General features: G+C 39.1%; 51 protein-coding genes and 1 riboswitch (1 of these 52 only partly in view). Of the genes, 38 read left to right on the forward strand and 13 right to left on the reverse strand.

Going from position 1 to position 52,251, the window contains the following annotated elements; genetic code table 11:
- From rpsE to truA, 17 genes are all read left to right on the forward strand, one after another.
- Positions 1 to 279, forward strand: the 3' portion of a protein-coding gene (rpsE, locus tag H3T55_RS12395; RefSeq protein WP_069635454.1) for a 30S ribosomal protein S5. Its footprint begins 222 nt before the window's first position; only the last 279 of its 501 coding nucleotides appear in the window; the start codon falls outside the window, past its left edge; it ends in the stop codon at positions 277 to 279.
- A 13-nt stretch (positions 280 to 292) separates the two neighbouring features.
- The gene (gene rpmD, locus H3T55_RS12400) at positions 293 to 472 is read left to right on the forward strand and encodes a 50S ribosomal protein L30 (RefSeq protein ID WP_069635453.1); all 180 of its coding nucleotides are present in this window, start codon (positions 293 to 295) and stop codon (positions 470 to 472) included.
- A 37-nt stretch (positions 473 to 509) separates the two neighbouring features.
- Positions 510 to 950: a 50S ribosomal protein L15 gene (gene rplO, locus H3T55_RS12405; RefSeq protein WP_069662429.1), complete on the forward strand. Its 441-nt coding sequence runs from the start codon at positions 510 to 512 to the stop codon at positions 948 to 950.
- Positions 950 to 2,248: a preprotein translocase subunit SecY gene (gene secY / locus H3T55_RS12410; protein ID WP_087642010.1), complete on the forward strand. Its 1,299-nt coding sequence runs from the start codon at positions 950 to 952 to the stop codon at positions 2,246 to 2,248. The genes rplO and secY overlap by 1 nt, the downstream gene beginning before the upstream one ends.
- A gap of 172 nt (positions 2,249 to 2,420) precedes the next feature.
- Entirely contained in the window at positions 2,421 to 3,071 is a 651-nt protein-coding gene (locus tag H3T55_RS12415; RefSeq protein WP_087642011.1) for an adenylate kinase, read from the forward strand.
- Positions 3,072 to 3,264: 193 nt separating this feature from the next.
- A complete protein-coding gene (gene infA / locus H3T55_RS12420; RefSeq protein ID WP_002356224.1) occupies positions 3,265 to 3,483 on the forward strand; it encodes a translation initiation factor IF-1 in 219 nt (72 codons plus the stop codon).
- Positions 3,484 to 3,515: 32 nt separating this feature from the next.
- Positions 3,516 to 3,632 carry a 50S ribosomal protein L36 gene (gene rpmJ / locus H3T55_RS12425; RefSeq protein WP_002288710.1) on the forward strand — a complete coding sequence of 39 codons (117 nt, stop codon included), beginning with the start codon at positions 3,516 to 3,518 and terminating at the stop codon, positions 3,630 to 3,632.
- A gap of 18 nt (positions 3,633 to 3,650) precedes the next feature.
- A complete protein-coding gene (gene rpsM, locus H3T55_RS12430; RefSeq protein ID WP_069662432.1) occupies positions 3,651 to 4,016 on the forward strand; it encodes a 30S ribosomal protein S13 in 366 nt (121 codons plus the stop codon).
- A 27-nt stretch (positions 4,017 to 4,043) separates the two neighbouring features.
- Entirely contained in the window at positions 4,044 to 4,433 is a 390-nt protein-coding gene (rpsK, locus tag H3T55_RS12435) for a 30S ribosomal protein S11 (protein ID WP_087642012.1), read from the forward strand.
- An 80-nt stretch (positions 4,434 to 4,513) separates the two neighbouring features.
- Positions 4,514 to 5,452 carry a DNA-directed RNA polymerase subunit alpha gene (locus H3T55_RS12440; protein ID WP_069662434.1) on the forward strand — a complete coding sequence of 313 codons (939 nt, stop codon included), beginning with the start codon at positions 4,514 to 4,516 and terminating at the stop codon, positions 5,450 to 5,452.
- Between the two features lie 27 nt (positions 5,453 to 5,479).
- The gene (gene rplQ / locus H3T55_RS12445) at positions 5,480 to 5,863 is read left to right on the forward strand and encodes a 50S ribosomal protein L17 (RefSeq protein WP_069662435.1); all 384 of its coding nucleotides are present in this window, start codon (positions 5,480 to 5,482) and stop codon (positions 5,861 to 5,863) included.
- A 285-nt stretch (positions 5,864 to 6,148) separates the two neighbouring features.
- A complete protein-coding gene (locus H3T55_RS12450) occupies positions 6,149 to 7,360 on the forward strand; it encodes a hypothetical protein (RefSeq protein WP_225534712.1) in 1,212 nt (403 codons plus the stop codon).
- Between the two features lie 14 nt (positions 7,361 to 7,374).
- The gene (locus tag H3T55_RS12455) at positions 7,375 to 8,550 is read left to right on the forward strand and encodes a M20 family metallopeptidase (protein WP_225534713.1); all 1,176 of its coding nucleotides are present in this window, start codon (positions 7,375 to 7,377) and stop codon (positions 8,548 to 8,550) included.
- A gap of 226 nt (positions 8,551 to 8,776) precedes the next feature.
- Positions 8,777 to 9,616 (forward strand): energy-coupling factor ABC transporter ATP-binding protein, encoded by an 840-nt coding sequence (locus H3T55_RS12460; RefSeq protein ID WP_087642014.1) that lies wholly within the window; start codon positions 8,777 to 8,779, stop codon positions 9,614 to 9,616.
- Complete coding sequence (locus tag H3T55_RS12465) at positions 9,592 to 10,458, forward strand: energy-coupling factor ABC transporter ATP-binding protein (protein ID WP_225534714.1); 867 nt, start codon at positions 9,592 to 9,594, stop codon at positions 10,456 to 10,458. Before H3T55_RS12460 ends, H3T55_RS12465 begins: the two co-directional genes overlap by 25 nt.
- Complete coding sequence (locus tag H3T55_RS12470; protein ID WP_225534715.1) at positions 10,455 to 11,252, forward strand: energy-coupling factor transporter transmembrane component T family protein; 798 nt, start codon at positions 10,455 to 10,457, stop codon at positions 11,250 to 11,252. The genes H3T55_RS12465 and H3T55_RS12470 overlap by 4 nt, the downstream gene beginning before the upstream one ends.
- 19 nt (positions 11,253 to 11,271) lie before the next feature.
- A complete protein-coding gene (gene truA / locus H3T55_RS12475) occupies positions 11,272 to 12,018 on the forward strand; it encodes a tRNA pseudouridine(38-40) synthase TruA (RefSeq protein WP_225534716.1) in 747 nt (248 codons plus the stop codon).
- Positions 12,019 to 12,119: 101 nt separating this feature from the next.
- Here truA and H3T55_RS12480 read toward each other — a convergent pair whose 3' ends face one another.
- The 5 genes from H3T55_RS12480 to H3T55_RS12500 all read right to left on the reverse strand — a co-directional run bounded on the left by H3T55_RS12480 (position 12,120) and on the right by H3T55_RS12500 (position 18,856).
- Complete coding sequence (locus tag H3T55_RS12480) at positions 12,120 to 13,628, reverse strand: helix-turn-helix domain-containing protein (protein WP_225534717.1); 1,509 nt, start codon at positions 13,626 to 13,628, stop codon at positions 12,120 to 12,122.
- Positions 13,629 to 14,019: 391 nt separating this feature from the next.
- On the reverse strand, positions 14,020 to 15,372 hold the full coding sequence (brnQ, locus tag H3T55_RS12485; protein WP_225534718.1) for a branched-chain amino acid transport system II carrier protein: 1,353 nt from the start codon (positions 15,370 to 15,372) through the stop codon (positions 14,020 to 14,022).
- A 116-nt stretch (positions 15,373 to 15,488) separates the two neighbouring features.
- Entirely contained in the window at positions 15,489 to 15,977 is a 489-nt protein-coding gene (locus tag H3T55_RS12490; protein WP_225534719.1) for a GNAT family N-acetyltransferase, read from the reverse strand.
- Between the two features lie 13 nt (positions 15,978 to 15,990).
- A complete protein-coding gene (locus tag H3T55_RS12495; RefSeq protein WP_225534720.1) occupies positions 15,991 to 16,317 on the reverse strand; it encodes a MazG-like family protein in 327 nt (108 codons plus the stop codon).
- A 175-nt stretch (positions 16,318 to 16,492) separates the two neighbouring features.
- Positions 16,493 to 18,856, reverse strand: a complete 2,364-nt coding sequence (locus H3T55_RS12500) for an ATP-binding cassette domain-containing protein (RefSeq protein WP_225534721.1) — start codon at positions 18,854 to 18,856, stop codon at positions 16,493 to 16,495.
- Between the two features lie 132 nt (positions 18,857 to 18,988).
- Between H3T55_RS12500 and H3T55_RS12505 the strand changes: the two genes are divergently transcribed.
- The 4 genes from H3T55_RS12505 (at position 18,989) to H3T55_RS12520 (ending at position 22,028) form a co-directional block, all read left to right on the forward strand.
- On the forward strand, positions 18,989 to 19,669 hold the full coding sequence (locus tag H3T55_RS12505) for a response regulator transcription factor (RefSeq protein ID WP_087642023.1): 681 nt from the start codon (positions 18,989 to 18,991) through the stop codon (positions 19,667 to 19,669).
- Positions 19,656 to 20,690, forward strand: a complete 1,035-nt coding sequence (locus tag H3T55_RS12510) for a sensor histidine kinase (protein ID WP_087642024.1) — start codon at positions 19,656 to 19,658, stop codon at positions 20,688 to 20,690. Before H3T55_RS12505 ends, H3T55_RS12510 begins: the two co-directional genes overlap by 14 nt.
- A gap of 84 nt (positions 20,691 to 20,774) precedes the next feature.
- On the forward strand, positions 20,775 to 21,404 hold the full coding sequence (locus H3T55_RS12515) for a histidine phosphatase family protein (protein ID WP_225534722.1): 630 nt from the start codon (positions 20,775 to 20,777) through the stop codon (positions 21,402 to 21,404).
- A 57-nt stretch (positions 21,405 to 21,461) separates the two neighbouring features.
- Positions 21,462 to 22,028, forward strand: coding sequence for a TIGR00730 family Rossman fold protein (locus H3T55_RS12520; protein ID WP_225534723.1), 567 nt, complete (start codon positions 21,462 to 21,464; stop codon positions 22,026 to 22,028).
- A gap of 57 nt (positions 22,029 to 22,085) precedes the next feature.
- On the opposite strand, the gene H3T55_RS12525 is transcribed toward H3T55_RS12520, so the two are convergent.
- The 3 genes from H3T55_RS12525 to H3T55_RS12535 form a co-directional block, all read right to left on the reverse strand.
- Positions 22,086 to 24,785: a SpaA isopeptide-forming pilin-related protein gene (locus tag H3T55_RS12525; protein ID WP_225534724.1), complete on the reverse strand. Its 2,700-nt coding sequence runs from the start codon at positions 24,783 to 24,785 to the stop codon at positions 22,086 to 22,088.
- 202 nt (positions 24,786 to 24,987) lie between these two features.
- Positions 24,988 to 25,731 (reverse strand): amino acid ABC transporter ATP-binding protein, encoded by a 744-nt coding sequence (locus H3T55_RS12530; protein ID WP_087642028.1) that lies wholly within the window; start codon positions 25,729 to 25,731, stop codon positions 24,988 to 24,990.
- Between the two features lie 323 nt (positions 25,732 to 26,054).
- Complete coding sequence (locus H3T55_RS12535; RefSeq protein ID WP_225534725.1) at positions 26,055 to 27,644, reverse strand: ABC transporter permease subunit; 1,590 nt, start codon at positions 27,642 to 27,644, stop codon at positions 26,055 to 26,057.
- A gap of 170 nt (positions 27,645 to 27,814) precedes the next feature.
- Positions 27,815 to 27,986, reverse strand: a riboswitch (Lysine riboswitch).
- Between the two features lie 260 nt (positions 27,987 to 28,246).
- On the opposite strand from H3T55_RS12535, the gene H3T55_RS12540 reads away from it, so the two are divergent.
- Positions 28,247 to 29,611 (forward strand): hypothetical protein, encoded by a 1,365-nt coding sequence (locus tag H3T55_RS12540; protein WP_225534726.1) that lies wholly within the window; start codon positions 28,247 to 28,249, stop codon positions 29,609 to 29,611.
- Positions 29,612 to 29,684: 73 nt separating this feature from the next.
- Here the strand turns inward: H3T55_RS12540 and H3T55_RS12545 are convergent, their stop codons facing one another.
- Positions 29,685 to 29,984, reverse strand: coding sequence for a hypothetical protein (locus H3T55_RS12545; protein WP_087642030.1), 300 nt, complete (start codon positions 29,982 to 29,984; stop codon positions 29,685 to 29,687).
- Between the two features lie 207 nt (positions 29,985 to 30,191).
- Between H3T55_RS12545 and H3T55_RS12550 the strand changes: the two genes are divergently transcribed.
- The 4 genes from H3T55_RS12550 (at position 30,192) to H3T55_RS12565 (ending at position 33,947) form a co-directional block, all read left to right on the forward strand.
- Complete coding sequence (locus tag H3T55_RS12550) at positions 30,192 to 30,893, forward strand: NAD-dependent protein deacylase (protein ID WP_225534727.1); 702 nt, start codon at positions 30,192 to 30,194, stop codon at positions 30,891 to 30,893.
- A gap of 17 nt (positions 30,894 to 30,910) precedes the next feature.
- Positions 30,911 to 31,750, forward strand: a complete 840-nt coding sequence (locus tag H3T55_RS12555) for a chorismate mutase (protein WP_225534728.1) — start codon at positions 30,911 to 30,913, stop codon at positions 31,748 to 31,750.
- 19 nt (positions 31,751 to 31,769) lie between these two features.
- Complete coding sequence (locus tag H3T55_RS12560) at positions 31,770 to 32,288, forward strand: transcription repressor NadR (RefSeq protein WP_225534729.1); 519 nt, start codon at positions 31,770 to 31,772, stop codon at positions 32,286 to 32,288.
- A 162-nt stretch (positions 32,289 to 32,450) separates the two neighbouring features.
- On the forward strand, positions 32,451 to 33,947 hold the full coding sequence (locus H3T55_RS12565; protein ID WP_225534730.1) for an aldehyde dehydrogenase family protein: 1,497 nt from the start codon (positions 32,451 to 32,453) through the stop codon (positions 33,945 to 33,947).
- Positions 33,948 to 33,990: 43 nt separating this feature from the next.
- On the opposite strand, the gene H3T55_RS12570 is transcribed toward H3T55_RS12565, so the two are convergent.
- Positions 33,991 to 34,971: an L-lactate dehydrogenase gene (locus H3T55_RS12570; protein ID WP_087642034.1), complete on the reverse strand. Its 981-nt coding sequence runs from the start codon at positions 34,969 to 34,971 to the stop codon at positions 33,991 to 33,993.
- 374 nt (positions 34,972 to 35,345) lie between these two features.
- Between H3T55_RS12570 and pth the strand changes: the two genes are divergently transcribed.
- From pth to ftsH, 9 genes are all read left to right on the forward strand, one after another.
- A complete protein-coding gene (pth, locus tag H3T55_RS12575; protein WP_087642035.1) occupies positions 35,346 to 35,912 on the forward strand; it encodes an aminoacyl-tRNA hydrolase in 567 nt (188 codons plus the stop codon).
- A 26-nt stretch (positions 35,913 to 35,938) separates the two neighbouring features.
- On the forward strand, positions 35,939 to 39,472 hold the full coding sequence (mfd, locus tag H3T55_RS12580; protein WP_225534731.1) for a transcription-repair coupling factor: 3,534 nt from the start codon (positions 35,939 to 35,941) through the stop codon (positions 39,470 to 39,472).
- Positions 39,473 to 40,012: 540 nt separating this feature from the next.
- Positions 40,013 to 41,596, forward strand: a complete 1,584-nt coding sequence (locus tag H3T55_RS12585) for an oligosaccharide flippase family protein (RefSeq protein WP_225534732.1) — start codon at positions 40,013 to 40,015, stop codon at positions 41,594 to 41,596.
- Positions 41,597 to 41,601: 5 nt separating this feature from the next.
- Positions 41,602 to 41,877: an RNA-binding S4 domain-containing protein gene (locus H3T55_RS12590; protein ID WP_087642038.1), complete on the forward strand. Its 276-nt coding sequence runs from the start codon at positions 41,602 to 41,604 to the stop codon at positions 41,875 to 41,877.
- A gap of 63 nt (positions 41,878 to 41,940) precedes the next feature.
- Positions 41,941 to 42,408, forward strand: a complete 468-nt coding sequence (locus H3T55_RS12595) for an FtsB family cell division protein (RefSeq protein ID WP_088270004.1) — start codon at positions 41,941 to 41,943, stop codon at positions 42,406 to 42,408.
- A gap of 43 nt (positions 42,409 to 42,451) precedes the next feature.
- A complete protein-coding gene (locus tag H3T55_RS12600; protein ID WP_087642040.1) occupies positions 42,452 to 42,925 on the forward strand; it encodes a S1 domain-containing RNA-binding protein in 474 nt (157 codons plus the stop codon).
- A gap of 76 nt (positions 42,926 to 43,001) precedes the next feature.
- On the forward strand, positions 43,002 to 44,384 hold the full coding sequence (tilS, locus tag H3T55_RS12605) for a tRNA lysidine(34) synthetase TilS (RefSeq protein WP_225534733.1): 1,383 nt from the start codon (positions 43,002 to 43,004) through the stop codon (positions 44,382 to 44,384).
- A gap of 61 nt (positions 44,385 to 44,445) precedes the next feature.
- Positions 44,446 to 44,991, forward strand: coding sequence for a hypoxanthine phosphoribosyltransferase (hpt, locus tag H3T55_RS12610; RefSeq protein ID WP_087642042.1), 546 nt, complete (start codon positions 44,446 to 44,448; stop codon positions 44,989 to 44,991).
- Between the two features lie 103 nt (positions 44,992 to 45,094).
- A complete protein-coding gene (ftsH, locus tag H3T55_RS12615; protein ID WP_225534734.1) occupies positions 45,095 to 47,254 on the forward strand; it encodes an ATP-dependent zinc metalloprotease FtsH in 2,160 nt (719 codons plus the stop codon).
- Between the two features lie 59 nt (positions 47,255 to 47,313).
- On the opposite strand, the gene H3T55_RS12620 is transcribed toward ftsH, so the two are convergent.
- Together H3T55_RS12620 and H3T55_RS12625 are read right to left on the reverse strand one after the other, a co-directional pair.
- On the reverse strand, positions 47,314 to 47,889 hold the full coding sequence (locus tag H3T55_RS12620) for a hypothetical protein (RefSeq protein ID WP_225534735.1): 576 nt from the start codon (positions 47,887 to 47,889) through the stop codon (positions 47,314 to 47,316).
- Positions 47,873 to 48,220, reverse strand: a complete 348-nt coding sequence (locus H3T55_RS12625) for a PadR family transcriptional regulator (RefSeq protein ID WP_225534746.1) — start codon at positions 48,218 to 48,220, stop codon at positions 47,873 to 47,875. Before H3T55_RS12625 ends, H3T55_RS12620 begins: the two co-directional genes overlap by 17 nt.
- A gap of 193 nt (positions 48,221 to 48,413) precedes the next feature.
- Here H3T55_RS12625 and hslO point away from each other — a divergent pair, with 193 nt between their 5' ends.
- From hslO to lysS, 3 genes are all read left to right on the forward strand, one after another.
- Positions 48,414 to 49,310 carry an Hsp33 family molecular chaperone HslO gene (gene hslO / locus H3T55_RS12630; RefSeq protein ID WP_225534736.1) on the forward strand — a complete coding sequence of 299 codons (897 nt, stop codon included), beginning with the start codon at positions 48,414 to 48,416 and terminating at the stop codon, positions 49,308 to 49,310.
- 12 nt (positions 49,311 to 49,322) lie between these two features.
- Positions 49,323 to 50,327, forward strand: a complete 1,005-nt coding sequence (gene dusB, locus H3T55_RS12635) for a tRNA dihydrouridine synthase DusB (RefSeq protein WP_225534737.1) — start codon at positions 49,323 to 49,325, stop codon at positions 50,325 to 50,327.
- A 94-nt stretch (positions 50,328 to 50,421) separates the two neighbouring features.
- Positions 50,422 to 51,918: a lysine--tRNA ligase gene (gene lysS / locus H3T55_RS12640; RefSeq protein WP_225534738.1), complete on the forward strand. Its 1,497-nt coding sequence runs from the start codon at positions 50,422 to 50,424 to the stop codon at positions 51,916 to 51,918.
- A gap of 148 nt (positions 51,919 to 52,066) precedes the next feature.
- On the opposite strand, the gene H3T55_RS12645 is transcribed toward lysS, so the two are convergent.
- Positions 52,067 to 52,251, reverse strand: a 185-nt coding sequence (locus H3T55_RS12645; protein ID WP_225550188.1) for a hypothetical protein, incomplete at its 5' end; no start/stop codon positions are given.

A 52,251-nucleotide genomic window follows, 5' to 3' on the forward strand; every position in this document is an offset into this window, starting at 1 on the left:
CCTATGGTTGGTTCGACTATCCCTCACGAAGTGATTGGGGTATTTGGTGGTGGCCGTATCCTTATGAAACCTGCAGTAGAAGGTTCTGGGGTAGCCGCTGGTGGACCAGTTCGTGCCGTATTGGAATTAGCTGGTGTAGCAGATATTACATCAAAATCATTAGGTTCAAACACACCGATCAACGTTGTTCGCGCAACAGTTGAAGGGTTGAAACAATTAAAACGTGCCGAAGAAGTGGCAGCACTTCGCGGTAAATCTGTAGAAGAAATTTTAGGATAAGGAGGACATAAGAATGGCTGAATTAAAAGTTACATTAAAACGCAGCGTGATCGGACGTCCTCAAAACCAAAAAGATACAGTTAAAGCATTAGGTTTAGGAAAAGTAAACAGCTCTGTTGTGAAACCTGCGAATGAAGCAATCAAAGGTATGATCAACACTGTTTCACACTTAGTGGACGTTGAAGAAGTTTAATTTACAATAGTACATTGTTTAAGGAGGTGCCAAACCAATGAAACTTCATGAATTGAAACCTGCTGAAGGTTCACGCCAAGTACGTAACCGTGTTGGACGTGGTACTTCATCTGGTAATGGTAAAACAGCCGGTCGCGGACAAAAAGGGCAAAAAGCTCGTTCAGGCGGCGGTGTACGTTTAGGATTTGAAGGGGGTCAAACTCCATTATTCCGTCGTTTACCAAAACGCGGCTTCACGAACATCAACCGTAAAGATTACGCAGTCATCAACTTAGATGTCTTAAATCGTTTCGAAGATGGAACTGAAGTTACACCTGCAGGACTGATCGAAGCTGGAATCGTTAAAAACGAAAAAGCTGGGATCAAAGTTCTTGCTAACGGTGAATTAACTAAAAAATTAACTGTGAAAGCAGCTAAATTCTCTAAAGCAGCAGAGGAAGCAATTGTTGCAGCTGGTGGATCAATCGAGGTGATCTAATGTTTAAACTGTTAAAAGATGCTTTTAAAGTCAAAGACATTAGATCAAAAATTTTGTTTACTGTATTCATTCTTTTTGTATTTCGTTTAGGTGCTCATATTACAGTACCTGGCGTAAATGCAAAAGGATTGCAAGACTTAAGCAATTTACCATTTTTAAACATGCTGAATATGGTCAGCGGTAGTGCGATGCAAAACTTCTCGATCTTTTCGATGGGGGTTTCACCGTACATTACAGCATCTATCATTATTCAACTCTTACAAATGGATATCATACCGAAATTTGTAGAATGGTCAAAACAAGGTGAAGTTGGACGTAAGAAGTTGAATCAAGCAACAAGATATTTAACGATCGTCTTGGGGATCGCTCAGTCAATGGGGATCACTGCTGGTTTCAACCAATTAAGTTCAGTTGGGATCGTAAAAAATCCTAGCATCGGAACTTTTGTAACGATCGCTGTGATTTTAACTGGTGGTACGATGTTTGTTACTTGGTTAGGAGAACAAATTACTGAAAAAGGAATCGGCAATGGCGTTTCGATGATCATTTTTGCAGGGATCATTTCAAGAGTCCCAGCAGGGATCAAAGAAATCATTGAAGATTACTTTATCAATATCGAGTCTTCTAGAATTTGGCAGTCTGTGATTTTTATTGTGATTTTAATTATTGCGATTTTAATCGTGGTTACATTAGTAACCTTCTTCCAACAAGCAGAACGCAAAATTCCGATCCAATATACAAAACGTGTCTCTGGTGCACCAACAAGTAGTTATTTACCGTTAAAAGTAAATGCTGCCGGTGTTATTCCAGTTATCTTTGCAAGTTCATTGATTGCGACACCAAACGCTGTTTTACAGGCGTTTTCTAAAAATTATTCCGGCGAAGGCTGGTATGATATTATGACACAAATTTTTAGTTACAATACCGTTCCAGGTGCGATTATTTATACTGTACTGATCGTTGCTTTCACTTTCTTCTATGCCTTTGTTCAAGTAAACCCTGAGAAATTAGCGGAGAACTTACAAAAGCAAGGAAGTTATATTCCAAGCGTACGACCAGGTAAAGGGACAGAAGAATATATCTCTGGAATGTTAATGAGACTAAGTGTTGTCGGTTCTATTTTCCTAGGATTAGTTGCACTATTACCGATCATTGCTCAAATGGTCTGGCAATTACCGCAATCTATCGGTCTTGGGGGAACTAGCTTACTGATTGTGATAGGTGTTGCATTAGAGACAGCGAAACAATTAGAAGGTTTAATGTTGAAACGTCAATATGTTGGCTTTATCAATAAGTAAGAATCATGTACTGAGACAAGACGCAAGTTTTTCTCTCTACCTTAAGTGGCGTGACAGAAGTAGCTTTCTTGGAAGTAACGTTGTTTCTTGAAATGAAGCACTTCCGTCTCGACCTTGATTCTCACCATAGGCTAGCTTCATAAGCCAGCCTTTAAAATTAGGAGGAAAAGAAATGAACCTCATTTTAATGGGATTGCCTGGAGCAGGCAAAGGAACTCAAGCAGAGAAAATCGTCGATACTTACGGTATTCCGCATATTTCTACTGGAGATATGTTCCGTGCCGCAATGAAAAACGAAACTGCTCTTGGCTTAGAAGCGAAATCTTATATCGATAAAGGTGCTTTGGTTCCAGACGATGTTACAAACGGTATCGTCAAAGAACGTTTGGCTGAACCAGATACTGATAAAGGCTTTTTATTAGATGGTTTTCCACGGACGCTGGATCAGGCAGAAGCATTAGATAAAATGTTACAAGAATTAAATAAAAAAATCGATGCAGTCATCGACATCCATGTAGAAGAAGATGTGTTGGTTGATCGCTTGGCCGGCCGTTTTATCTGCCGTACATGCGGAGCAACTTATCATAAAATTTTCAATCCTCCAGCAGTGGAAGGGACATGTGATCGTTGCGGCGGACATGATTTTTATCAAAGAGAAGATGATAAGCCTGAAACGGTCAAAAACCGTCTGGCTGTCAACATCAAAAGCAGTGCACCGATTTTAGATTTTTATAAAGCTAAAAACGTACTGCACACAATAGATGGGAATCGCGAGATCGATACTGTTTTTTCTGAAGTGAAAGAAATCATTGAAAAAAGATAGTACTTGAATTGCCACAAGCTTACCATTTGTGTATGATTCAGATTCTCTTGCCAAATAGAATAAATTATGATAGAATGTATCAGTCCGACTTCTACCTTTTTGTGGAAGTTTAATTGAAAATTCTAGGTGGGAGCTGAAGTTTCCGCCATTTTATCGTGTGAAAATGCGAAACAAGTACAAGGAGGTACTGTGCGTGGCTAAAGAAGATATGATTGAAGTCGAAGGTACAGTCGTCGAAACTTTGCCGAATGCAATGTTTAAAGTTGAACTAGAAAATGGACACCAAGTTCTTGCTACTGTTTCCGGTAAAATCCGTATGCACTATATTCGAATTTTACCTGGAGATAAAGTGACTGTAGAGTTATCTCCTTATGATTTAACTCGTGGTCGAATCACTTATCGCTTTAAATAATTGTACTCCGTAAAATTCAGGGAGGTATTATCATGAAAGTAAGACCATCAGTAAAACCAATGTGTGAACATTGTAAAGTAATTCGCCGTAAAGGACGTGTTATGGTCATTTGCCCAGCAAATCCAAAACATAAACAACGTCAAGGATAATAGGAGGTGTAACGTAGAATGGCTCGTATTGCAGGAGTAGACATCCCTCGTGATAAACGTGTAGTAATTTCTCTTACTTATATTTATGGTATTGGAAACACTACAGCTAAACAAGTATTAGCAAACGTTGGCGTATCTGAAGATATTCGCGTTCGTGACTTAACAAACGAACAAACAGATGCGATCCGTGCGGAAATTGATAAGTTAAAAGTTGAAGGGGATCTTCGTCGTGAAGTGAACTTGAACATCAAACGTTTGATGGAAATCGGTTCTTACCGTGGAATTCGTCATCGTCGTGGATTACCAACTCGTGGACAAAACACGAAAAATAATGCACGTACTCGTAAAGGCCCAGCTCGTACTGTAGCAGGCAAGAAAAAATAATTCCTAAGTGAAGGAGGTTAGATCTTCATGGCAGCAAAAAAAGTTAGTCGTAAACGCCGTGTGAAAAAGAATATAGAATCTGGGATTGCACATATCCACTCTACATTCAATAATACAATTGTAATGATTACTGATACTCATGGAAATGCGTTAGCATGGTCATCAGCAGGATCATTAGGTTTTAAAGGAAGCAAAAAATCAACACCGTTTGCAGCTCAAATGGCCGCAGAAGCTGCAACTAAAGCAGCACAAGAACACGGACTTAAAACTGTTGATGTAACAGTTAAAGGACCAGGTTCTGGACGTGAAGCAGCGATTCGTTCATTGCAAGCAACAGGTTTAGAAGTGACTGCAATTCGTGACGTGACTCCAGTTCCTCATAATGGATGCCGCCCTCCAAAACGCCGTCGTGTTTAATGAGTGCCACTCATTCTGAGTTTGAATCAAGAACGTCATTGAACAAGACACTTTTCGTTTTGAAAGGGGTATAGATAAGAATGATTGAATTTGAAAAACCAAGAATCGAAAAAATTGATGAAAATAGAGATTATGGCAAGTTCGTCGTTGAACCGCTGGAAAGAGGTTACGGGACTACTTTAGGTAATTCTCTACGTCGTATTTTATTATCTTCTTTACCAGGAGCTGCTATTACCAATATTCAAATCGATGGAGTGCTGCATGAATTTTCTACAATTAAAGGTGTTAGAGAAGACGTAACGCAAATCATTTTGAATATCAAAGGTCTAGCTTTGAAGCTTTATGCAGAAGAAGAAAAAACCCTTGAGATCGATATTACAGGACCTGCTACAGTAACTGCTGGCGATATTATCGTTGACAGCGATGTTGAGATCTTGAATAAAGATTTAGTTATCTGTAGTGTCTCTGAAGGAGCTACTTTCCACGCTCGCTTAACAGTGAAACCTGGTCGTGGCTATGTTCAAGCAGACGAAAACAAAAAGGAAGATATGCCGATCGGTGTTCTCCCTGTTGATTCCATCTATACGCCAGTTCGCCGTGTGAACTACCAAGTAGAAAACACTCGTGTTGGTCGTCGTGATGACTTCGACAAATTAACAATGGAAATATGGACTGATGGTTCAATCATTCCTCAAGAAGCTCTTAGCTTAGCTGCTAAGATCATGACTGAGCATTTAGACATCTTTGTAAACCTTACTGATGAAGCGAAAAATGCTGAAATCATGGTTGAAAAAGAAGAAACACAAAAAGAAAAAATGTTGGAAATGACCATCGAAGAACTAGACTTGTCTGTTCGTTCATACAACTGTCTAAAACGTGCAGGTATCAACACTGTACAAGAACTTACAAATAAATCTGAACCAGAAATGATCAAAGTACGTAATTTAGGTCGTAAATCTCTTGAAGAGGTTAAACTGAAATTGCATGATTTAGGTTTAGGCTTACGTAAAGACGATTAATACTTTTTACGAAGGAGGAAAACCAACGTGGGTTATCGTAAATTAGGACGCACATCAAGCCAACGTAAGGCAATGTTGCGTGACTTAACTACTGATTTAATTATCAACGAACGTATCGTTACAACTGAAGCTCGTGCGAAAGAAATTCGTTCAACTACAGAAAAAATGATTACATTAGGCAAACGTGGAGATCTTCATGCTCGTCGTCAAGCAGCGACATTTGTACGCAATGAAGTTGCCAGCGTACGTGAAGAAAACGAAGCTATTGTTGTTGAATCAGCTTTACAAAAACTATTCAATGATTTAGCACCTCGTTATGCTGAACGTCAAGGTGGTTACACTCGTATCTTGAAGACAGAACCAAGACGCGGAGATGCAGCGCCAATGGTAATTATTGAATTTGTTAAATAATCAAACTATACCGTCACTTTATAGATGATTCTTTTAGAGTGTTATGATGTTGGAGGCGACTCCTAGTCTAGCTCAACGCTTTCTCTGCTGAATGTATATTCAGCAGAGAAGCACTCATCATAGTATAAGGTGTATTTTTTTGCCCTAGGAACTTTCTTGGGGTTTTTTTGTGTTCATGAAACTAAATAGTATTTTTTGTCACCTTATTGCGTATAAGTGTTATTTTTAGTATACTTTATTTAATCAGAATTTTCTGAAAAATAAAGTATGAAAAGGGGGAATAATATGGCGCAAATGACGGCTTTTACATTAGTAATGGGCACTTTATATATTGGTGATATCATTTCAAGTAAAACAAAAGCTTGGGTTTCATCAGTTTTCGTGTGTGCTGTGCTATTTGTTGTAGGGTATTGGACATTTTTTCCAAAAAATATCGTTGAAATTGCTGGGATCCCACCTGTAGTAGCAACATTGTTGATGTATTTATTGATTACGAATATGGGCACACTATTATCGATCAAGGAACTGGGCAATCAATGGAAAACGATCGTGATCACCTTATCAGGAATCACGGGAATCGTTGTCTTGTTATTGACTGTCGGTTCTTTTATATTTGATTTAGAAACAGTTTTAGTAGCAGTTCCGCCATTAGTAGGAGGAGTAGTTTCTTCTTTGATTATGTCTGAGGCAGCGCAGACCGCTGGATTGACCTCATTATCAGTATTAGCAATTCTGATTTATGTGATGCAGGGCTTCGCTGGCTATCCTTTAACCTCCATCATGTTAAAGAAAGAAGGAAAGCGAATGCTCGAAAAATATCGTAATGGACAATGGCAGCCGCTAAATGAGCAAAAGAAAAGTTCTTTAGAAGACACTATTATAGAGGATGAAACGATTCCTAAATTATTCAAAAAAGTCCCTAAAAAATATCATACAGATTTTTCACGTATTTTTCGCTTGGCTTGTGTGTCTTTGGCAGCATACTATGTATCTGTTTGGTGCAGTTCCTTTGTTTCGATCAGCCCTTTTGTTCTCTGTCTATTTTTTGGTGTTATCGCTTCTACTTTAGGCTTTTTAGAAAAGCAGCCTTTGAAACAAGCAAATAGCTTTGGTTTTGCTATTTTAGGATTGATGCTCTTTATTTTTGATGGCTTAAAAAAGGCAACACCTGAAATGTTGGAAGAACTGCTTTTACCGATGGTAGGAATCATTATTATTGGTGTAGCGGGTATGTATCTTTTTTCTGCAATTGTGGGTAGGATATTAGGTGTTAGTAAAGAAATGGCCTTTGCAGTGTCTTTAACAGCACTTTACGGATTTCCGGCAGACTATATCATTACTAACGAAGTCATCCAGTCGCTAACAGAAGATGAAAAGGAAATAGAAGCGTTGACGCATCATATGATGCCGCCGATGTTAGTAGCAGGTTTCATCACAGTGACGATTGTTTCTGTGATTTTAGCAGGAATTTTTTCAAGTATTTTATTAAGCTTATAGGAGTGAATGATAGTATGGAAGAGTTAAAAGCGTTGATTGAAAAATATACACCTACAATGATTGAGTTTAGAAGAGATCTCCATCAACATCCAGAATTGCAATTTGAAGAATTTAGAACGACTGATAAGGTTGCTGAAGTACTCGATCAACTTGGTATTCCTTATCGTAAAACCGAACCAACAGGGATCATTGCAGAGCTTGTTGGTGGGAAAGCTGGTAAAACGGTTGCCTTAAGAGCTGATATGGATGCATTACCAGTTCAGGAGCTGAATGATGAATTGCCATATAAATCATTAGAAGATGGAAAAATGCATGCCTGTGGACATGATGCGCATACTGCAATGCTCTTAACAGCAGCAAAAGCATTGAAAGAGGGGCAGTCAGAGATAAAGGGGACTGTTCGCTTTATTTTTCAACCATCAGAGGAAAATGCTCAGGGAGCGAAAGCAATGGTTGAACAAGGGGCTGTTGATAATGTAGATAATGTATTCGGTATCCATATCTGGTCACAGATGCTTTCAGGAACAGCCTCTTGTGTGGTGGGCTCGTCGTTTGCTTCGGCTGATATTTTTTCCGTCGATTTTAAAGGTCGGGGTGGTCATGGTGCTATGCCGGATGCATGTGTAGATGCAGCGTTGATTGCTTCTTCCTTTGTGATGAATGTGCAGTCAGTTGTTTCAAGAGAGACAAATCCGCTAGATCCTGTTGTTGTGACGGTAGGAAAAATGGATGTCGGAACTCGCTTTAATGTGATTGCTGAAAATGCACGCTTAGAAGGGACTGTACGCTGTTTTAGCATTGAGACTCGTGATCGTGTAGAGAATGCGTTAAGACGCTTTGCAGAGCAGACAGCAGCGATGTATGGCGGTACTGCCGACCTTGTTTATGATCATGGCACACTACCGGTGATCAATGATGAAAAAGACGCTCTCTTTGCTCAATCCGTGATCAAAGAAAATTTTGGCGAGCAAGCACTGATCCAAGAGCCGCCAACTACTGGTGGTGAAGACTTTAGTTATTTCACGGAGCATACACCCGGTTGTTTTGCTCTGGTAGGCTGTGGAAATCCCGAAAAGGATACGCAATGGGCACATCATCATGGGCGTTTCAATGTAGATGAGGATGCAATGGCGATCGGTGCTGAGCTTTATGCGCAATATGCATTTGAATATTTGCAGCAGAATTCTTGAGAATATAATGAATCAAAAAGATTGAAACCATTTTGCTAGATGTTTCAATCTTTTTTGCTTATTAGACAAAAAAATACATAAATATTCCTGTCTTGACAGATTAGAATTCCCATATTGCAGCTTCTTTTGTTATAATAGAAAATAGCGTAAATAAAAGAAGATTTGATTGAAAAAGCACTGATTTTTTGTTAGTGTTAGTAAGACTAAATAATTGAGGGAGTACGCGATGCAACCGATAATTGAATTAAAAAATATTGAATTTAGCTATCAACCAGAAGAGGCTTCTCCCGCTTTGAATGATGTATCTTTTTCCATCCAACAAGGTGAGTGGATAGCAATTATTGGGCATAATGGTTCAGGAAAATCTACGTTGGCCAAAACGATCAATGGACTGTTATTGCCGGAAGCGGGCAGTATTTCAGTTGGTGGTAAAGAATTGAACGAGGACAATGTATGGGAAATCAGACGAATGGTGGGGATGGTTTTCCAAAACCCTGACAACCAGTTTGTTGGCTCGACAGTAGAAGATGATGTAGCCTTTGGTTTGGAAAATCAAGGGATTCCACGTGATGAAATGGTGATCAGAGTGAAAGATGCTCTTGAGAAGGTGCGGATGGATTCCTTTGCCACTCGTGAACCAGCTCGTTTATCTGGCGGTCAAAAACAACGTGTAGCAATTGCGGGCGTTGTTGCTTTGCGTCCAGATATTATTATCTTGGATGAGGCAACTAGTATGCTTGATCCGGAAGGTCGGGAAGAAGTGATCTCGACGATCAAAAAAATCAAAGAAGCAAGCAATCTAACCGTTATTTCGATTACTCATGATATTGATGAAGCCGCTAATGCGAATAGAATCTTGGTCATGAAGCAAGGGAAGCTAGTCAAAGAAGGAACTCCTGCTGATATTTTTTCTGCAGGAACGGAGTTAGTCCAAATGGGTCTTGACTTACCATTTCCGGAAAAATTGAAAATTGCTTTAAAAGATCGCGGCGTTGCTGTACCTGATGAATATTTGACTGAAGAAAGGATGGTGGACTGGCTATGGACATCCGTTTTGAACAAGTAGATTTTACGTACCAGCCAAATACACCATTTGAACAACGTGCTTTATTTGATTTGAATCTTACGATAAAAGAAGGCTCATACACAGCGATCGTTGGGCATACAGGTAGTGGAAAATCGACGTTGCTTCAGCATTTAAATGCACTTGTTAAGCCGACAAAAGGTAAAGTGATGATCGGTGATCGGACGATATTACCTGAAACGAATAATAAAAATTTAAAACCTATCCGTAAAAAAGTCGGCATTGTTTTTCAATTTCCAGAAGCACAATTGTTTGAAGAAACTGTTGAAAGGGATATCGCTTTTGGCCCTAAAAATTTTGGTGTGAGTGACGAAGAAGGAAAACGATTAGCAAAAGAAATGTTGACGCTTGTTGGTCTGGATGAAAGCTATTTAGAGCGTTCACCATTTGAGCTTTCTGGCGGTCAAATGCGACGTGTCGCAATTGCCGGGGTTTTAGCGATGGAGCCTGAAGTTTTGGTTCTAGATGAGCCCACAGCTGGTTTAGATCCTCAAGGGCGTAAAGAAATGATGGGAATGTTCCAAAAGCTACATGAAGAACGTGGGATGACGATCGTTTTAGTCACTCATTTAATGGATGATGTAGCTAATTATGCGGACCACGTGCTCGTTCTTGAAAAGGGAAAAATCGTTAAAGATGGGACTCCGCAAAGTGTATTTGAAGATATCGACTGGCTGAAGGAAAAACAATTAGGTGTACCTACAGCTGCTAGTTTCGCAGAAAAGCTGATAGCTAAAGGAATGTCATTTGACACGTTACCTTTAACAGCAGAGGCATTAGCAGATGATTTGTTAAAAGAGTTGAAGGCAGGTGTTGACCTGTGATGAATAAATTGATTTTTGGACGCTACATTCCGGGGGATTCATTTATACACACAATGGACCCAAGGGCGAAACTGATTGCCAGCTTTTATTTTATTGGGATCATCTTCTTGGCGAATAATTGGCAGACGTACACAGTATTAGCTGTATTTACGCTGTTTGCGATCTTTTTATCGAAAGTCAATATTCGCTTCTTTATCCGTGGTATCAAACCACTGATTTGGCTGATTCTCTTTACTGTAGCATTGCAGATGTTGTTTACCCAAGGAGGAGAAGTTTACTTCAAATGGGGAATTTTCACCGTCACTGAGTTTGGTGTGATCAATGGCTTATTCATTTTTTGCCGCTTTGTGCTGATCATTTTCATGTCGACCTTATTGACATTGACGACACCGCCGCTTGATTTATCAGATGCGATCGAATATCTACTGCGTCCGTTAAAAGTAGTTCGTTTTCCTGTTCATGAAGTATCATTGATGTTGTCGATTGCTTTGCGATTTGTACCGACATTGATGGATGAAACAGAAAAAATCATGAACGCCCAACGTGCCAGAGGAGTTGATTTCGGTGAAGGAAGCTTGATTCAAAAGATGAAGGCAATCGTACCTTTATTGATTCCATTATTTGTCAGCAGCTTCAATCGAGCAGAAGATCTAGCTACGGCAATGGAAGCAAGAGGTTATCAAGGTGGAGAAGGACGGACAAAATATCGGATTTTACATTGGCATTTGAGTGATACCATTGTAATGCTGGCTTTTGGGGTCTTAACAGCAGTCTTGATTTTTATCAGAAGTTAGAAGTAAAGGTGGAAAAGAAATGCCGCGTTACAAAGCAGTGATTGCTTATGATGGAACAAATTTTAATGGATTTCAGATTCAACCGGATAAACGAACCGTCCAAGGGGAATTTGAAAACACATTGAGAAGAATAAACAATGGCAAAACGATCACGATTTTTGGTTCAGGTCGGACAGACGCTGGAGTCCATGCCGAAGGTCAAGTCATTCATTTTGATTATGACCAAACACGTGATTTAGAAAAAATGCGTTATGCATTGGATACACAAACACCGAAAGATATTGCGGTGAAAAGCGTAGAAATCGTGCCGGAGGATTTTCATGCACGTTATCATGTCGTAGAAAAAACCTATTGCTTCCGTGTAGATATTGGCAAACCAAGAAGTCCGTTTAAGCGATTTTATGCAACTCATTTTATGTATCCGGTCGATGTAAATAAAATACGTCGAGCGTTACCTGATTTATTAGGGACTCATGATTTTACCTCATTTTGTGCCTCAGGTACGGAAATCGAAGATAAAGTTCGAACGATTTATGAGGCGAATCTTGAAGTAAATGAAGCAGAAAATGAATTGATTTTTACATTTCGCGGAGATGGTTTCTTATATAAAATGATTCGTATTTTAGTTGGTACATTGCTTAAGATGGGATCAGGACGCATTGATGAAACAACGATTCCACAAATATTGGCTGCAAAGGATCGAAATTTTGCTGGACCAACAGCAAATCCGGAGGGCTTATATTTAATGGAAGTAAAATATGAATAATAAAAGTCCCGAACAAAACAGTTTTCTAGTTTTGTTCGGGACTTTTATTGTTATAAAGGATGGTCAAAAGTCAGGCTCTTTTCTTCAGAATAAAAGAAAGATCAATCTTCTACAATATTTTTTTGCTCAAACAACTGCTGTAAAACACGATACAAATCAGCTAACTCTTCTTCTTTATATGAAAGATCCCAGAAATAAAGAGGTAAATCAGGTGTCTTTTTTCTAGGTAATAGAGAAGAACTGATAACGAGGTCATACTCGTCGTTCAATGCTTCTTTATAAGGAGCTGCATCAACAAAACCTAGATCATTCAAGAACTGATAGATCCTACTGACCAAAAGAAAATTATGCTCAAATGCCACACCCACTTTTAAATGTTCAGCGTGTTTTGGTTTATCATAGATCGGCAGTAAAATGTTTTTAAAGGCATTAACAAGCGGTTTTTTGATCGTGTAAATAAATTTACTCCCTTTTTCCTGAGACTTTTCTTCAAAAAATAAGTGAATTTTTGTTTCCAGGAATTGATCCGCTTTACTGCGTGTTTTAGGAGCTTCAACAAGTTTCTCCAGATTAGGGAAAGGTTGACGTAGGGCATAAAAGGCAAACATCACATTCAATAAATTACCAATGATGATGGAATTATCCAGTGCTTCAGGTTCATTTTTAAAGATATTGCGTTTCGCGTAGTCTAGAAATTCAGAGACGATATCGTACACGAGATTCGGTCGAGTTGAAAAATCATGGAGTGTTTGAAATAATGAAGGATCATCATCCAGCGTATAAAAAGGAGCATAGTGGGCCAGAAAGAAAATGAAACTGCTCTCCCCTTTACTTTGTTCAAATGAAAGAGTTTGCTCTGCACCAAGTTCTTTATTTAAACGCTCAAAATCATAATAAGGATTGTCCATCATCAAAAAGTCATAGCGACTATCATAAGGAACAAAAAACTTTTTCCGTGTCCGGCACAGAAAAATTGCGGCAAAATAAGTCAGTTCTTTGGCACCGAGATATGTTCTAGACAAAGGAAAGTATTCAGCATAAGCGCCAGCTAAACGCTCAGCGTCCTCAAAAGCCACACTCTCAAAAGGCCAGGCAGTACCTCTCGTTCCTAACCAAAGCGCATTAAAAAGAGCCACTCGAACAGCACGTTCATCGCCAATCAAATTTGCTTCAGTATAACCAAAGCGTAAGTTGAATTGTTTTACATGCTTCTTTAACGGCAGCATCTTTCTGGAAACGGTAGAACGGCTGACGAAATAACGTTGACAAAAGTCATCTATACTAGGTTCTTCATGATTTAAAAAATACAGGATGAATTGAAATGGTACGGACTTTTTTAATAAAAAGTAGCGATATTCGTCAATCGTGACGAGCAATTTTGTACTATCGATTTTACCAGCTTTTTTTAAAATAGAAGGGTGTGTTTTCGTTATTTTCAATAAATCATTATTGATTTCATTTAAGATGATAAAAGTTTGTTGATAATTCAATGATTTTTCTTCCGATAATTGAGTAATTGAGATATCAGGCTGATTGATTTGTGTGATTCGTTTGAAAAGCTCAAACTTTGTCAATACACCTGAATCCATCATCAATTCTTCATAAAGCATGTTTATCACTTCCTTGCCCTTATTCTACTGTATTTAGGGTAGACTTGTCAGCTAAGACGATGGAGCTGAAACACTTAGTGATGCATCCTTAACAAAAAGCTGAACTTTCGCGGAAATATGAACAAAAGATAAAAACAAATGAACGATATTTCTGGAAAATAAAGCATTAAGAAGTCAAAAAGATAAGTTATCAAAAAATGGAAAGAGGGTTCTTTTGTTGTAGAGCGATTTCAGTATTTTACCAATCTTAAAAATAGTTTTAACTGATCCAAGTAGATATTGTCGCTCTTTAAATAAGGAATGAGAGTACAAGTATGGTTTTGTCCTATTTTTATCCAAAATGAAAAAGTCTAAAATATAACTCAAAGAGCTATACTTTAGACTTATGTTTTTATTCAGCTAACGGTGTTTTCTTGATCATCGTCCAGAAAATACCGATAATAAACCCAAGGATTGCGGGAACTACCCAGCCCATTCCGATCGTAAATAATGGAAGATAAGCATTTGCTGCATCTAAAATCGCAGTCACGAAACCAAGATTTTTAAAGGAATCAGGAGCACTATTTAAAGCATCTAATAAAGCAGCCAACAAAGTAACGTAAGTCGTTGTCTGATACACCTCTTGGCGATGACGGAACAAAGGGCTGAGAATAACCAAAAGCATCAAGGTCATAGCTAAAGGATAGATAAACATCAGGACAGGAATTGAAAACTGAATGATATTTGTTAAGCCGACATTTGCGAATAAGCAAGGTAAAATACTAGCAGCTGCAATATAGAATGCATACGATCTTTTCGGAAAAAGCTCAGCAAACGTTTCAGAGAAAGCAGTGATCAGACCGATCGCTGTCTTTAAGCAAGCTAGTATAACGATAAAGGCAAGTAGAATACTCCCTAAATTCCCCAAATAATGGTTGGCGATTTGAGCTAATGCGATGCCGCCATTTTCACTAAGTGGAAATCCACCTAAGCTCATCGTTCCCATGTAAGATAATAGGGTATAGATAATTCCCATCAAAATAATACTGACCGCACCAGATTTGATCGTGTCTTTTGCTATGTCATTCGGCTTTTCAACACCCATTCCTTTGATCGTTGAAACAATAATGATCCCAAAGGCTAAAGAAGCGAGTGCATCCAGTGTATTGTAGCCCTCAGTGAAGCCTTTAAAAAAAGGATTTTCTGTATAGGCACTGCCGATTTCAGCAGATGAAATACTACCTAAAGGATTCAAAAAGGCAAATAAAAGTAAAATAGCTAATAAAAATAGAAATAAGGGATTTAAAAATTTGCCTACATAATCTAATAGTTTTGATGGTTTACGCGAGAAAGCCCAAGCAATCAAAAAGAAAATCGCTGAAAAAATCGCTAAAAATATTTTTTGTTGGTTGGTAGAAACAAAAGGAGCCAGTCCAATTTCAAATGAAGTTGTTGCTAAACGAGGTAAAGCAAAAAAGGGTCCGATCGTCAGATAGAGCAGTACAGTAAATCCAACGGCATATCGTCTATTTACTCGAGTGGCCAAATCAAAAACACCATTGCTTTTAGAAATACCTATTGCAATGACACCTAGAAAAGGCAAACCGATACCCGTGATCAAAAAGCCAAGATTGGCAAGAAAAATATTTGCCCCTGCTTCTTGCCCCATATGAACAGGGAAAATCAGATTTCCTGCTCCGAAAAACAACCCAAATAGCATAGACCCTACATAAAGGTATTCACGCCACGATAATTTCTTTGTCACACTTTCACACTCCTAATATTTTGTCCTTAATAAAAATAACAGAATACCTGAAGTACAGCAAGCGAATATAAAGAAAACCGCTAAGATAGCGGTTTTAAAATTAGGGAATAATGAGATTAGTCGATAAAAAAGGCAAATTGATAGTCATCACAAAATTGACCATCAATGAAAAATTCATCTTTGAATAGACCTTCCTGAATAAACCCGTTTTTTCGATAAAATTGGATCGCTCTAGAATTGGCACCCATGACGCGCAGCGAAAGTTTATGGATGTGCTCTTTTTTTCCAGCTTTTTTTACATGATCTAATAATTTTTTGCCGATGCCTAAAGATTGACTTTGAGGATGAACGCCGATTCCCAGCATCCACTGTTTTTTATGTGCAAGTAATGGCGTAGGATGATGAACATCAATGAAGCCATGAACCTTCTGAGCATCAGCTGCAACAAAAATCCTACGATCAGAGACCTTTTCTTTGTATTCTTCTACAGATGCATAATAGTGAAGTACGGGCGAATTTTCATTTGTCCAAATTCTATTTTCTATTTCAAGCAGCAGAGGAAAGTCAGCTTCTTCAACTGGGCGAACAATGATTTCTTCTGACATAAGCGACCTTCTTTCATTGATTGATAGTATTGAAACGAGCCTCTAATTTTTTTCTGTGTGACGTTAAAATGTTTTCTAAGCGAATATCATATTTATCCGCTAAAATAAAAATGTTATCAAGCACATCCCCTAATTCTTCAGTCAATTCTTGAATACATTCTTCCGTTGCTTTATCTGGTTCGTCAGGACGATCCCGTCCGATCTCTAATGCGCGGACAGCGCGAGCAACTTCTCCTGTTTCCTCTGCTAAAAAGCCGACGCGAATAAATGGCTCAAGATCATACCAGCCGCGTTGCTTGTAAAAATCACTGATCCATTGTTGATACTCTTTAAGTTCCATTTTCAACCTCCGTTCTTTTTTACCATAGTAGCATATCATACATAAAAAATAAAAAGAGGCTAGGCCATAATTCTACGAATTACAACCAAGTCTCTTTAAAAACGAATAAACGGAGAGAACAGAAGTAATTCCTGCGGAAATAAGCTGAATGCTCCTGTCCCGACCTCGTTCTCTTTTATTCTGATCTTAATGCTTCTACAGGATCTTTTTTCGCTGCCATTCTAGCAGGGATAGCTCCGCCGATCAAGGTCAAGATGATACTGATTGCGACTAATAATAAGGCATGGATCGGATTTAATTGTGCCACATTAGTTAGGCTGGTCATATTTTCAATAACTTGATTCACAGGGAATGTCAACGCATAAGCAATGATGATACCTAATAAACCAGAGCATGCACCGATGATCAAGGTTTCAGCGTTGAAGACACGAGTGATGTCTTTCTTTCTAGCGCCTAAAGCTCTTAATACCCCAATTTCTTTTGTACGTTCTAGAACCGAAATGTAAGTGATGATCCCTACCATGATCAACGAAACGATCAGTGAGATAGAAGCAAAAGCAACTAAGACAAGAGTGATTCCATTCATGATCCCGCCGGTCATTTCAGTTACCGTGCTGGCTAAGTCGGTATAAACAACTTTATCTTTATTGTCTTTGCCATCATTGTATTTATCCAAGTAATCAACTATTTGGTCTTTTGTATCAAAGTCTTTTGGATAAATATAAACCATCATTGGTGAAGCATCTCCGCCAAGATAGGCAATGAAGTTTTGCTTGCCATCTGCATCAAATTTTTCCATCGTCATGACATTCATATCTGTCTCTTTTTGTGCTTTGACGATGTCAGAATCTTTTTCTCTATTGATGATCTGTTCAACAAGTGTGTCACTGTAGGCGATTCCTTGACCTAACATTGCTACTTGTACATCTTCTTTTTGACGGACGACTGCTGAAATTTTCAGTGTCATTCCAGCGTTATCATACATTTCTGCATAATTATTTTTAGGGACGAAATTCCCTAAGTTGGTTTTTTCATAGTATTGATCATTATCGATCAGTTTTAGTTCAGTTCCTACAATATCATCGAAATTGATCGAGTCGATATTTTCTATATCAAACCCAAGATTTTTCATTGAGTTTTCATCGATTCGGTTTTTATTATCGACAACAAGAACCATTTCAGTATCTGATTTAGGATAAGCACCTGCTAAAACATCATAGTTTTTTTCAAGATAGGATTCTTCTCCTTTTTTGAAGGGTGCTGGATAAGATGAAAGCCCAACTCCATTCATACTGGTCATTCCTGCACCAGTACTGCTGCTACTTTGACTTCCGCTAGTTCCTGATGAGCTAGTTGAAAAAGAAACAGGTGAGACAGTATCATCGACTTTTCGAAGCAAGTTCATCCCTACGACCCGAGTATAGCCGATACTACGGACTGAATCAGCATCGATTTTATTCAAATAATCCAAGTATTCTTGATTGATATTATTTTTATGTGTCACACTATTCTCTTCTGGATTATACAGATAAACTTCATTTGATTTGACAAAATCTTTTTTAGTCAGAGGACCTTCTGCCCGCATCTCGCTTAAAGATTCTTCATCCATATTGACGGCTTGCTGAGAAACAATGATTGGAAATTCAGCTAAAGCATCACTTTGAAAAGCATCGATTTGCTTTTGAAAACCGTTGGACAGGCTTAAGATCAAGGCAATACCAATGATTCCGATACTTGCTGCAAAAGCGGTCAGTCCTGTTCGCCATTTTTTAGTAGCGATATTTTTTCCTGAAAGCTTTAAGGCAGTCAAAAAGCTCATGCTTGTTTTTTTCAATTCATAATGACTACTGTCTTCTGCTTCCAAATAAGGATTTGAGTCATGCAGTACATGCCCATCTCTGAAATTGACGATCCTATCTGCATATTGTTCAGCTAACTCAGGATTATGGGTAACCATGATCACCAATTTGTCATCTGCGATCTCTTTGATCAAATCCATGATCTGTTCGCTGGTCGTTGTATCTAAGGCTCCTGTAGGCTCATCTGCTAAGATGATATCCGGATCGTTGGCTAACGCACGAGCGATCGCCACACGCTGCATTTGACCGCCGGATAATTGATTGGGCTTTTTATGCAGGTGGTCTTTCAATCCAACACGTTCTAACACTTCTACAGCACGTTTCTTTTTCTCATCTGCTGACACACCGCTAAGAGTCATCCCCATCTCGACATTATCTAAAATACTTAGATGAGTGATTAGATTATAACTTTGAAAAACAAAGCCAACGCTATTATTACGGTAGGCATCCCAATCTCCGTCTTTAAAATTTTTAGTAGACTTGCCATTGATGATCAAATCACCGCTGTCGTATTGATCCAACCCGCCAATGATATTCAATAGCGTGGTTTTTCCTGATCCGCTTTGTCCAAGGATCGCGACAAATTCATTTTCTCTAAAATTGATGTCTACCCCATTTAAAGCGACTTGGGTAAATTCGCCGGTCGTATAGCTTTTTTTCACATTTTTTACTTGTAACACCGTATCTGCTCCTTCCTATTCTTATTCAGTTTATCAAAGAATTATGTACTCAGTATGAACAAATGAAAAATTTCCAATACCTTTCCAATCTATGCTATAGTTAGTGACAAAAGAGATGAAGGAAGCTAAAGTATGATTACGATTTTAGTTGTAGAAGATGATAAGAATATTCGTAAATTATTGGTGACGATCTTAAACCAAAGTGGTTATCAGACACTTCAAGCTCAAAATGGGGTTGAAGCATTAGCGCTTTTAAAGAAACAGCCAATCGATTTATTAGTTTTAGATATAATGATGCCTCAGCTCGATGGATATCAAACGGCGGAAAAAATTAGAACAATAGATACGCAATTGCCTATCATGATGGTCACTGCTAAAGGGCTGCCGATCGATCGTCGTCAAGGGTTTATTTCTGGCACAGATGATTATTTGGTAAAGCCGATCGATGAAGAGGAATTTTTGCTGCGGATCAAAGCTTTGTTGAGAAGGAGTAATGGCGAAGTAGAAGCAAAAATTCATTTAGGTAATACGACGATCGATAAAAATAGCTTATCGATCCGATCAGGTCAGCATTATCAAGAATTACCGAAAAAAGAATTTCAGTTGTTATATAAGTTATTGTCTTATCCAAACAAAATTTTTACACGACAACAATTATTAGACGATATTTGGGGAATCGATAGCATGGCTGATGAGAGAACGATCGATGTTCATATCAAGCGGTTACGGGAAAAAACAGCCGATAATCCTGATTTTACTCTTGTGACTATTCGAGGATTGGGCTATAAGGCGGTGAAACATGAGGAGACGTAAATCGCTAAATATTCAGTTTGTTTGGACGATCTTTCTGATTTTGGTTTCGACAAGCTTGATCTCTGGGTTGATTTTTTTACTATTCATGAAAATCGGCATAATCAAGTCGTTTTCGGGCTATCCAATGCTGCGTTTAGGGATCACTTTGTTTTCCTGTGTCATTATCGGGACGATTATTTCGATGATCGTTAGTAAACGCATTTTAAAGCCGATCAATGATTTAGTAAAAGGGACAGAGGAAATTGCTAAGGGAAATTTTGATATCTATGTGGAAAATACAACGGTAAATAATGAGTTGAGTGCTTTGATCGATAGTTTTAATTCGATGGCTTCAGAATTGAAAAATGTTGATACGGTTCATAATGATTTCATCACTAATTTTTCTCATGAGTTCAAGACACCAATGGTTTCGATCCGCGGATTTGCTAAGCAGCTGAATAATCCTGATTTATCAGAGATAGAAAGACAAGAAAGTGTCGCTGTTATTTTAGAAGAAACTGAACGTTTAAGTAATCTATCGATGAACATCTTATTGCTGTCAAAAATAGAAAATCAGCAACAGTTGACACTGAAAAAAACAGCGTTTTATCTGGATGAGCAGCTGCGCATGTGTATATTACTCTTGCAAGAGCTTTGGGAAGAAAAAAATATCGACTGGTCTTTAGAATTGACTCATATGTCTATTGTTGCTGATGAGGAACTACTGACACAACTTTGGCTGAACTTGATCAAAAATGCAATCAAGTATTCCAAACAAAATGGAGTGATCTCTATTAGCTGTTATGCTTTTGGCAGTGATATCAAGGTGATCGTAAAGGATAACGGAGTGGGGATGAGTGATTATGAGCGCAGGCATGTATTTGATAAGTTTTATCAAGGTGATGCCTCCCATCATACGATGGGAAATGGCTTAGGTCTAACCATCGCAGCTCGAATCGTTCAATTGCATAGCGGGAAAATCAATGTAAAATCTAAAGAATATGAAGGTGCTACATTTATAACGATTTTACCAACTAAGTAGAATAATCATTTATAAATATAAGCGCACTAGCTACTTTTTATAGTATGATAAATGAGCAGTGAAAAATAAATGGAGGGAAGAATAATGACAACCTTTTATTTTGTCAGACATGGAAAAACAGAACTTAATTTGAGTTTACGGTTTCAAGGTGGAGAAATCGATTCACCATTATTACCGATCGGCATCGAGCAGGCAATTCAAGCAGGACGTTATTTGAGTGATGTTCGTTTTGATTTGGCAGCAGTGAGTACACAAAAACGAGCGATGGATACGGCAAATTATATCTTAAAGGAAAATAAGTATTTGGATGGTTTGACCCTCCGCTATCATGATAAATTGAGAGAAATCAAATTTGGCAAACGTGAAGGAGCAGAGATCGATCATACAGATGAGCAGACGTCATATTTACGTCAACGTCCTGATCTATATGATCCATCCAACTTTGGCGGTGAAACGATCGATTCATTAGTGTCACGATCAACTGAGACGATTGAAAAATTAAGTGAAGAATTTCCTGATGGAACGATTTTGATCGTGGCTCATGGCGTTTTGCTGATCACACTGATCAATTCATTGATTGGCAAGCCAAAAGCAAATTGGCGCGAAGGCGGTCCGTTAGCAAACACAAGCATTACAATTATTGAAAAAACAGATCAATACCGTTTGAGGACATTCAATGATATTTCCTATCAAACGAAAATCGAAGAAGCATAGATAGAATGCGTGTAAAAAAGATGAAATAAAAAGTCAATTGGAGCAGGTGAAGATTTTATGAAAAAGATGGCTGTGTATTGTGGCGCCAGTGTAGGGAACAAATCGATTTATGAAGAACGAACAAAAGAATTGGGTCAATGGATGGGCCGGCAAGGGTATGGTCTTGTGTACGGAGGCGGAAATGTCGGTTTGATGGGAATATTGGCAGATGAGGTACTTTCTGCTGGCGGAGAAGCCGTGGGTGTGATGCCGACATTTTTATTGGATCGTGAGTTGGCACATCAAAAGCTTAGCGAAATGCATATTGTGCAAGACATGCATGAGAGAAAACGAAAGATGATCGATTTAGCTGATTGCTATCTAGCATTGCCAGGAGGACCAGGGACATTAGAAGAAATATCTGAAGTTGTTTCATGGGGAAGAGTTGGGGAACATCAGAATCCCTGCATTTTTTTCAATGTGAATGGCTATTATGATCTACTGGCCGCTTTCTTTGATAAGATGGTCGAGGAAGATTTTTTAACAAAAGCAGATCGAGAAAAAATCTTCTTTTCAGATGATCTAGCGGAGATTGGGCAGTTTATTGAGAATTATACGCCGCCCGTTGTTCGCTCATACAAGTAATCAAAAGGCTTCTCATTCCAAATACTGTCCGTATTGGTGTGAGAAGCCTTTTAATTATTATGGTTGGCTACGTTTATTTTTATAATATAGGATGCCCGTAATGCTGATAAGAATAACTCCAATAATCAACAGCCAAGACTGTACGCGTTCACCGGCTTTAGGAATTTGTCCAGTTGATGTTGGTTTATTTTCAGTTGTTGGTTTATTCTCACTTGAACTCGTCGTCGTATCGGTTATCTTTTTATTGACCACTCTATAGGTCCAATTCTCAGGACTTGTCACAATAAGTTCACCATGTGAATTTGGCTCGATCGTCAACTGGATAGGCTCGATCGGCTGATATCCTGCTAACGGTTCGATTTCTACTAATTGATAGTTACCTTCTCTTAGTTGAGTAAATGACACTTGACCATTTTCATCAGATGTTTGAATATCACCTATTTGTTGCCCTTGATTATCTAGAAGTTTGAATCGGACGCCTTTTAATGGCTGATCTTGCTCATCGACCTTTTTAAAAGTGAGATCCATAGTGTTGTTTAGCGTATTGGTCAAGACGATTTTACCGTCTTTTATTTCAGATGCTCCTGTATAGTTTGGATCGACAGCAACTTCAGTTGCAGAATAGTTGAAGTCTTCACCACGATTATTGAATGCAGCTAAAGCGACAGCGCTCGTCTCATTTTTAGGTATGATCGAGTCAAGCTCAGTTTGCCATTGATCAGCATCTTGTTTAGAAGGGCTCAATAGAATAGGCTGACTTTCCTGCCAGGAGTTACCTGTTACGGTCGTTCGTTTTAAAACAAATGAAATAGCATTTGGCCGTAGCCCTAAAGAATCATTATTGTCTAGCCAGTTTTTTTCGATCAGCACTTTTGTTCCTGGTGCTTTAACAGAAGGGATAGGGAAGTCCAATAAGTTATTTGTACTGATCGGATCTAATGTAGTTCGCCCATTTGCTAAATACCAATGTTCTGGAATAAAGGCAGAGGATTCTGTATCGATCCTGATTTGATAAGTGAACGTCAAGCGTTCATCTGTACCCAGATAGAGCCCTGAAAGCGTCAGCTGACCATCGTTTTCACTGACAGCGACCTTATCCAATAAATTTGGTGCATCCACCCAAACGCCAGTACTAACTTTTCTATAGCTCTTCAATGAATAATCAGCAGAGGAAAATTCAGGTCCACTCTTTTGTAGAATGATTTGCTCACCCATCGGGTCCTGGATCGTTCCGTTCATGATGGTTCGATCTACTTTGGTAGCAACCGTTCCTAAGGCATCACCTAACTCAGCTAGATCTTCATCTATGGGAACATATTTGGCTTCACTGCTGGCAATATTTTTATCGACATATTCTCCACGGTCACTAGGTGCTACACCAATGGAGTAAAGATCATAATTATTTAGTTTCAAATCGACAGCGGTACCTAACGTTAAATTAGCAATTTCTTTTGCTGAGGTTAAAGTGGCATTATCGGGATCACCTTCAACAGTTGAAGTACTGCTTGTATAATACAAAGGTGAATCAGTAGCGAAATCACGGTAATAAGTTGCAGCTTTAAATCCATTGTAAGGAGTGATCTGTCCATCATTTGTATACTCAGTCGCATTTTCAGCGGGGAAATACGCTCGATTTGCACTACCGTCACCGATATGGACAATAATTTTTTTCTGTACATTAGGTGTTGTTGAGTTATCCAGTAGATCTTTAGCGGCAATCAGCCCTTTTTGTATAAATGTGCCAGAATGGCTTTTGCTTGTATCTTCTAAAAAATCGATCAGTTCTTCTGTATTATTTGTTAATGGCTGGACATAAGCATCTCTGTTATAAGCAACGATACCCACGTGAACTTTATCCGCGACTAATGCATGATCGATTTGTTCTAAAAATTCTTCTACCCCGTCGATCGTGTTTTCTAATTTCTGTCCATTCATGGTTGAAGAATAGTCGATCACTAAGACTAAATCGATCGGGTTTGGATATTCATTTCCTTTGACATCCAATGTGACATCAAATAATCCTTGTTTTCCAGTTACCTCTTTCACTGTTTTTTTCACGTAGGCTTCATTATTGTAATTTACATAGTTTTCGTCATCAAAATCAGCTTCACTGGTCTGGCCATAAGCATAATTTAATGTATTAATGCCACTTTGTCCCTGATCGTTATTGGTTAGATAGTTGCCGGAAGCGTCTGTATTATAACTGAAATCAATCGTTTCTGGCTGTGGAAAGAGTGCATAGGGAAGTGGTAGATCAGCTTGCGGTTCTAGTGGCAATTGTTCATTTTCAAGTGCGGTCGTTGTCGGTAAGAGCACTTTTTTTGAAAAATCAGGACTACTTATAGATAGATACGTATCTGGTAAAATATTTTCAGCAGGAGCATTTACTGTAAGCTGAAATTCTCCTTGATAGGTAGAGGCAATAGTCAATTGAAGCGTATTGTTTTTAAGAACGGCAGAGCCTATCGTTTGGTTCTGTTTGTCTGTTAGCGGGATCGCCTCATTATCTGGAAATACTAAATCGTTCGAAAATGAGATGACTTGATCGGAGACATCCCCAACTTGTTTCGCTAAATAGAGATGTGCAGATACTTGATTTGTTTCGTTATCTGGATCGATCTGGACATCATTTAGCTCGATCTTTGTTTCTTGATTGTCGATTTCTTGAGCAATTCCTTGGATTGGAAGGATTAGCTGCATGATCATAAGTAAAAACATACTAAAAATAGTTGCGGATCTTAACTGTGTCTTTTTCATAATAGACGCCCCATTTCACTGATCTGTAGATTGTTTCATCTCACATCCATTGTATAGGCAATTACAAAAGTTGTAAAAAAATAAGGGTCGCAAATCTAATTTTATTAGACAAAAATACATAATTATCTAAAAAATAAAAAAACGTTGCCTCAGCTATCGTTCTTCAGCTGAGGCAATGTCTTGATCAATCACGAATAGTAGATCATTGATTTTGTGATAAGATACGGTGTAAAAATTCTTTTGTTCGTTCTTCTTTTGGATGGACAAAAATATCTTCGGCAGTTCCTTCTTCTGCGATGACACCTTTATCCATAAAAATAACACGGTCAGAAACTTCTTTGGCAAAGGCCATTTCGTGCGTCACGATGATCATTGTCAAACCAGTATGAGCAAGATCCTTCATTGTTTTTAAAACTTCTCCGACCATTTCAGGATCCAATGCAGAGGTCGGCTCATCGAATAGCATCACATCAGGATTCATCGATAAGGCACGGGCAATTGCTACACGCTGCTTTTGACCACCGGAAAGCTGTGATGGTTTGGCATCGATGAAACGACCCATACCAACTTTTTCAAGGTTTTCCATCGCAATTTTACGAGCCTCTTCTTTCTCCCGTTTTAAGACAGTGATCTGCCCAGATGTACAGTTTTCTAATACATTCATGTTGTTGAATAAATTGAATGATTGAAAAACCATGCCTAAATGTGTTCGATATTTTGGTAAATTATACCCGCGTTCAAGCACGTTTTCATTGTTATAAATGATTTTTCCGCCGGTAGGCTTTTCTAATAGATTGATGCAACGCAATAAGGTTGATTTTCCCGAACCAGAAGACCCGATGATCGTTACGACTTCTCCTTTGTTGACTGTTACATTGATATCTTTTAACACTTCATTTTCGCCGAAGCTTTTTCGTAAATGCTCAACTTCAATAATTGTACTCATGATATTCCTCCTTAAAATAAGAGCGGAACAAGCCGTTTAGCCTTGACAGAAAAATAGGAAAAAGAAAATGTGGTGCCCTTTACCACGCTTTCTTTTTATCTTTTTTCCGAAAGGCTGGCTTGTATAGCTGGATAATACGAATGATCAACACTTTCTTACGAAAGTCTTGTACTGTTCTACATTAGATCATTTCATTCTCTGTGTTTTACAGCAAGAGCGGAACAAGCTGTTTAGTCTTGCCAGAAAGTAGGGAAAATGGGTTGAGGCACTTTTGCCTCACACTATTTTTATCTTTTTTCCGAAAAGCTGGCTTGAGCAGCTATCTAGCTTTCTTTTACATTTTCTATATCTTCAAGTTTGACATAAGCAGACGGTCCATCCATTTTTTTCTCAACAAAGCGTAGTACACGCGTGATCGCATAAGTCATGATCAAATACATGATCCCGACGATCGTAAATGTTTGGAAAAATTGGAAGTTTGCGCCTGAAGCCGAATTTCCTTGGAAGAATAAGTCAGCTACTCCGATGACACTTAACACAGCTGTATCTTTGATGTTGATCACAAATTCATTCCCTGTAGCAGGTAAGATATTTCGTAATACTTGAGGAACAACTACTTTACGCATGGTTTGCCCATGTGTCATACCGATAGCTTGAGCAGCTTCGAACTGTCCTTGATCGACAGCGAAAATACCGCCACGAACGATTTCTGACATATAAGCACCTGTGTTGATCGAAACGATGAACAAGGCTGCGATCGTTCGATCTAAAGAAATACCAAAGGCTAAAGCTAAACCATAGAAAATGACCATTGCTTGTACCATCATAGGCGTTCCACGGAATACTTCAATATAGATCGAAAGCAGTGCGTTGCCGATCTTTTGGAAAAGGCGGGCAACTTTATTTTCTGATTCTGGAATCGTCCGCACAACACCGATCAATAAACCTAAAGCTGTACCGATGACTGTACCGATCAAAGCGATAAACAATGTCAAGCCCGCACCACGTAAAAACATTCCGCCATATTGGCTCCAAATCGTTTTGAAATCTGTTAAAATACCTGCTTTTTCACTATCACTTGATGCCGCAGCAGGTTGATCCTTAACAGCTTGATCCATGATTTTTGTCCGTTCGTCTGATGAAATATCTGATAAAATTTGATTGACTTTTGCGATTTCAGGATCTTGTTTACGCATACCAACAGCGATCTGAACATCTTCAGGATTTGTTTGGAAGCCGTTCTCTTTTGAGAATTCCAGCATTTTCAAGTCTTTGTTGACGCTTGTAGCAGTCACACCTTCAGGACGTTCGCTGACATAACCGTCGATCATGCCGGAAGCTAGTGCCGTTCTCATAGCAGAGAAGTTATCCATCGCCTGCTGTTTATTTACACCAGGAATTTGATCGATGACACTATAGTGGAAAGTGTTCAATTGAGCAGTGATCTTAGCACCCGTTAAATCTTTTAAGTTTTTGGCATCAGCGTAATTGCCTTTTTTCTGAACAACGACAACTAATTGAGATTCATAATAAGGATCCGTAAAGTCGATTTCTTTTCGGCGTTCAGCAGTCGGACTCATTCCGGCAACGATCGCATCGATTTTTCCAGATTGCAGAGCAGGAGCTAAGCCGTCCCATTTTGTTTGAACAATGACTAATTTTTTGCCAAGTCCATCAGCGATTTTTTTGGCGATCTGGACATCATAACCGCCAGCATAAGAAGAATTTCCTTGAATCGGAACGGCGCCATTGGCATCTGTTTTTTGCGACCAATTAAAAGGTGCATAGCCTGCTTCCATACCAACGCGGAATTCGCCGTTAGCTTCTCCTTGTGCTTGAGTAATTACTGGTGCAAAGAAAAGACTTAAGATAAGTGCGAATAACAGCCCCAGTGAAAATGATTTTTTGTTCATGTGTGTCTTCCTTTCTTGTATCTCGTTGTATTTCTTTTGTCTTCATTTTAAGTTGAAAAGTGACAGAAGAACAGTAATTCCACTTTGGTCAAGTAAAAGATGCTCCTGCTCAAAACAAAAAAGACAGCCGCGCAAATGCACGGCTGCCTAGTATCGTCAGGTACTCTCAACAAAAACATAGCGCAACTTAGCATCACTACTAAGACAGTCCGCAAGTTATTGACTTACGTCCCAACATATAACAGGGAGGCTGTTATACATTTCGGCGATTTTTCCTAGACTTCCTTCAACGTGTCCTCTCACTCAGAAAGCTTAATAAAAACCGCAACCTCTACCTCAAACTGAGGTACTATTTAATTATTAGATTCGAGTATATAGTGTATGTTATTTACTCAAAAAAGTCAATGTTTAGTTCCGTAAAAGAAAGTAAGATAAATAGCGTTTATTACAATAGAAGAAAGTGTGATAAGCTTAGAAGGAGAACACTGTGAATTTTTAGTACAGCAGCACACACGTTTTTTTATGGTAAACTAAAGAATGAAACAATTATTTAAAGGAGTTCATGAAAAAAGGGAGGAATTAGTATTATAAAATTCAAGAAAATGACGAAGACAGCTGTAATACTGCCTTTGTTACTTTTTACTTTGACATTTATTTATGGCGCACTGAAATTTGATTTTTCTGGTAATACACCGAACGAATCATATGGATTGCTATATTCATTTTTTGTATTACCAGTGGTTTTTATCGTTTATGTCATAGTATTCATCATCAATGTGTTGGTTTTATGTAAATTCTTAAAAGGGTTTAAGAAAAAGGAAAAGCAAGTCCAGTTCTTGATCAGTACCTATGGCACGTCGTTGCTCTTAGGAAGTCTGATTTTTATTCGTATGGGTTATTCTGCACTGATTCCGTACATAACATTTTTTGCACCAGGAACCATAGGCGTATGCTTGACGGCTGTCAGTATCGCAATATTTGGTTGGTTAGTTGTTGATAAATCCACAGAGGATATAACTGGAAATCTACAAAAATTCGAGACAAAGGCAATCATTGCTGGAATATTCCTTCCCACATTAGTGATCGTACTAACTGTTGGTACTAAAATAGGCACTTTGACCCTTGCACAAGAAAATCGATATGAAGAGTATAGAAAAGCGATTGAGCAAAAGCTACACGCTACGGGAACTATAGGAGACGTAAAAATCATCAAAGCATATGATTCTTCTGGAAAATCCAATAGAGTTCAATTGAATTATACACTGACACAAGAAGGTATTACTGTATATGGTAAGGGCTTTTTACAGCGTTCGGATCAAAAAAGTGAGTGGGTGCTAGAGAATAGTAGTTTAACAACATACGATAAATCTATAGAAACGATTTTACAAGTACCTGCGCATTCTAAAGAAGCAAAAGCATTTCTTGATACCTTTAAACAAGAGGTAGAGAAAAGTATCAAAAAAAGCAAACTAACCGATAAAATCGGAGTAGATATGCCTCTTGAGAAAAATGAAATTCGAACAGCTTATGACTTACCTTATTTAGCATTAAATTACGAACAGGATTTAAGTGCAATCCGCCAGCTAGCAGAAAAAAATGCGCGCTCGTCAGATAAAAAGAAGGCAGCTTTTGGCGGTTATTCCGCGCTATCTATAAAGCAATTGATGAATACTCATACAATCATTGCAAACATGCCGATCCAATACCCTTATGTCGAAGGCAGTGATTTTGACGAACGAAAATCCAATGCGGCATTATATCAAGCCTTGGTCATAAAAAATTTAGATTATTCGAAGCTGCTGGATGGTTATTATGAAATTTCGGTAGATGAGCAAAAGTCTAGATCGATCATCAGCATAAAGAATCAACGATTGGATGGAACGCTTGATGTTATGAGTATGTCGATGCTGGAAAACCCAACAGATGATTTAGGGAGTTTTAGTTCTTCTGACTATATGGAATGGTAAAGAAAAATGTAACTAAAAAAAGATGCTGGGATCGAAAAGACCCCAGCATCTTTTAATATTCAACGTAATAAAATTAAGCTTTTACTGCTTCTTTCGGTTCGCGGCCTAAAATAGCTTGTAGGACCGTTAAGACACCATATGAAGCTAAAATTGTGTAAATCAAGCTTGAATAAGTTGTAATATCGAAATCCCACGTTTTGTAAATGACTAAAACAATAGCTAAAACAATACCAGCAAGAACATTAAAGAATGCGAAAGCCCATAGGTTTCCATTTTCTTTACGAGAAAGATAGAAGATAGAGAACCATAAACTTAAAACGCCCCAGGCGATGCAAACTAAAATAGCTGCCCAATAAATAATAAATGCTACCACGAAGTTTCACCTCACTTTTATACATAGAGTATTCTATCACGTTCTATTTTGTTTGTCATGAAAAGATGGTGAAAAACCAAACATTTTCATTGCTTATTTTCAAGGTATGAATGAATATGTGGTAGAAAATGAAAAGCAATTGTTTTTTTGATTATTTTCTATTTTCCGTTCGTTTACGTTATAATAAACTCATTAGGAGATGAGGGAATGGAAACGATCGACCAAAAGCAAGCATTGCATTTGATCAAAGAAGGGAAAAAGATTACTTTTTTGACGGGAGCAGGTATTTCTACACCATCGGGCATACCGGATTATCGTTCTTTGGCAGGCGTTTATCAAGGAATTGAACAGCCTGAATATTTATTGAGTGTTACTTGCTTAGAAGAAGAACCACAAAAATTTTATGACTTTATCCAAACCTTGTATCATCCAAATGCACGACCGAACATGATCCATTCAAAAATCGCAGCTTTAGAAAAGATAAAAGAGACTTGGGTCATTTCTCAAAATATAGACGGCTTGCATAAAGCGGCAGGTAGTCATAATCTTGTCGATTTTCATGGCAGTTTATACGACTGCTATTGTCAAACGTGCGGACAAAAAGTTTCATCTGGAGAATATTTAACTTCTGATAAGCATTTAGCGTGCGGCGGGCAGCTTCGGCCAGGAATCGTTTTATATGAAGAAGGCTTGGATCAACAAACGATCACAGCAGCGATCAAAGCTGTTGAGCAGGCAGATCTAGTTGTGATCGTCGGAACAAGTTTTCAAGTGCATCCCTTTTGCGATTTGATTCATTATGCATCAGAAGAAGCAGTTATTTTAGTCATTAATCAAACAACGATCCAGTTGAATAGACATGCTTATTTTTTAAAGGAAAAAGCAGAAATTATTTTTGAAAATATATAAAATAAAGGAGTTTTAAAATGGAAGAAATCAAAACAGAACGTCAAAAAATGATCGATGGTGAGCTTTATTTTTCTGCAGATCCAGAATTGATCACGGCCAGAAAATTCGCTAGAGAACAAATGAAACTGATCAATAATGAAGAAGATCGTTTGACTCGTCGTCAGTTAGTGGAGGAAACATTTGGATCAACGGGCACAGGCAGTTACATTGAGCCTACGATCAATTTTGACTATGGTTTCAATATTCACGTAGGGAAAAATTTCTATGCCAATTTCAATAGTATTTTCTTAGATGTTTGCCCGATCACGATTGGTGATAATTGCATGTTTGGACCAAATGCACAACTATATACTGCGACTCATCCACTGCATCCAGTAAAGAGAAATAGCGGATTGGAATTTGGCAAACCGATTACTTTGGGTAATAATGTTTGGTTGGGTGGAGGTGTTGTGATCACACCGGGCGTAACCTTAGGGGATAATGTGGTTGTTGCTGCTGGTTCGGTCGTGACAAAATCATTCCCGGCAAATTGTGTGATTGGCGGCAATCCGGCAAAAATCATCAAAGAAATTGATTTAGAAGAAAAGAATACATCGTTAGCTAGTCAACGAAATAAGATCGACGCGCTTGATAAAAAGATCGTTGCGCTGCTGGAAGAGCGAATGGATGCTGTGACATCGATCGTTGAAATCAAAAAGACTACGGACAAAGAAATTCTTGATCCTTCTAGAGAAAAAGAAGTACTAGAAAAAATAGTCGGTTATGTGACAAACGACAGCTATAAAGAAGTGTTGATAGAAACCTATCAGGGAATCATGGATGCATCGAAGCATTTTCAACAACAACAGTTGGACTAATGTGGCAGGAGGAAAATAAATGGATGGGATCAAAAGGCGGGAACTGATTTTACAGACGCTAACGACAGCTGAAAAACCAGTAAGCGCCAGCCGTTTTGCAAAAGATTTTAATGTCAGTCGTCAAATCATTGTTGGAGATGTTGCCCTTTTGAGAGCTGCAGGACAAGAGATCATTGCAACTGCGCGCGGCTATTTACTGGAAACGACCCAAGATAAAAAAGGAATATGGCGTAAGATCGCTTGCCAGCATGCCCCTGAAAAAACGGCAGAAGAATTATCGATCATTGTCGCATGCGGTGGAGAAATCGTTGATGTGGTGGTTGAGCATCCTATTTATGGTGAGCTGACTGGCGGATTGCATATTCGTACAGAAAAAGAAATTCGATCATTCATGAAAATGTATGAGAACAGCAATGCTTCATTGTTATCAGAGTTGACTGAAGGTGTTCATTTGCACACGATTCATTGTGCGGATGAAGAAATGCTGGTGCGGATCAAAGAAGCATTGTCTGAAAAAGGAATTTTATATGAAAATTAGCGAGTGCTAAAAAAGACGGTCTGAATTGAGGCTGTCTTTTTTTTAGGTATACCGATTATTTTTTAGATAAAATCAAAAAAAGATTGAAAAGTCTATTTACTTTTTAATTTTTAGATATATAATAAAATGTAAGCGCTATCTAAAATAAGGAGTGATTTAAAATTGAGTAGACCAATTGATGTTCGTAATGCGGTGGATGAAGCGTACCAGCTGTATATTGACGGTAAATGGACGCAGGGCTCAGGTAGTCAAACAATCTCTAGTTATAACCCAAGTAATGGCGAGAAACTGGCTGATTTTGTTGATGCTACTCATGAAGATGTTGATCAGGCAGTCGCAGCGGCACAAAAAGCTTTTGAAACATGGAAAGAGGTCGATGTAGCGACCCGCAGTCACTTGTTGTTAGAAATTGCTGATTTAATCGATGAAAATAAAGAGCACTTAGCATTAGTTGAAACGTTAGATAATGGGAAACCCCTTCGCGAAACAATGACGATCGATGTTCCGGCGACAGCGGATCATTTTCGCTATTTTGCTGGAGTGATCCGTGGTGAAGAAGGTACTGTGAAAGATTTTGATGCAGATACATTATCACTGGTCATTAAAGAGCCGATCGGTGTAGTAGGGCAGATCATTCCTTGGAATTTTCCGTTGTTGATGGGCGCTTGGAAACTAGCACCAGCACTTGCAGCAGGAAATACAGTCGTTATCCATCCTTCTTCCACAACTTCCTTAAGTTTGTTGGAATTATTTAAACTGCTCGATAAAGTATTGCCAAAAGGGGTGGTCAATTTAATCACAGGTCGTGGGTCGGATTCTGGAAACTACATGCTCGAGCATGTAGGCTTTGATAAGTTGGCGTTCACAGGCTCGACAGAGGTTGGCTATACTGTAGCAAAAGCGGCGGCTGAAAAGTTGATTCCGGCAACGCTTGAGCTGGGTGGTAAATCAGCCAATATCATCTTTGATGATGCGAATTGGGAGCGGGCCTTAGAAGGTGTTCAATTAGGGATCTTGTTCAATCAGGGTCAGGTATGCTGCGCTGGTTCTCGTGTCTTTGTCCAAGAAGGAATTTACGATCGATTTGTAGCTGCGCTAAAAGAAAAATTTGAAACGATTAAAGTCGGTTTGCCATGGGAAGACGGCGTTCAAATGGGTGCTCAAATCAATGAAAAACAATTAAAAGGGATTTTAGAGTATGTAGAAATCGGGACTAAAGAAGGCGCGAAGTTGGTTACAGGCGGCTATAAGATTACTGAGAATGGATTAGATAAAGGTGCGTTTTTAGCACCAACTTTATTAGCAGATGCAGATAATACTATGTGTATTGCGCAAGAGGAAATTTTTGGTCCTGTTGCTACAGTGATGAAATTCAAAACAGAAGAGGAAGTCATCGCATTGGCCAATCAATCAGATTATGGTCTTGGTGGTGCTGTATTCTCTCAAAATATCAATACAGCGATTCGTGTTGCCCGCAAAGTGAGAACAGGCCGGATGTGGGTCAATACGTATAATCAATTACCAGCAGGTGCCCCATTTGGCGGCTATAAGAAATCTGGGATCGGTCGTGAAACACACAAATCGATGTTGGATGCGTATACGCAAATGAAAAATATTTACATTGTGACAAAAGAAGAGCCGGATGGGTTATATAACTAAACAAAAAAACATCGCAGTTTTACTCACTGCGATGTTTTTTGAATTAATTATTTTCAGCTTCGAATTTTTCAAATGCAGATTTGATCACGTCTTTTAATGCATTTGCGGAAGCGTTCATCCGATCCATTTCAGAATCTGTCAATGGGATTTCAATGACTTGTTTGATTCCTTGGCGGTTGATGACTGCTGGTGCACCGATATAAATATCGTTTTGTCCATATTCACCATCTAAGTAAACAGAAAGTGGGAAAACAGAATCTTCATCATCTAAGATCGCTTTTGTGATACGAGCTAAAGCAGCAGCGATCCCGTAGAATGTTGCGCCTTTTTTCTCGATGATCGAATAAGCAGCGTCCCGTACATTGAAGAATAAGTTGACCATAGCTTCTTCATCCGTATCAGGATTATTTTTGACCCATTCATAAATTTGTAGACCAGCGACATTCGCATGAGACCAAACTGGAAATTCAGTATCCCCGTGTTCTCCTAAAATGTAAGCATGGACGTTACGGGCATCAACATCGACTAATTCAGCGATTGCTTGACGGAAACGTGCAGAGTCTAAAGAGGTCCCAGAACCAATAACGCGTTCTTTTGGAAATCCTGAGAATTTCCATGTAGAATAAGTTAAAATATCAACTGGGTTTGCGGCAACTAAGAAAATTCCGCTAAAACCAGAATCAACGATCGATGTCACGATTTGTTTATTGATTTTTAAGTTTTTGTGGACTAGATCGATTCTTGTTTCGCCAGGTTTTTGAGCGGCACCTGCAGTTAATACAACAAGGTCAGCGTCATGACAATCGTCATAAGTAGCGGCATAAATTTTCTTAGGAGAAGTAAATGCCAAGGCGTGAGATAAATCAGCAGCATCTCCTTCAGTTTTCTTTGTATCTATATCTATAATTCCAACTTCTTGTGCAATGTTTTGTGTGACTAAGGCAAATGCGTAACTAGATCCGACAGCGCCATCTCCAACTAAAATTACTTTTTGATGATCTTTATTTCCTGCTGCTGCAGTCATGTGTACCATTCCTTTCTGTTAATTGTTTTAACACGTTGATAATACCACCGTTTGTGATGTTTGTCACGTTTTTTGTTTGTATTTATTAATACAGTTTTTAAGGGTGTTTCATAAGAAAACTCTTTCATGTGCGGTATTTCACTATTTATGTTTTTAAAAGTTTTTTTCATGTAAAAAGAAAGAGCGCTCTCTTACGAATTTTTTAAACATTTAAAAAGGTAGGCTGTAGGCTGTTTTATGGTATAATTGTAAAAAAACTGGGCAGAAGATTTTCCTGCCTGGGTATTTTGTGTTGAACAATATAAAAATGAGGAAAGAGAAATTTGTGAAGAACGTTCTCTTTTAGTCCTTTTAAAATGAAGGAGAAATAGATAATGAAAATGATCGTTGGGTTAGGTAATCCAGGAAGTAAGTATCAAGAAACAAAACATAATATTGGCTTTATAACGATAGATGAAATTGCACATCGTTACAATGCAACTTTTAATAAAAGCCAGTTTGAAGCAGATATTGCGCAGTTTTTTATCGGCACGGAGAAAATCATGCTGGTCAAGCCTCTGACCTTCATGAATGAATCAGGTCGTTCAGTAGGTCCGTTGATGACTTATTACGGCGTGGCTGATGAAGAGTTGATCGTTATTTATGATGATTTGGATTTAGCAGTCGGCAAAATTCGATTGCGCGAAAAAGGCGGGGCCGGTGGGCATAATGGAATAAAAAGTTTGATTGCTCATCTAGGGACAAATGTGTTTCCAAGAATCAAGGTAGGGATCGGTCGCCCGCTTGGAAATACACCGGTCGTACATCATGTGTTGAGCGGCTTTCCTAAAGAGCAGCACGAAGAGATTTTATTAGCTGTGAAAACTGCAGCGGATGCAGCGATCTATGCCAGCGAAGGGCATACATTTGTTGATACAATGAATCATTTTAACGGCAAATAAATTATAGAAGAAGGAGGTCGCTTGACGTGAATATCATCGAACGAATCGGTTCAAGTCCACTGGTTCAGGAATGGCAGCAACAATTAGCAGGAAGCAACCGTCAACTAATCACAGGGTTAGCGGGTTCTGCTAAAACACTGATCATGACTAGCGCATTTAAACAAAAAAAGAAAAAAATCGTCGTTGCGGTCCCTAATCTTTATTATGGCAACCAGTTGGTGGAAGATTTTCGTAATGTATTATCGGATGAAGAAGTCTATTTGTTTCCAGTAGATGAAGTGTTATCCGCTGAGATGGCTTTTTCATCGCCGGAAGCGAGAGCAGAACGAGTGGCTGCTCTTAATTTCTTATTGACAGAAAAAGCTGGGATCATTGTGGTTCCAGTGGCAGGATTAAGGAAATACTTGCCTAGCAAACAGACCTGGGAACAAGCTCAGCTGCATTGGGAAATCGGCGGTGAGATCGAGCTGGACACATTAGCGCAGCAGTTAGTCCTGATGGGGTATGAGCGGCAGTCTTTAGTTGGAAAGCCGGGAGATTTTAGTATTCGCGGCAGTATCGTAGATGTCTACCCATTGAATGCAGAATATCCTGTTCGAGCGGAATTATTTGATATTGAAATCGATTCGCTTCGTCAGTTTGAAGCTGACACTCAGCGCTCAGTTGGAGCGATCGAATCTGTTACATTGTCCCCAATGACAGATATGATTTTCTCTCAAAAAGATTTAGCTTATGGAGAAAAGCAGTTGAGTAAGGCTTTAGAAAAAAGAGTTGCGGTTGCCAAAGAAGCAACAGAAAGAGGCTTTTTAACCGATTATTTTGGTCAGTTGGCAACTTCTTGGAGTCAAGGGATCCCTACAGAGACTGCTCATTATTATACAGACTTCTTATATGAAGAAAAAAACACCTTATTGGATTATTTGTCTGAAGACAGTTTGATTTTTGTTGATGATTATGCACGTATTTTAGAAGCAGAACGTGAAATCATTCGAGAAGAAAATGAATGGCACGTTCTTAAATTGGAAGAAATGCGTGTTTTTCCAGAACAAACTTTTGGTGTAGATTTCCATGAACAAATTCGCAAAATGTCCTTTTCAGCCACTTTCTTTTCGCTGTTTCAAAAAGGAATGGGGAATCTTCGCTTCCAAGCGATCCATAATTTTCAGTATCGTTCGATGCAGCAGTTTTTCGGACAAATGCCTTTATTGAAAACTGAAATGGATCGTTGGCAAAAACAAGATCAGACGGTCATTGTTTTTGTGCCTACGAAAGAACGCAGTCAAAAAGTGGAAGAGCTGTTTCGGGATTTTGATATCTCGAGTGTCACAGCTTCACCGAATAAATTGCTTGAAGGGAAAATTCAAATCGTTGAAGGCGCATTGCAAACTGGGTTTGAATTACCTGTTGAAAAAATCGTCGCAATCACAGAAAAAGAAATCTTCCATACAACTACGAAAAAAAGAGCGCGCCGCCAAACGGTTTCTAATGCGGAACGCTTAAAAAGCTATAGTGATTTAAAAAACGGTGACTATGTCGTTCATGCAAATCATGGGATCGGTAAGTACATCGGTATGCAGACATTAGAAGTCGACGGTGTCCATCAAGACTACATTACGATTCTATACCAAAATGATGACAAGCTTTTTATACCAGTCACGCAACTGAATTTGATTCAAAAATTCGTTGCTTCAGAAGCAAAGTCACCTAAAGTAAATAAACTAGGCGGCAGCGAATGGAGTAAAACCAAGCGCAAGGTTTCTTCAAAAATCGAAGATATCGCGGATGATCTGATTCAGCTTTATGCATCCAGAGAATCTGAAAAAGGCTATGCTTTTCCACCAGATGATGCTTACCAGAAAGAATTTGAAGATGCTTTTCCATATAGTGAAACAGATGATCAGCTTCGTAGTACGGCAGAAATCAAACATGATATGGAACGGTCACGCCCGATGGATCGCTTATTAGTGGGAGATGTTGGTTATGGAAAAACAGAGGTGGCTTTAAGAGCGGCATTCAAAGCAATCAATAATAATAAACAAGTCGCCTTTTTAGTGCCGACGACCATTTTAGCACAACAGCATTATGAAACAATGCTGGATCGTTTTGAAGGATTCCCAGTTGAAGTTGGGCTGCTCAGCCGCTTCAGAACGAAGAAGCAGCAAAATGAAACCATTGAAAAAATCAAGCATGGGCAAGTGGATATCGTTGTTGGAACGCATCGATTGCTTTCACAGGATGTGAATTTTAGTGATCTGGGATTATTAGTGATCGATGAAGAGCAGCGGTTTGGGGTCAAACACAAAGAGCGGCTAAAACAATTACGGGCGCAGGTCGATGTATTGACCCTAACAGCTACACCGATCCCTCGTACTTTGCATATGTCTATGTTGGGCGTTCGGGACCTTTCTGTCATCGAAACACCACCTGAAAACCGCTATCCGATCCAGACTTATGTGATGGAAAGCAATCCAGGGGCGATCAGAGAAGCCATTGAGCGGGAAATGGCAAGAGACGGTCAAGTATTTTATCTATATAACCGCGTAGATACGATCGAACAAAAAGTCGAGGAAATCCAAGCGCTAGTTCCAGAAGCAAGAATTGCTTATGCCCATGGCCAGATGACCGAAGTTCAGCTGGAGAACACTTTGTTCGATTTTATCGAGCGGCAATATGATGTTCTGGTCACAACAACGATCATTGAAACCGGGGTAGATATTCCTAATGCCAATACATTATTTGTTGAAAATGCAGACTATATGGGCTTGTCGACATTGTATCAATTACGTGGCCGAGTTGGCCGTAGTAATCGTGTGGCATATGCTTATTTTATGTATGAACAGCAAAAAATTCTAAATGAAGTCAGTGAAAAGCGCTTAGAAGCGATCAAAGACTTTACGGAGTTAGGTTCAGGATTTAAAATCGCAATGCGCGATTTGTCGATTCGAGGGGCTGGGAACTTACTTGGCGCACAACAACATGGCTTTATCGACTCGGTCGGTTTTGACATGTACTCACAAATGCTATCAGAAGCTGTTGCCCGTAAACAAGGAAAAAATATTCAGGATCAAAAGACAACAGTGGAAATCGATCTTGGGATCGATGCCTATTTACCGACATCCTATATCTCAGACGAACGTCAAAAAATCGAAATTTACAAACGAATCCGCCAGTTGGAAAATATGGATATGTACGATGAATTGGAAGCAGACCTTCTTGACCGATTTGGTGAATATCCTGATGAGGTGGCGCATTTATTGACGACTGGACAAATAAAAATGGATGGCGATCGTGCATTGCTTGAAACGATTCGCAAGCGTAAACAAGAGATTGTATTCACTTTAAGTAAAGTCGGAACAAAGACCTATAGTGTAGAACAGATTTTTGAAGCGTTATCTGAAACACAGCTAAAAGCAGATTTAGCTGTAGACAATGAAAAGATGACGATCAGGCTGAAAGTGCCGAGAGATATGAAAGAAGCAGCATGGCTGCAAGAAGTAGCATCGTTTACCACTGCTTTAAGACAAGAAAAATACAAAACAAGTGCAGTGGAGGCTGAGTGAAAATAGCTGAGAACGATGGAACGGGTTCGGCTTTTAGATTTATCTAGCTCCACAAGCTGATCTCTCGGAAAAAAGATAAAAATTCATGGCGATAAAAAGTATCGCCAAATCATTTTTCCTATTTTTCAGTCAAGATCAATCGAGCTCGTTCAGCTTTTAGGCATATCCAGCTTCTCAGACCAGCTCTAGAAACAAATAGATAAATTTTGTCAAAGATAAAGAACATCTTCGTCAAAATTTCCTAATTTGTTCGAGAGCTAATCGGTCTGTTCAGCTTTTAGACTTATCCAGCTTCACGAGCTGATCTCTCGGAAAAAAGATAAAAATTCATGGCGATAAAAAGTATCGCCAAGTCATTTTCCCTATTTTTCAGTCGAGATCAATCGAGCTCGTTCAGCTTTTAGGCATATCCAGCTTCTCAGACCAGCTCTAGAAACAAATAGATAAATTTTGTCAAAGATAAAGAACATCTTCGCCAAAATTTCCTAATTTGTTCGAGAGCTAATCGGTCTGTTCAGCTTTTAGATTGGAGGTAAAGTTATGGCACATAAGGAGATGCGGTCGATGATGCAGGGGGCCGTTGTTTTGACAGCGGCATCGTTTGTTGCTAAGGTACTGAGCGCCGTTTATCGTGTGCCTTTTCAAAATTTAGTTGGTGATGAAGGGTTTTATGTTTACCAGCAGGTTTATCCGATTTATGGAATCGCGATGACGTTAGCGCTGTCTGGGTTGCCGCAGTTTATTTCGAAAGTAGTAGCAGAGCAACCGGAGATCAGTGGTCAAAAAAAGGTTTTACAACAGCTGTTTCCCTTTGTTTTTGTGATTGCGGTGCTGTGCTGGAGCTTTTTCTTTTTAGGTAGTGACGAAATTGCCTATATGATGGGAGATCCTAAGCTGGCCTCCTTGATTCGGGTCGTTTCTTTTACTTTTTTACTGGTGCCGATACTATCCTTTTACCGTGGCAACTTTCAAGGACATCTATTGATGATTCCGAGTGCTGTTTCTCAAGTAGCGGAGCAAATTGTTCGAGTAGGCGTGATTTTGATCGCTGCTTATTCATTTAGCAGTTTCGGTTGGTCGATTTATCAAACTGGAACGATCGCGATGGCTGGTGCACTTTTCGGCGGTATCGTTGCCGCTGTGATTCTTTGGTATTATGATCAGAAAATACGGGTAGGCAGCTCAGCTTATCTGACGCAATGGTCTTTCTCAAAAGAGTCAAGAAAATTATTTGGACGGCTGTTGTTAGAAGGCGGTATCGTGTCATTGTACAGTGCTTTTTTGATTTTGTTTCAATTGATTGATTCATTTGTCGTAAAAAATGCGCTGGTTGTCTCAGGGCTAAGTGATTCAGCAGCAAAAATCGATAAGGGCGTCTATGATCGGGGACAGCCTTTAGTACAATTAGGCTTGGTCGTTGCTTTAGCCTTGAGTTCTAGTTTTCTACCGGCACTGACGAAGTATTTTATCAATGAAGAACAAGGGCGCTTTTTACAGGCTGCGAAGATTTTTTTGCGATTGACTACAGCCATTGCAGCGGCAGCTTCAGTCGGGTTAGCATTATTGCTTCCTTATATGAATTATGCACTATTTAAGGATTATCAGGGAAATGGAGTTTTGGGCATCTATGTTTGTTCGATTGCATTCATGGCGGTGATCCAAGCCTATCAAAGTATTTTTCAAAGTAAAAATCAGTTCAAAACAGCGCTGTTAGCTGCTTTAGCAGGTTTGTTAGTGAAGGCATTTTCTTCACATCCCTTGATTTATCTATGGGGAACTGCTGGAGCGAGTCTATCGACCATTGTGGGGCTAATGACTACATTGTTATTGTTGGTTCTTTTTTCAGAAAAGGAAATTAACCAATTTGCGGGCGAAGGACGTTTTCTTAAGAAGCTGTTGATTAGTTTAGGTGGAATGACGATCATCTTGCTATGCTATCAGGCAGTAGTTGCGATTCTTCTAGGAATGATCGGACATCGTGGTCAAGCGTTAGTTGTCACGATTTTAGGTGTTCTGATCGGCGGAGGCTCGTTTATTTTCATTATCATCAAAATAAAATTATTCACGATCCGTGAATGGCTGACATTGCCGTTTGGATCAAAAATATTAAGAATGAAGAGGTAATAGTTATGCGTTTAGATAAATTTTTAAAAGTTTCACGTATCATCAAAAGAAGACCCGTGGCAAAAGAAGTTGCGGATAAAGGTCGGATTCAAATCAATGGTGTTCTTGCAAAATCGTCCAGTAATGTGAAGATCGGTGATCAAATCAAGATCCAATTTGGAAATAAAATACTAGAAGTTGAGGTTCTTGAGCTTCGTGATTCAACAAAAAAAGAAGATGCTGAGAAGATGTACCAAATTATTTCCGAAAAAAGAGTAGAAAATAGTGATAATTTAGATTAGACAAGCATCTTAGATGTTGGTATAATATAGCAGACAAACCAAAAAACGAGTGGAGCGGAAAACATGGGAAAAAAGAAAAAAGACACGGAGAAAGTTGCTGCATTAGATAATGAGTATACAAAAGAGCAGTATGCCGAGTTTCAAAAACAGCATAAGCAGTTGATTTTCAGACGCCGACGTTTAGCGGTTGTTTTTCTCGTAGCATTTGTGATTTTTCTCGTTTCAGGGTTTCAGCTGATGAAAGATTACCAACAGCTCAATACCTTTAAGAAACAACATGTTGAAGCTGTAGCTGAATCGAAAGAAGCAGACAAGAAGCTTAAACGTTTAGAACAAGATGTCGCGCTGTTAAGAGATGAAGATTACGTAGCGAAGCTAGCACGCAGTCGTTTTTACGTTTCAAAAGAAGGCGAACAAATCTACAATATCCCAGAGTTAGGCGGAACAACTAGCTCGAATGCAGAACAAAAATCTTCAGCAGAAGAAAGTCAATCACAGTCTCATTCCTCTGAGAAACAATCAGGAGAATAACTGCAGATATAATAGGGTAAATAATAGGAGGAACATTTTTTTTATGTCAATTGAAGTAGGAGCTAAGTTGCCAGGGAAAGTGTCAGGTATCACAAATTTTGGTGCCTTTATCGATTTAGGTGAAGGGAAAACAGGGTTGGTCCACATTAGTGAAGTATCAAATGGGTTCGTTAAAGACATCCATGATGTCTTAACGGTAGGAGATGAAGTGACAGTCAAAGTTACTTCGGTTGGTGATGACGGCAAAGTCGGCTTGTCCATTCGTAAAGCACAAGAACAACCAGTAGAGCAAAAGCGTGAATTTCAACGTCGTGATAACCATGAACATCAAGGAAATCGTGACCGTGGACAACGTCCAGCGCCTAAAAAACAATTTACAAGAGCACAGCCAACAAATTCAAAACAAGATTTTGATTCATTGATGAGTTCATTTTTAAAAGATAGCGATGACCGTTTGTCTTCATTGAAACGCAATACAGAAGGTAAACGTGGCGGACGTGGCGGTCGCCGTAACTAATAGACAATCGAAGCTGAGCGAGAGCTCGGCTTTTCTGTTTTAGCTAACTTTAGTGAAAGAAACTGGGAGTGAGTGAATGTTTCAGGAATTTTACCGCTATTGCAAAAAGAATCGATATTGGCGACCAGGGGAGCGAATTCTTCTAGCTGTCTCTGGAGGAGTTGATTCCATGGTACTAATGCATTTGATGCAGCGATCAGCTGAAAAAGATGGCTTTCATCTAGCAATAGCGCATGTGAATCATCAGTTACGATCGGAATCAGCTAAAGAGTCAGACTATCTGCAGCAATATTGCCAAAAAGAAGGACTGCCTTACTATAGTAAGAAGTGGGAAGCTGTTGATAAATCCCGAAATACGGAAGCACGAGCTCGACAATTCCGTTATGCTTTTTTTACAGAGCTTATGAAAAAAAACGATTATTCAAAGCTATTTACAGCGCACCACAAAGATGATCAGGCTGAAACGATCGTGATGAAGCTGACCCGAGGTAGCGCGTTGGCAAATTTAGTAGGCATTCGTTTTCAGCAAACGTTTGGAGAAGGGCAATTGATCCGTCCGTTGCTACTATTTTCGAAAGAACAAATAGAGCGATTTGCTGAACAGAAAAAAATTACCTATTTTGAAGATAGCACGAATCTGAGTGATGAGTATGTACGTAACCGGATGAGACATAGTGTTATCCCGCTATTGAAAAAAGAAAACCAACAGTTTTTAGAACATATGAGTGACTTTAGTACACAAATCAGCTATGCGGATGAAGTGATCCAATCAGTGATTTTGCCTAAGTATCAAAGCTGGGTGTCAGAAACACAAGAAGGCTGGCAAATTCAATTGCAAGAGCTAAAACAGGAAGAAAAAAGCGTTCAATTTTTTTTCATCCAACAATTCCTTCAGCAAACTTTGGTATCCCAAAAAATCAAAGTCAGCCAGAAACAAGTGCAACAGCTTTTAGCACTGGTAAATGATTCAAAGCCTCAGATGACGGCCGACTTAGAGCAGGATTGGCAAATGATCAAGGAGTATGATATTGCTTATTTGAGAAAAAAAACATTGCCTTTAGAAAAAGAAGTATTTTCTTTAAACATAGGCGAGCAATTGTTTCTTTCTGAGAATGAATGGATATGCTTAGAACAAATTGGAGCCGATGCTGAACAACCTGAAAAAATTAGAAACTGGCAGGAACTTTCCTTGACGATCAGCAGTGGGGTCCTCTTACCGCTATCTATTCGGCACAGGAAAGAAGGGGATCGAATCGCATTGACACCCAAATTAACGAAACGAGTCAAACGGCTATTTATCGATCAAAAAATCCCTAATTCTATTAGGGAAAAAACGTGGCTGATTCTCTCGAGTACAGGAGAGATCATCTGGATGCCTAAATTTGCAAATTCGCATTTGAGTATTCCTAAAGAAACTGATAAAATACTCTACAGACTCCTTTATAAAACAAAGGAGTAAAAATCAATAAATACGAACGATGAAATAAGGGATAATAACCTACAAGGAAAAGGAGAGCACTATGCTAGAGAAAGATATTAAGCAAGTTTTGATTTCACAAGAACAAATCCTTGAAAAATCAGCTGAACTTGGAAAACAGCTGACAGAAGATTACAAAGGCAAGAATCCTTTAGTGATCGGTATTTTAAAAGGTGCCATTCCTTTTATGGCTGATATTACACGCTGCATCGATACACATTTGGAAATGGACTTTATGGACGTGTCAAGCTACGGGAACGCAACAGTATCATCCGGTGAAGTGAAAATCGTCAAAGATCTGGACACAAATGTTGAAGGTCGGGATATCCTGATCGTTGAAGATATCATCGATAGTGGCCGAACATTAGCTTATTTAGTAGATCTATTTAAATATAGAAAAGCAGCTTCTGTAAAAATCGTTACATTATTAGATAAACCAGAAGGTCGTGTTGTAGATATCGTAGCAGATTACGTTGGCTTTGATGTACCGAATGAATTCGTTGTCGGTTATGGTTTAGACTATGCAGAAGCTTATCGGAACCTGCCTTACGTAGGGGTCTTGAAACCAGAAATCTATGAATCAAATTAATATCTCTCTTGGAAATAGTTATGTTACAATGTAATGGTCAGAATTGATAAAAAATAAACCGTAAACACAAGAATTACGAGCAGTTGTTCAAAGGAGGACAGGCATGAATAAAAAAAATAGCGGCATGAAAAATGGCCTATACTATGTATTGCTTATTTTAGCGATGGTCATGGTTGTATATTTCATCTTTGGGAATAGCAATCAACAGTCGCCGGATATTGAATACTCAACCTTTAATACCCAATTAGAAAAAGGGAAAATCAAGGAAATGACGATCCAGCCAACAAATGGCGTGTACAAGATCGTTGGTCAGTATAAAGACAAACAAGAAATCAAAAACACTGGTGGTCTTTCGTTATGGGGATCGACAGAGGTTTCAACAAAATCATTTACAACGATTGTCCTGCCAAGTGACATCACCTTATCAGGGATTCAGGAAATGGCGAAAGACAATAATGTAAAATTAACAGTAAAAGAACAGTCAACAAGCGGTGCTTGGTTGTCGATCCTATTTAGCTTCTTACCGATCGTGTTATTCATCTTCTTATTCTATATGATGATGGGTCAACAAGGCGGCGGTGGCGGTGGCGGCGGCCGTGTCATGAACTTTGGTAAATCAAAAGCCAAAGAAGCAGACAAAAAAGCGAACCGTGTGCGTTTCTCTGACGTAGCCGGAGCCGAAGAAGAAAAACAAGAATTAGTTGAAGTAGTCGAGTTCTTAAAAGATCCAAGACGCTTCGTTGAATTAGGAGCACGTATCCCAGCGGGTGTTCTTTTAGAGGGACCTCCAGGAACAGGTAAAACATTACTTGCTAAAGCCGTAGCAGGTGAAGCAGGCGTACCGTTTTACTCAATCTCTGGTTCAGACTTCGTCGAAATGTTTGTCGGTGTCGGTGCAAGCCGTGTTCGTGACTTGTTTGAAACAGCGAAGAAAAATGCGCCAGCGATCATCTTTATCGATGAGATCGATGCCGTTGGTCGTCAACGTGGTGCTGGTATGGGCGGCGGACACGATGAACGTGAACAAACCTTGAATCAGTTGCTAGTTGAAATGGATGGTTTTGATGGAAATGAAGGCGTGATCGTCATTGCTGCAACGAACCGCTCAGATGTCTTAGACCCAGCCTTATTACGTCCAGGTCGTTTTGACCGTCAAATTTTAGTTGGTCGTCCAGATGTGAAAGGCCGTGAAGCGATCCTTAAAGTTCATGCTCGTAACAAACCGTTGGCTGATGATGTTGACTTAAAAGTTGTTGCACAACAAACACCAGGCTTTGCTGGTGCTGATCTAGAAAATGTCTTAAACGAAGCCGCTTTGGTTGCAGCTCGTCGTAATAAAAAGAAAATCGATGCGTCCGATGTGGATGAAGCAGAAGACCGCGTGATTGCCGGACCAGCGAAGAAAGATCGCGTGATCAACAAGAAAGAACGTGAAATGGTTGCATATCATGAAGCGGGACATACGATCGTTGGTTTAGTTCTAAGTCGTGCCCGTATCGTTCACAAAGTAACGATCATTCCGCGCGGACGTGCTGGCGGATATATGATCGCTTTACCAAAAGAAGATCAATTCTTGATGACTAAAGAAGATATGTTTGAACAAATCGTCGGCTTACTTGGCGGACGTACAGCAGAAGAAATCATCTTCGGTGTTCAATCAACTGGTGCATCAAATGACTTTGAACAAGCAACAGGAATTGCCCGCAGTATGGTCACTGAATATGGAATGAGCGACAAATTAGGTCCTGTTCAATATGAAGGAAACCACCAAGTCTTTGTTGGCCGTGATTATGGTCAAACTAAAGCTTACTCTGAACAAGTAGCATTTGAAATCGATCAAGAAGTACGCCGTATCTTGATGGAAGCTCATGATAAAGCGCATGAAATCATCGAAGCACATCGTGCTCAACACAAACTGATCGCGGAAAAACTACTTGAATTTGAAACATTAGATGCGCGCAGCATCAAGTCATTGTTTGAAGATGGTGTTATGCCTCAAGATGTTATCGATAGCCAATTCCCAAGTGAAAAGGCCCAAACATTTGAAGAAGCAAAACGTGCGTTAGAAGAAAAAGACGCACAAAAACAAGCTGAAGAAAAACAAGACTTTGAAGATGCGAAAAAAGAATTGCACGACGAAGCAGAAGAAGTAAAAACGAACAGTGAAAAAACAGAAGAAACTGTCCAGTCTGAAACAAAAGATGAAGACAAAAAAGATGATTCTGAATATGATCGCAATAACTTTGAAGATCGTTACAAATAAACAATAAAAAGCGGTGTAGTACGAATACTACACCGCTTTTTTTGTATTTTCGATCAAGTCTATATTTTGGATTTTGGGGTCAAAATAGCATTAGCGATCAAACCGAATCCAGTTCCGATCAAGACACCAGCTAAGATGCCGATCAATGTGTAGATCCAGCCTGTATGCATAAATTCCGGTACGCCTCCGCTAGCTAAGAAGCCGACCAATGCTCCGATCGTTAAACCCAATACAGCAAAGCCTCCATAAAATAACCCAATTATTTCATGATCGGCAGGATCGATCGCTGCGTAATATTGAGCAAAACGTTCCTGAAGTTCATCGGATTGATCTGTTTGACTTGAAAAACGAAGAGCATCACTGGCTTTTTCAAATGCTTCCTCTTCGCTCATTCCATTAGCGATCAAATCGCTGATATAGTCATTCATATATAGGATCATATCATCTTGCATTTCACGGCTTTTATCAGAGGTATTTTTGAATCTGGATATTTTTGTACCAATTTTTTCACGGCTTTTGCCAGCTTTGCGACGTAATTTTTCCATATAAGTCATTTCAGCATCGTCCAAATAAAGTGTTGATTGCTCTTTAGCAAATTGTTTGATTTTTTGTTGTGTCTCATGATTGATGGTCATGTTGGTTGCTCCTTCCGTTTTTCAAGATTGTCACTCGATCTGATAAAAATTGCCATCGTTCCCAAAAATCAGCGAGTTCTTGTTTTCCATTATCATTTAGCGTATAAAATTTTCTAGGAGGTCCCAGCTCAGATGGCTTTTTTGTGACAGTAACCATTTTATTGCGTTCGAGTCTCAAAAGTATTGTATAGACCGTTCCTTCTGTCATTCCGGCAAATCCCATGGCTGTCAATCTTCGAACGATTTCGTATCCATAGACTTCATTTTCGCTCATGATTTGAAGCATCATGCCCTCTAAAATACCTTTTAGCATCTCACTTAACTTATCCATTTGATCACTTCCGTTCATGCATACTCTTCTAGGTACAATGTATTACTAAGTACAGGTACATAATAACGCAAGGTACCTGAAACTGTCAATCATTAAGCAGCCTGTCAAAATTCTTTAGTTGAAAAAATAGTGAAATCCTAGTATTATCTGATAATGAGTCAGATAAAGTCTCAAGTGAGAAGAGGTAAATAAAATGGAAGATTACTTAGTAAAAGCATTATGTTATGAAGGATCGATTCGCGCTTATGCTGTTTGCGCAACAAATACAATTTCAGAAGCACAAGAACGTCATGATACATGGAGCTCATCGACTGCGGCATTAGGCAGAACGATGGTTGGGGCACTCTTATTAGGTGCAACGTTAAAAGGTGACGATAAGTTGACGGTCAAAGTTCAAGGGAATGGTCCGGCAGGAAGCATTGTTGTTGATAGTGACGGCAGTGGAAATACCAAAGGCTATATCAAGAACCCGCATGTCAGCTTAACACTTAATGAAAGCGGAAAAATCGATGTTCGCGGAGCAGTGGGGACAGAAGGTGTCTTTACTGTGATCAAAGATTTAGGCTTGAAAGAAACTTTCTCAGGTCAAACACCGATCGTTTCTGGCGAAATCGGCGAAGACTTTACTTATTTTATGGCTGTTTCAGAACAAATTCCCTCAGCCATCGGTCTAAGTGTTTTAGTTGATACGGATGAACATGTTAGAGCTGCTGGTGGCTTTATGATTCAGGTGATGCCGGGAGCAGATGAAAAAACAATCGATTTTATTGAACAACGTCTGCAGGAAGTGCCGATGATTTCTCGTTTGATCGATGAAGGTGAATCTCCAGAAGGGATTTTAGAACGTCTATTAGGGAAAGACGAGATCGAAATTTTAGAAAAAATGCCCGTTCAATTCAAATGTAACTGCTCAAAAGAAAAGTTTGGAACAGCAATTATTGCTGTAGGGCTTGATGAAATCAATGCTATGATCGAAGAAGATCATGGAGCAGAAGCAGTTTGTCAGTTCTGCGGGAATAAGTACCATTATAGTGAAGAAGACTTGATTGCGTTGAGGGATGAAGCAATCAAAAATACTCGAAATAAATAGGGAGAAAGCTTGATGTGGAAAATAGGCGATATTGAGATACCCAATCGAGTTGTTGTTGCACCAATGGCAGGCATCAGCAATGCAGCTTTTCGTGTAACTGTGAAAGAATTTGGTGCTGGATTAGTTGTTTGTGAAATGATCAGTGATAAAGGAATCCAGCACAGAAATAAAAAGACATTAGAGATGCTTTATATCGATGAGCGAGAATACCCATTGAGTGTTCAGATTTTCGGCGGCAATAAAGAAAATCTTGTTGAAGCAGCAAAATTTGTTGAGGAAAATACGAAAGCTGCGATCATCGATATCAATATGGGCTGTCCAGTCAACAAAGTCATCAAAGCTGAAGCAGGTGCAAAATGGCTGTTAGATCCAAATAAAGTTTATGAAATGGTTGAAGCCGTTTCTTCAGCAGTTTCTGTGCCTGTAACAGTTAAAATGCGGACCGGCTGGGATGATGAGCACTTATTTGCTGTAGAGAATGCACTAGCTGCTGAAAAAGCAGGGGCTTCTGCTATCGCAATGCATGGACGAACTCGCGTACAAATGTACGAAGGGAAAGCCAACTGGGAAGTGCTGAAAGAAGTGAAACGTCATCTAACGATTCCTTTTATGGGCAATGGTGATGTTAAAACCCCGGAAGATGCAAAACGAATGATCGAATATGTGGGTGCTGATGGTGTGATGATCGGCAGAGCAGCTTTAGGCAATCCTTGGATGATCCAACGTACGAAAGAATATCTTGAAACAGGTGTATTGATACCTGAGCCAAGCCCCTTTGGAAAAATCGAAACAGCGAAACTTCATTTAACACGTTTGGTAGACCTAAAAGGGGAAAGTATTGCAACAAGAGAATTTCGTCAGCATGCTGCCTACTATTTAAAAGGAATCCCACGTGCAGCGAAAGTAAAAGCTGCGATCAATCAAGCGGAGACACAGCAGGATATGATCGATTTGTTAGATGCATTTGTAGAAAAAGCAGAAAAATATGCAGAAAAAGAGACAATGGAAACAATCTAATAAAAAAAGCAGGCAGAATCCAAAGTTCAGCTTGCTTTTTTTCGTTTTAGTGTGGCATTATAATGGTATGTGATTTCAGAATGGAGGAAATAAAGTGGCAGATGAACAACAAGCGCACTTAGACGATCTAAATGATCAAATGCTTGTGCGTCGTGAAAAAATGGAAAACTTACGTGAAGAAGGGATCGATCCCTTTGGTAAACGTTTTGACCGTACACATAATTCAAGTGAGTTACATGAACAATATGACCAAAACTCAAAAGAAGAATTAAATGAATTGGACTTATCAGCAAGTGTTGCTGGTCGTATGATGACAAAGCGTGGAAAAGGTAAGGCTGGATTTGCTCACTTACAAGACCGCGAAGGCCAAATCCAAATCTACGTACGTAAAGACCAAGTAGGAGACGAAGCGTATGAGCTATTCAAGCACGCTGATCTTGGAGATTTCTTTGGTGTCACTGGACAAATTATGAAGACTGATACGGGAGAAGTGACTGTTAAGGCGAAAACGATCGTCCTACTAACTAAAGCATTACGCCCATTACCTGATAAATATCATGGCTTGACGAATATCGAACAACGTTACCGTCAACGTTACCTTGATTTGATCAGTAACAAAGATAGTTTTGATCGTTTCATGAAGCGTAGTCAGATCATTAGTGAAATTCGTCGCTACTTAGACAGCAATGGTTATGTAGAAGTGGAAACGCCTGTTTTACACAATGATGCCGGTGGTGCAACTGCAAGACCGTTTATCACCCATCATAATGCTTTGGATATGGATCTATATTTACGAATTGCACTGGAATTACATTTAAAACGTCTGATCGTAGGCGGTATGGAAAAAGTCTATGAAATCGGCCGTGTTTTCCGTAATGAAGGAATCGATACAACGCATAATCCTGAGTTTACAATGTTAGAGGCTTATACAGCATATACAGATTATAAAGATGTAATGGATCTAACAGAAGGGATCATTCGTAATGCCGCTGAAAAAGTATTAGGTACATCGACTATTACCTATGATGGGAAACAGGTAGATTTAGGTTCTGAATTCAAACGTGTTCATATGGTTGATGCTATTAAGGAGCAGACAGGTGTAGACTTCTGGCAAGAAATGTCAGTTGAACAAGCACGTGATTTGGCTAAAAAGCATAACGTAGAAATCAATGATAATATGGCAGTAGGGCATATTTTAAATGAATTCTTCGAAACATTTGTGGAAGAAACGCTGCAACAACCAACATTTGTTTATGGACATCCAGTTGAAGTTTCTCCATTAGCGAAGAAAAATCCAGAAGATGGGCGATTCACTGACCGCTTTGAATTATTTATAGTAGGAAAAGAATTCGCAAATGCGTTTACTGAGTTGAATGATCCGATCGATCAGCGTGAACGTTTCGAAGGACAAGAAAAAGAACGTGAGCAAGGAAACGATGAAGCTCATGGTGTTGACGAAGACTTTATTGAAGCGTTAGAGTATGGATTACCGCCGACTGGTGGTTTAGGCATTGGGATCGATCGTTTAGTAATGCTTTTAACGGATGCACAATCGATTCGTGATGTATTGCTATTCCCAACAATGAGATAAATACAGTTCAACTGTCTATCATAGTCGATAGACAGTTTTTTTATTTATAAAGAAACAGGCTGGAAAACAGTCAAAATCCATTCTCAAGAGGTTAGAAAACGAACGATAAAGAACAAAAGGAATAAAACAATCGGTAACAAAAAAAACTTCAAAAAAAATGCAATTTTTGATTGACCTGCGCGCCGAAACTTGGTATATTATTACATGTCGCAAGGCGAGCAACAAAATCGCTGAAACGACTGAAATAGAATAACAAATCAAGTTTTAAAAAAACTTGAAAAATCAGGAAGAAAGTTGTTGACAAATAACAAACAACCTGATAAACTAATGGAG

Origin of the sequence: Enterococcus sp. S22(2020), assembly GCF_020295385.1 — a bacterium.
In the GTDB taxonomy this organism is placed as follows: domain Bacteria; phylum Bacillota; class Bacilli; order Lactobacillales; family Enterococcaceae; genus Enterococcus_L; species Enterococcus_L dunnyi.

Bases quoted from the DNA above. Each gene is read 5' to 3' on its own strand.
- H3T55_RS12450 (WP_225534712.1), top strand. From the start codon at position 6,149: ATGGCGCAAATGACGGCTTTTACATTAGTAATGGGCACTTTATATATT.
- H3T55_RS12550 (WP_225534727.1), top strand. From the start codon at position 30,192: ATGGAAACGATCGACCAAAAGCAAGCATTGCATTTGATCAAAGAAGGG.
- H3T55_RS12555 (WP_225534728.1), top strand. From the start codon at position 30,911: ATGGAAGAAATCAAAACAGAACGTCAAAAAATGATCGATGGTGAGCTT.
- rpsM (WP_069662432.1), top strand. From the start codon at position 3,651: ATGGCTCGTATTGCAGGAGTAGACATCCCTCGTGATAAACGTGTAGTA.
- ftsH (WP_225534734.1), top strand. From the start codon at position 45,095: ATGAATAAAAAAAATAGCGGCATGAAAAATGGCCTATACTATGTATTG.
- H3T55_RS12465 (WP_225534714.1), top strand. From the start codon at position 9,592: ATGGACATCCGTTTTGAACAAGTAGATTTTACGTACCAGCCAAATACA.
- secY (WP_087642010.1), top strand. From the start codon at position 950: ATGTTTAAACTGTTAAAAGATGCTTTTAAAGTCAAAGACATTAGATCA.
- rpsK (WP_087642012.1), top strand. From the start codon at position 4,044: ATGGCAGCAAAAAAAGTTAGTCGTAAACGCCGTGTGAAAAAGAATATA.
- H3T55_RS12560 (WP_225534729.1), top strand. From the start codon at position 31,770: ATGGATGGGATCAAAAGGCGGGAACTGATTTTACAGACGCTAACGACA.
- H3T55_RS12620 (WP_225534735.1), bottom strand. From the start codon at position 47,889: ATGACCATCAATCATGAGACACAACAAAAAATCAAACAATTTGCTAAA.
- H3T55_RS12515 (WP_225534722.1), top strand. From the start codon at position 20,775: ATGACAACCTTTTATTTTGTCAGACATGGAAAAACAGAACTTAATTTG.
- H3T55_RS12625 (WP_225534746.1), bottom strand. From the start codon at position 48,220: ATGGATAAGTTAAGTGAGATGCTAAAAGGTATTTTAGAGGGCATGATG.
- H3T55_RS12595 (WP_088270004.1), top strand. From the start codon at position 41,941: ATGGGAAAAAAGAAAAAAGACACGGAGAAAGTTGCTGCATTAGATAAT.
- H3T55_RS12585 (WP_225534732.1), top strand. From the start codon at position 40,013: ATGGCACATAAGGAGATGCGGTCGATGATGCAGGGGGCCGTTGTTTTG.
- H3T55_RS12520 (WP_225534723.1), top strand. From the start codon at position 21,462: ATGAAAAAGATGGCTGTGTATTGTGGCGCCAGTGTAGGGAACAAATCG.
- H3T55_RS12480 (WP_225534717.1), bottom strand. From the start codon at position 13,628: ATGCTTTATGAAGAATTGATGATGGATTCAGGTGTATTGACAAAGTTT.
- H3T55_RS12440 (WP_069662434.1), top strand. From the start codon at position 4,514: ATGATTGAATTTGAAAAACCAAGAATCGAAAAAATTGATGAAAATAGA.
- H3T55_RS12415 (WP_087642011.1), top strand. From the start codon at position 2,421: ATGAACCTCATTTTAATGGGATTGCCTGGAGCAGGCAAAGGAACTCAA.
- rpmD (WP_069635453.1), top strand. From the start codon at position 293: ATGGCTGAATTAAAAGTTACATTAAAACGCAGCGTGATCGGACGTCCT.
- H3T55_RS12460 (WP_087642014.1), top strand. From the start codon at position 8,777: ATGCAACCGATAATTGAATTAAAAAATATTGAATTTAGCTATCAACCA.
- pth (WP_087642035.1), top strand. From the start codon at position 35,346: ATGAAAATGATCGTTGGGTTAGGTAATCCAGGAAGTAAGTATCAAGAA.
- truA (WP_225534716.1), top strand. From the start codon at position 11,272: ATGCCGCGTTACAAAGCAGTGATTGCTTATGATGGAACAAATTTTAAT.
- rplO (WP_069662429.1), top strand. From the start codon at position 510: ATGAAACTTCATGAATTGAAACCTGCTGAAGGTTCACGCCAAGTACGT.
- H3T55_RS12505 (WP_087642023.1), top strand. From the start codon at position 18,989: ATGATTACGATTTTAGTTGTAGAAGATGATAAGAATATTCGTAAATTA.
- H3T55_RS12530 (WP_087642028.1), bottom strand. From the start codon at position 25,731: ATGAGTACAATTATTGAAGTTGAGCATTTACGAAAAAGCTTCGGCGAA.
- H3T55_RS12600 (WP_087642040.1), top strand. From the start codon at position 42,452: ATGTCAATTGAAGTAGGAGCTAAGTTGCCAGGGAAAGTGTCAGGTATC.
- H3T55_RS12495 (WP_225534720.1), bottom strand. From the start codon at position 16,317: ATGGAACTTAAAGAGTATCAACAATGGATCAGTGATTTTTACAAGCAA.
- hpt (WP_087642042.1), top strand. From the start codon at position 44,446: ATGCTAGAGAAAGATATTAAGCAAGTTTTGATTTCACAAGAACAAATC.
- H3T55_RS12570 (WP_087642034.1), bottom strand. From the start codon at position 34,971: ATGACTGCAGCAGCAGGAAATAAAGATCATCAAAAAGTAATTTTAGTT.
- dusB (WP_225534737.1), top strand. From the start codon at position 49,323: ATGTGGAAAATAGGCGATATTGAGATACCCAATCGAGTTGTTGTTGCA.
- H3T55_RS12490 (WP_225534719.1), bottom strand. From the start codon at position 15,977: ATGTCAGAAGAAATCATTGTTCGCCCAGTTGAAGAAGCTGACTTTCCT.
- H3T55_RS12540 (WP_225534726.1), top strand. From the start codon at position 28,247: ATGACGAAGACAGCTGTAATACTGCCTTTGTTACTTTTTACTTTGACA.
- hslO (WP_225534736.1), top strand. From the start codon at position 48,414: ATGGAAGATTACTTAGTAAAAGCATTATGTTATGAAGGATCGATTCGC.
- H3T55_RS12525 (WP_225534724.1), bottom strand. From the start codon at position 24,785: ATGAAAAAGACACAGTTAAGATCCGCAACTATTTTTAGTATGTTTTTA.
- H3T55_RS12455 (WP_225534713.1), top strand. From the start codon at position 7,375: ATGGAAGAGTTAAAAGCGTTGATTGAAAAATATACACCTACAATGATT.
- H3T55_RS12510 (WP_087642024.1), top strand. From the start codon at position 19,656: ATGAGGAGACGTAAATCGCTAAATATTCAGTTTGTTTGGACGATCTTT.
- H3T55_RS12535 (WP_225534725.1), bottom strand. From the start codon at position 27,644: ATGAACAAAAAATCATTTTCACTGGGGCTGTTATTCGCACTTATCTTA.
- H3T55_RS12590 (WP_087642038.1), top strand. From the start codon at position 41,602: ATGCGTTTAGATAAATTTTTAAAAGTTTCACGTATCATCAAAAGAAGA.
- tilS (WP_225534733.1), top strand. From the start codon at position 43,002: ATGTTTCAGGAATTTTACCGCTATTGCAAAAAGAATCGATATTGGCGA.
- rpmJ (WP_002288710.1), top strand. From the start codon at position 3,516: ATGAAAGTAAGACCATCAGTAAAACCAATGTGTGAACATTGTAAAGTA.